The sequence below is a fragment of the Marinomonas sp. MED121 genome, assembly GCF_000153025.1.
Lineage (GTDB): Bacteria > Pseudomonadota > Gammaproteobacteria > Pseudomonadales > Marinomonadaceae > Marinomonas.
The window spans coordinates 3822-61492 of sequence record NZ_CH672429.1 but is presented as its reverse complement, the minus strand read 5'-3'; the positions used below and the strand labels follow the sequence as shown (position 1 = coordinate 61492).

At 41.6% G+C, this 57671-nt stretch carries 52 protein-coding genes and 2 tRNA genes; 45 read left to right on the top strand and 9 right to left on the bottom strand.

The window, feature by feature from the left end; genetic code table 11:
• Positions 1 to 399 precede the first annotated feature (399 nt).
• From tssB to MED121_RS00320, 15 genes are read left to right on the top strand one after another with little or no spacing between them, the layout of a single operon-like run.
• Complete coding sequence (gene tssB, locus MED121_RS00390) at positions 400 to 912, top strand: type VI secretion system contractile sheath small subunit (protein WP_009831582.1); 513 nt, start codon at positions 400 to 402, stop codon at positions 910 to 912.
• A 42-nt stretch (positions 913 to 954) separates the two neighbouring features.
• The gene (tssC, locus tag MED121_RS00385; protein WP_009831581.1) at positions 955 to 2427 is read left to right on the top strand and encodes a type VI secretion system contractile sheath large subunit; all 1473 of its coding nucleotides are present in this window, start codon (positions 955 to 957) and stop codon (positions 2425 to 2427) included.
• 3 nt (positions 2428 to 2430) lie between these two features.
• Entirely contained in the window at positions 2431 to 2868 is a 438-nt protein-coding gene (gene tssE / locus MED121_RS00380; protein WP_009831580.1) for a type VI secretion system baseplate subunit TssE, read from the top strand.
• 2 nt (positions 2869 to 2870) lie between these two features.
• Entirely contained in the window at positions 2871 to 4637 is a 1767-nt protein-coding gene (gene tssF, locus MED121_RS00375; RefSeq protein WP_009831579.1) for a type VI secretion system baseplate subunit TssF, read from the top strand.
• A gap of 11 nt (positions 4638 to 4648) precedes the next feature.
• On the top strand, positions 4649 to 5608 hold the full coding sequence (gene tssG, locus MED121_RS00370) for a type VI secretion system baseplate subunit TssG (protein WP_009831578.1): 960 nt from the start codon (positions 4649 to 4651) through the stop codon (positions 5606 to 5608).
• A gap of 9 nt (positions 5609 to 5617) precedes the next feature.
• Entirely contained in the window at positions 5618 to 7135 is a 1518-nt protein-coding gene (gene tagH / locus MED121_RS00365) for a type VI secretion system-associated FHA domain protein TagH (protein WP_009831577.1), read from the top strand.
• 2 nt (positions 7136 to 7137) lie between these two features.
• Positions 7138 to 7620: a type VI secretion system lipoprotein TssJ gene (tssJ, locus tag MED121_RS00360; RefSeq protein ID WP_036178405.1), complete on the top strand. Its 483-nt coding sequence runs from the start codon at positions 7138 to 7140 to the stop codon at positions 7618 to 7620.
• Positions 7621 to 7622: 2 nt separating this feature from the next.
• Entirely contained in the window at positions 7623 to 8960 is a 1338-nt protein-coding gene (gene tssK, locus MED121_RS00355; protein ID WP_009831575.1) for a type VI secretion system baseplate subunit TssK, read from the top strand.
• Positions 8961 to 8963: 3 nt separating this feature from the next.
• On the top strand, positions 8964 to 9740 hold the full coding sequence (icmH, locus tag MED121_RS00350; RefSeq protein ID WP_009831574.1) for a type IVB secretion system protein IcmH/DotU: 777 nt from the start codon (positions 8964 to 8966) through the stop codon (positions 9738 to 9740).
• Between the two features lie 12 nt (positions 9741 to 9752).
• On the top strand, positions 9753 to 12437 hold the full coding sequence (tssH, locus tag MED121_RS00345) for a type VI secretion system ATPase TssH (protein WP_009831573.1): 2685 nt from the start codon (positions 9753 to 9755) through the stop codon (positions 12435 to 12437).
• A 4-nt stretch (positions 12438 to 12441) separates the two neighbouring features.
• Positions 12442 to 13992, top strand: coding sequence for a sigma 54-interacting transcriptional regulator (locus tag MED121_RS00340; protein ID WP_009831572.1), 1551 nt, complete (start codon positions 12442 to 12444; stop codon positions 13990 to 13992).
• A complete protein-coding gene (gene vasI, locus MED121_RS00335; RefSeq protein ID WP_009831571.1) occupies positions 13989 to 14720 on the top strand; it encodes a type VI secretion system-associated protein VasI in 732 nt (243 codons plus the stop codon). The genes MED121_RS00340 and vasI overlap by 4 nt, the downstream gene beginning before the upstream one ends.
• Positions 14721 to 14734: 14 nt before the next feature.
• Positions 14735 to 16135: a type VI secretion system protein TssA gene (gene tssA, locus MED121_RS00330; RefSeq protein WP_009831570.1), complete on the top strand. Its 1401-nt coding sequence runs from the start codon at positions 14735 to 14737 to the stop codon at positions 16133 to 16135.
• A gap of 12 nt (positions 16136 to 16147) precedes the next feature.
• Complete coding sequence (gene tssM / locus MED121_RS00325) at positions 16148 to 19699, top strand: type VI secretion system membrane subunit TssM (RefSeq protein WP_009831569.1); 3552 nt, start codon at positions 16148 to 16150, stop codon at positions 19697 to 19699.
• A gap of 58 nt (positions 19700 to 19757) precedes the next feature.
• Positions 19758 to 20999, top strand: coding sequence for a type VI secretion system ImpA family N-terminal domain-containing protein (locus MED121_RS00320; RefSeq protein ID WP_009831568.1), 1242 nt, complete (start codon positions 19758 to 19760; stop codon positions 20997 to 20999).
• On the opposite strand, the gene MED121_RS00315 is transcribed toward MED121_RS00320, so the two are convergent.
• The gene (locus MED121_RS00315; protein WP_009831567.1) at positions 20996 to 21763 is read right to left on the bottom strand and encodes a hypothetical protein; all 768 of its coding nucleotides are present in this window, start codon (positions 21761 to 21763) and stop codon (positions 20996 to 20998) included. The two genes, MED121_RS00320 and MED121_RS00315, sit on opposite strands and share 4 nt — an antisense overlap.
• A 92-nt stretch (positions 21764 to 21855) precedes the next feature.
• Complete coding sequence (locus tag MED121_RS00310) at positions 21856 to 22434, bottom strand: OmpA family protein (RefSeq protein ID WP_009831566.1); 579 nt, start codon at positions 22432 to 22434, stop codon at positions 21856 to 21858.
• A 394-nt stretch (positions 22435 to 22828) separates the two neighbouring features.
• Between MED121_RS00310 and aspS the strand changes: the two genes are divergently transcribed.
• The 13 genes from aspS to nadA all read left to right on the top strand — a co-directional run bounded on the left by aspS (position 22829) and on the right by nadA (position 33111).
• Entirely contained in the window at positions 22829 to 24598 is a 1770-nt protein-coding gene (gene aspS, locus MED121_RS00305) for an aspartate--tRNA ligase (RefSeq protein ID WP_009831565.1), read from the top strand.
• Positions 24599 to 24730: 132 nt separating this feature from the next.
• Positions 24731 to 25282 carry a crossover junction endodeoxyribonuclease RuvC gene (gene ruvC / locus MED121_RS00300; RefSeq protein WP_009831564.1) on the top strand — a complete coding sequence of 184 codons (552 nt, stop codon included), beginning with the start codon at positions 24731 to 24733 and terminating at the stop codon, positions 25280 to 25282.
• Entirely contained in the window at positions 25279 to 25878 is a 600-nt protein-coding gene (gene ruvA, locus MED121_RS00295; protein WP_009831563.1) for a Holliday junction branch migration protein RuvA, read from the top strand. The genes ruvC and ruvA overlap by 4 nt, the downstream gene beginning before the upstream one ends.
• Before the next feature lie 9 nt (positions 25879 to 25887).
• A complete protein-coding gene (ruvB, locus tag MED121_RS00290; RefSeq protein WP_009831562.1) occupies positions 25888 to 26916 on the top strand; it encodes a Holliday junction branch migration DNA helicase RuvB in 1029 nt (342 codons plus the stop codon).
• A gap of 9 nt (positions 26917 to 26925) precedes the next feature.
• Complete coding sequence (gene tolQ, locus MED121_RS00285; RefSeq protein WP_009831561.1) at positions 26926 to 27606, top strand: protein TolQ; 681 nt, start codon at positions 26926 to 26928, stop codon at positions 27604 to 27606.
• The gene (gene tolR, locus MED121_RS00280) at positions 27606 to 28034 is read left to right on the top strand and encodes a protein TolR (protein WP_009831560.1); all 429 of its coding nucleotides are present in this window, start codon (positions 27606 to 27608) and stop codon (positions 28032 to 28034) included. Before tolQ ends, tolR begins: the two co-directional genes overlap by 1 nt.
• Positions 28034 to 29065, top strand: a complete 1032-nt coding sequence (gene tolA / locus MED121_RS00275; RefSeq protein ID WP_009831559.1) for a cell envelope integrity protein TolA — start codon at positions 28034 to 28036, stop codon at positions 29063 to 29065. The genes tolR and tolA overlap by 1 nt, the downstream gene beginning before the upstream one ends.
• Entirely contained in the window at positions 29065 to 30363 is a 1299-nt protein-coding gene (gene tolB / locus MED121_RS00270) for a Tol-Pal system beta propeller repeat protein TolB (protein WP_036178396.1), read from the top strand. Before tolA ends, tolB begins: the two co-directional genes overlap by 1 nt.
• A gap of 21 nt (positions 30364 to 30384) precedes the next feature.
• The gene (gene pal, locus MED121_RS00265) at positions 30385 to 31011 is read left to right on the top strand and encodes a peptidoglycan-associated lipoprotein Pal (protein ID WP_009831557.1); all 627 of its coding nucleotides are present in this window, start codon (positions 30385 to 30387) and stop codon (positions 31009 to 31011) included.
• 8 nt (positions 31012 to 31019) lie between these two features.
• Positions 31020 to 31799 carry a tol-pal system protein YbgF gene (gene ybgF / locus MED121_RS00260; protein WP_242603159.1) on the top strand — a complete coding sequence of 260 codons (780 nt, stop codon included), beginning with the start codon at positions 31020 to 31022 and terminating at the stop codon, positions 31797 to 31799.
• 40 nt (positions 31800 to 31839) lie between these two features.
• A tRNA-Lys gene (locus MED121_RS00255) sits at positions 31840 to 31915 on the top strand.
• Between the two features lie 28 nt (positions 31916 to 31943).
• Positions 31944 to 32019 (top strand) — tRNA-Lys (locus tag MED121_RS00250).
• 42 nt (positions 32020 to 32061) lie between these two features.
• Positions 32062 to 33111 carry a quinolinate synthase NadA gene (nadA, locus tag MED121_RS00245; RefSeq protein ID WP_009831555.1) on the top strand — a complete coding sequence of 350 codons (1050 nt, stop codon included), beginning with the start codon at positions 32062 to 32064 and terminating at the stop codon, positions 33109 to 33111.
• 40 nt (positions 33112 to 33151) lie between these two features.
• Here the strand turns inward: nadA and MED121_RS00240 are convergent, their stop codons facing one another.
• On the bottom strand, positions 33152 to 34564 hold the full coding sequence (locus MED121_RS00240) for a M48 family metalloprotease (protein ID WP_009831554.1): 1413 nt from the start codon (positions 34562 to 34564) through the stop codon (positions 33152 to 33154).
• A 29-nt stretch (positions 34565 to 34593) separates the two neighbouring features.
• Between MED121_RS00240 and MED121_RS00235 the strand changes: the two genes are divergently transcribed.
• Both MED121_RS00235 and MED121_RS00230 read left to right on the top strand, forming a co-directional pair.
• Positions 34594 to 34839: a sulfurtransferase TusA family protein gene (locus tag MED121_RS00235; RefSeq protein ID WP_036178389.1), complete on the top strand. Its 246-nt coding sequence runs from the start codon at positions 34594 to 34596 to the stop codon at positions 34837 to 34839.
• 28 nt (positions 34840 to 34867) lie between these two features.
• Positions 34868 to 35932: an AI-2E family transporter gene (locus tag MED121_RS00230; protein WP_009831552.1), complete on the top strand. Its 1065-nt coding sequence runs from the start codon at positions 34868 to 34870 to the stop codon at positions 35930 to 35932.
• Positions 35933 to 35983: 51 nt separating this feature from the next.
• Here MED121_RS00230 and bcp read toward each other — a convergent pair whose 3' ends face one another.
• The gene (bcp, locus tag MED121_RS00225) at positions 35984 to 36436 is read right to left on the bottom strand and encodes a thioredoxin-dependent thiol peroxidase (RefSeq protein WP_009831551.1); all 453 of its coding nucleotides are present in this window, start codon (positions 36434 to 36436) and stop codon (positions 35984 to 35986) included.
• 180 nt (positions 36437 to 36616) lie between these two features.
• On the opposite strand from bcp, the gene dapA reads away from it, so the two are divergent.
• The 5 genes from dapA to MED121_RS00200 all read left to right on the top strand — a co-directional run bounded on the left by dapA (position 36617) and on the right by MED121_RS00200 (position 41394).
• Positions 36617 to 37495 (top strand): 4-hydroxy-tetrahydrodipicolinate synthase, encoded by an 879-nt coding sequence (gene dapA, locus MED121_RS00220; RefSeq protein ID WP_009831550.1) that lies wholly within the window; start codon positions 36617 to 36619, stop codon positions 37493 to 37495.
• Positions 37495 to 38583, top strand: a complete 1089-nt coding sequence (locus tag MED121_RS00215) for a hypothetical protein (RefSeq protein ID WP_009831549.1) — start codon at positions 37495 to 37497, stop codon at positions 38581 to 38583. Before dapA ends, MED121_RS00215 begins: the two co-directional genes overlap by 1 nt.
• A 33-nt stretch (positions 38584 to 38616) precedes the next feature.
• Positions 38617 to 39333 carry a phosphoribosylaminoimidazolesuccinocarboxamide synthase gene (gene purC / locus MED121_RS00210; protein ID WP_009831548.1) on the top strand — a complete coding sequence of 239 codons (717 nt, stop codon included), beginning with the start codon at positions 38617 to 38619 and terminating at the stop codon, positions 39331 to 39333.
• Positions 39334 to 39464: 131 nt separating this feature from the next.
• Positions 39465 to 40709, top strand: a complete 1245-nt coding sequence (locus tag MED121_RS00205) for a lipoprotein-releasing ABC transporter permease subunit (RefSeq protein ID WP_009831547.1) — start codon at positions 39465 to 39467, stop codon at positions 40707 to 40709.
• A complete protein-coding gene (locus tag MED121_RS00200; protein WP_009831546.1) occupies positions 40702 to 41394 on the top strand; it encodes an ATP-binding cassette domain-containing protein in 693 nt (230 codons plus the stop codon). Before MED121_RS00205 ends, MED121_RS00200 begins: the two co-directional genes overlap by 8 nt.
• A gap of 48 nt (positions 41395 to 41442) precedes the next feature.
• Here the strand turns inward: MED121_RS00200 and MED121_RS00195 are convergent, their stop codons facing one another.
• Positions 41443 to 41964, bottom strand: a complete 522-nt coding sequence (locus MED121_RS00195) for a DUF2062 domain-containing protein (protein ID WP_009831545.1) — start codon at positions 41962 to 41964, stop codon at positions 41443 to 41445.
• Between the two features lie 42 nt (positions 41965 to 42006).
• Between MED121_RS00195 and MED121_RS00190 the strand changes: the two genes are divergently transcribed.
• The 8 genes from MED121_RS00190 to MED121_RS00155 are packed head-to-tail and all read left to right on the top strand — an operon-like array spanning position 42007 to position 48756.
• Positions 42007 to 43998 (top strand): ComEC/Rec2 family competence protein, encoded by a 1992-nt coding sequence (locus MED121_RS00190; protein WP_165474601.1) that lies wholly within the window; start codon positions 42007 to 42009, stop codon positions 43996 to 43998.
• A gap of 11 nt (positions 43999 to 44009) precedes the next feature.
• Entirely contained in the window at positions 44010 to 44642 is a 633-nt protein-coding gene (locus tag MED121_RS00185; protein WP_009831543.1) for a MotA/TolQ/ExbB proton channel family protein, read from the top strand.
• The gene (locus tag MED121_RS00180; protein ID WP_009831542.1) at positions 44639 to 45061 is read left to right on the top strand and encodes a biopolymer transporter ExbD; all 423 of its coding nucleotides are present in this window, start codon (positions 44639 to 44641) and stop codon (positions 45059 to 45061) included. The genes MED121_RS00185 and MED121_RS00180 overlap by 4 nt, the downstream gene beginning before the upstream one ends.
• Entirely contained in the window at positions 45058 to 46155 is a 1098-nt protein-coding gene (lpxK, locus tag MED121_RS00175; RefSeq protein WP_036178383.1) for a tetraacyldisaccharide 4'-kinase, read from the top strand. Before MED121_RS00180 ends, lpxK begins: the two co-directional genes overlap by 4 nt.
• Before the next feature lie 4 nt (positions 46156 to 46159).
• Positions 46160 to 46354 (top strand): Trm112 family protein, encoded by a 195-nt coding sequence (locus tag MED121_RS00170; protein ID WP_009831540.1) that lies wholly within the window; start codon positions 46160 to 46162, stop codon positions 46352 to 46354.
• Complete coding sequence (locus MED121_RS00165; RefSeq protein ID WP_009831539.1) at positions 46338 to 46826, top strand: low molecular weight protein-tyrosine-phosphatase; 489 nt, start codon at positions 46338 to 46340, stop codon at positions 46824 to 46826. Before MED121_RS00170 ends, MED121_RS00165 begins: the two co-directional genes overlap by 17 nt.
• Positions 46827 to 46841: 15 nt before the next feature.
• Positions 46842 to 47882 (top strand): UDP-N-acetylmuramate dehydrogenase, encoded by a 1041-nt coding sequence (murB, locus tag MED121_RS00160; protein WP_009831538.1) that lies wholly within the window; start codon positions 46842 to 46844, stop codon positions 47880 to 47882.
• Between the two features lies 1 nt (position 47883).
• Positions 47884 to 48756: an aspartate/glutamate racemase family protein gene (locus MED121_RS00155; protein WP_009831537.1), complete on the top strand. Its 873-nt coding sequence runs from the start codon at positions 47884 to 47886 to the stop codon at positions 48754 to 48756.
• 67 nt (positions 48757 to 48823) lie between these two features.
• Here MED121_RS00155 and MED121_RS00150 read toward each other — a convergent pair whose 3' ends face one another.
• Both MED121_RS00150 and rne read right to left on the bottom strand, forming a co-directional pair.
• Positions 48824 to 50473 carry a SulP family inorganic anion transporter gene (locus MED121_RS00150; protein ID WP_009831536.1) on the bottom strand — a complete coding sequence of 550 codons (1650 nt, stop codon included), beginning with the start codon at positions 50471 to 50473 and terminating at the stop codon, positions 48824 to 48826.
• Positions 50474 to 50666: 193 nt separating this feature from the next.
• Positions 50667 to 53756 carry a ribonuclease E gene (rne, locus tag MED121_RS00145; RefSeq protein ID WP_009831535.1) on the bottom strand — a complete coding sequence of 1030 codons (3090 nt, stop codon included), beginning with the start codon at positions 53754 to 53756 and terminating at the stop codon, positions 50667 to 50669.
• A 504-nt stretch (positions 53757 to 54260) separates the two neighbouring features.
• On the opposite strand from rne, the gene MED121_RS00140 reads away from it, so the two are divergent.
• Positions 54261 to 55229, top strand: coding sequence for an RluA family pseudouridine synthase (locus MED121_RS00140; protein WP_009831534.1), 969 nt, complete (start codon positions 54261 to 54263; stop codon positions 55227 to 55229).
• 74 nt (positions 55230 to 55303) lie between these two features.
• On the opposite strand, the gene MED121_RS00135 is transcribed toward MED121_RS00140, so the two are convergent.
• On the bottom strand, positions 55304 to 55723 hold the full coding sequence (locus MED121_RS00135; protein ID WP_009831533.1) for a MaoC family dehydratase: 420 nt from the start codon (positions 55721 to 55723) through the stop codon (positions 55304 to 55306).
• A 279-nt stretch (positions 55724 to 56002) separates the two neighbouring features.
• Between MED121_RS00135 and MED121_RS00130 the strand changes: the two genes are divergently transcribed.
• Positions 56003 to 57082, top strand: a complete 1080-nt coding sequence (locus MED121_RS00130) for a S49 family peptidase (protein WP_009831532.1) — start codon at positions 56003 to 56005, stop codon at positions 57080 to 57082.
• 93 nt (positions 57083 to 57175) lie between these two features.
• On the opposite strand, the gene MED121_RS00125 is transcribed toward MED121_RS00130, so the two are convergent.
• On the bottom strand, positions 57176 to 57671 hold a 496-nt coding region (locus tag MED121_RS00125), incomplete at its 5' end, for a Maf family nucleotide pyrophosphatase (protein WP_009831531.1).

The window sequence follows — 57671 nt, the reverse complement described above, 5'->3', positions numbered from 1 at the left end:
CAAAAGTTATAAAGTGTTATTTTTTATAAATAACTAGCACTAAAGTTGAGTAAATTTTTATTTTTTTTCTAGTAATATTTTATTGCTGATAAGTTCTTTTTTGAATGTTATCTAATTTCGATAAAGCTAATATTCACAATAAATCGATGAAAAATATGAGTTTTTATAAATAAAAAGCATATTTCTATGTAAAAATCGTGATAAATGTGTAGCGAATCTTATTTCTTCGCTTTGTGTGTTTTTTGTATTTTTGTAGGAAATTGGCTATTGAAAACAAAATATTTGTTGATAACCTCTGCATCGCATTTAAAAAGTGCTTAGCGGATTTATTAAATGGAATTCAGTGTGATTTTATGTAAATGAAATTACATTTAAACAAATTGGAGTTAAAGGGAAGGTATGTCAAAGGAACAAAGTGTTGCCCCAAAAGAACGTATTAATATTAAGTATGTTCCAAATACTGGTGATGTTCAGTCAGAAATTGAATTGCCATTAAAAACATTGGTTATTGGTGATTTTAAAGGTCACCCAGAAGAAGCACCTATTGAAGATAGGGAAGCGATTTCAATTGATAAGAATAATTTCACATCTGTTATGCGTGAAAGTGAATTGTCTGTCAGTGCTTCTGTTCCAAATAAATTGGTTGATGAAGAAGGTCAGGATTTAGCGGTAAATCTTGAATTTAAATCTTTAGCTGATTTCTCGCCTGATTCAATTGTTAAGCAAGTACCAGAGCTAAATAAATTGATCGAGTTAAGAGAAGCGTTAGTCGCTCTAAAAGGTCCTCTTGGTAATGTGCCTGCTTTTCGTTCTCGTATGCAAGACTTGCTTACATCGGATGAGTCACGTGAAAAACTGCTAGCCGAACTTGAGCTTCTAAGCAGTGCTGAAGAGCCTGAAGTAACTGAGTAAAGGTTAGAGTGTTTTAATAAGGAATGTTGAAGGTAAAGTGATATGTCTGAACAAGAACAGGTAGTAGAACAACAGGGTCAATCTCAAATCGGTTTGCTAGATGAGATCATGGCGCAAACGAAAATGGCGCCTGATGAAGAAGGTTACGGCGTTGCTAAAAAAGGGGTGACTGCCTTTATCGAGAACCTTTTAGGTTCTGGCCAAACGATTGATATCGTCAATAAGTCATTAGTTGACCAAATGCTTGTTGAGCTAGATAAAAAGATTGGTACGCAGGTTGATGCGATTTTGCACAATGAGTCTGTGCAGCAGATGGAATCTGCTTGGCGTGGACTTAAGTTGCTGATTGATCGTACTGACTTTAAAGAGAATATTAAAATTGAACTCTTGCATGCGACCAAGGATGAGTTGCTAGAAGATTTTGAATTTGCACCAGAAACAACGCAATCAGGTCTGTATAAGCATGTGTATTCTGCCGGTTACGGCCAGTTTGGTGGTGAGCCTGTTGGTGCGATTATCGGTCATTATGCCTTTACGCCATCAACACCTGATATGAAGCTTTTGCAATATGTTGGTAGTGTGGGTGCTATGGCACATGCACCTTTTATTTCTGGTGTGGCACCAGAGTTCTTCGGGGTTGATTCCTTTGAAGAAATTTCCAATATTAAAGACCTTAAGTCTACCTTTGAAAGCCCTAAATACACAAAATGGCGTTCATTGAGAGAGACTGAAGATGCTCGCTATATTGGCCTTACCGCGCCGCGCTTTTTATTAAGGGTTCCTTATGACCCTGTTGAAAATCCGATCAAAGAATTCAACTACACAGAAAGTGTTAGTGATTCCCATGAAAGCTATTTGTGGGGTAATACGGCCTTTGCTTTTGCAACCCGTCTGACTGACAGTTTTGCAAAATACCGCTGGTGTCCAAATGTGATTGGTCCTCAAAGTGGTGGTGCCGTTGAAGATCTACCAGTACATGTTTTTGAATCTATGGGTGCTTTGCATTCTAAAATTCCAACTGAAGTACTGATCACTGATCGTAAAGATTTCGAGCTTTCTGAAGAAGGCTTTATTGGTCTTACCATGCGTAAGGGTAGTGATAATGCTGCTTTCTTTGCGGCGAACTCTATTCAAAAGCCTAAAATTTTCCCAAATACTAAAGAAGGGAAAGAGGCGGAAACTAATTACAAACTAGGTACACAACTACCTTATATGATGATTATTAACCGTCTAGCGCATTACATCAAAGTGTTACAGCGTGAACAAATAGGTTCTTGGAAAGAAAGACAAGATCTTGAGCGTGAGCTGAATGGTTGGATTAAGCAATATGTTGCTGACCAAGAAAACCCACCAGCAGATGTTCGTAGTCGTCGTCCTCTTCGTGCTGCAAAAATTGAAGTGCATGATGTTGAAGGCGATCCAGGTTGGTACCAGGTGTCTTTGGCTGTTCGCCCTCACTTCAAATACATGGGTGCTAATTTCGAATTGTCACTTGTTGGGCGTTTGGATCAGTAATCTATGTCGTATGTCGCACTTGAAGAAAGTGCGTATGGCGTCAGCTTTTTTGAACGTTTAGAAGTTGGCGCATCACTAAGGTCTGTAACCCAAGGGCCAGACCCTAGTGATGTACTTGAATCGATTAAGCGCAACGTAAGTAATTTATTAAATACCCGATTAGGTGAGGCCCAAAGCGCACCTGGTCTGGGGTTAATAGATTTTAACGATGCAACCTTAGGCAGCAATGATCTTGCTGTACAGATTAAGTTTGCCATACGCCACTGTCTTGAAAAATATGAGCCGCGCTTAAGCTGTATGGAAATTCGTGTTGTATCTGACCTTAATAGTCCTTTGAACTTAAGGTTTCAGATCGAGGCGAAGATAAGTAGTAAAGCTTTACATGAAAGCGTTCAGATTCAGTTGTTGCTGGATAATAGTAGAAAATACAGAGTATTTTAGTTGTGTCGCAGGATAAATATTTCAGGGAAGAACTTGCCTTTTTAAAAGAGCAAGGCGCAGAGTTTACGCAGGTACATCCTCAGTTATCACGCTTTTTAAATGGCGGAGCAACGGATCCAGATGTTGAGCGATTATTAGAAGGGTTTGCATTTTTAACAGGGCGTTTACGTGCCAAAGTTGAAGATGAGTTCCCTGAGCTAACACATTCTATTATCGGTATGTTGTGGCCTAATTATTTAAGGCCTGTGCCAAGTATGACGATTGTGAAATTTTTCCCAGCGGAAAAGTCGATCAGCTCTGGTCAGAAGGTAAAAAAAGGGACTTATCTAGACAGTAAGCCTGTATTGGATACCGTTTGTCAGTTTCGTACTTGTCGTGATCTGGATGTTTATCCACTTGAGTGCCAGTCTGTTGAAACCACTAACTTTCGAGATTCATCCGAGATTAACTTGAACCTGAATGTTCTGGGTGATCAGCGTTTGATCGACATTAACTTGTCTGATTTACGTTTTTATATTGGTGGTCAATCTTACAGTGCTCAAATGCTTTATCTATGGCTTAGCCATTATTTAACAGGGATAGACATTGTTAGTAATGGCAAGGTTATTTCTCTGCCTAAAAGCTGCTTTCAATTAGCCGGCTTTGATAGTGAAGATGCTCTGTTAAGTTACCCTAAAAATGTTTATGAAGGTTACCGTATTCTGCAAGAGTACTTGAGCTTTCAAGAGGCGTTTTTGTTTTTTGACCTTAAGGCAATCGGTCGTTTTATTACCCCAGATATGACAGGGGATCTTACCATTCAGTTCCGCTTTTCTAAGATGATTCCAGCGGATGTTAGGGTAAGGGAAGAGTGTTTTCAGCTTTACTGTACACCTGCTATTAATTTGTTTGAACATGATGCAGATCCCATCGATTTAAACGGTAAAAGCAGTGAATATCGCATTACGCCTTCAAGTCGTTATCCCGCTAACTATGAAATTTTTAGCGTTGATAAAGTGGAAGGCTGGCAGGATACCCAAAATGGTCGGGAACGAGGAAGACCAAGGCTTTATACCCCATTTGAAAGTTTTCAACATGAGATAGAGCGTACTCGTCATAGAAAGGCGCTTTATTATCGTGTCCGTGTAAAAGACAGTATTCGTAGTGATGGTTTTGACCACTTTATTTCTTTTGTCAGAAGTGATGAGACCGCTGCGGTGGGAATTAGCGAAGCGGTGTCCCTAGCGATTACCTGTAGTAATCGACAGTTGCCAATGGAGTTGGGTCGTGGCGATATCTGTGTGCCTACGAGCAGTTCTCCAACCTTTGCTAAATTTGAAAACATTACTGAGCCAACACAGGCGCTTCGTCCTGTTTTAGATGGCAGTTTGTTATGGACCTTAATTTCTAATTTATCACTTAACTATTTATCGCTGCTTTCTAAAGATGCATTGAGTGCTGTATTGCGTGCTTATGACTTTAGAGCCTTGGTAGATCGACAGGCCGAAATTGTTGCTCAGCAACGCTTGCAAGGAATAAGCAAAATTACTTCTAAGCCCATTGAGAAAATTATGAGAGGCCTACCTGTACGAGGGCTGCAGTCTGAGATCACCCTGGATCAATCTGCTTTTGGTTCAGAGGGAGACTTATATTTATTTGGTACTGTGTTGAGCCGCTTTTTTACCTTGTACGCCAGTATTAACTCTTTTCATGAGCTTGTTGTGATTAATTCAGTGAATAACGAACGTTATACCTGGGGCGCAAAAATTGGTGTGCAGCCATTAATTTAGGTGATTGTTTTATGGAAGATACTTTACCTAAAAATGTAGAGACTTATAACTTCTATCAGTTGGTTGAGTTGTTACACAGGCTACTAGAAGAAGACCCGGAAAGTGAAGAATGGGAAGTGGCTTGTCGTATGTTATTTACGGCCAACCCTAGTATGGGGTTTCCCGCCAGTGATGTGACTGGACTATTAGCTGATCAGAGCGGTCAGTTACAGCTAGAAACAACCTTTATGGGGTTATCTGGCTCTCAGTCACCCTTGCCTGGTTTTTTTCTGGAGCAAATTGCGTCAGAGGAAGAGGGAGGGGTGAGACGACCCTTTTTAGATTTTTTTAATCATAGGCTGATTTCTTTGGTGTATCGCGTATGGCGAAAATACCGCTATTACGTGCGTTTTAAAGAAGATGCCAGTGATGTTTTTTCGGCTCAGTTATTTGCTTTGGTGGGGCTTGCGGACAAAAACCTACGGGGTGAAACGCCGATTAACTGGTGCAAGATGCTGTCTTACGCTGGCATGTTGGCTGGGCGAAGCCGATCTCCTCAAGTGGTATCTGGGATAGTGGCACACTGCTTTGATTTAGAAGATGTTTCGATTGAACAGTGGGTGGTGAGAAAAGTTCGCATTCCAGTAGAGCAAGCCATGTGCCTTGGGGTTGCAAATGGCAGCTTAGGGGAAGACACCATTATTGGTGATGAAGTTAAAGATTGTACGGGTAAGTTTGTGATTTGTGTAAAAGGCCTGACCCAAGAACGGTTCGCAGACTTTTTGCCTTCGGGTAAAGAATATCAACCTTTTTGTCGCTTGATTGAGTTTATTTTACGAGAGCAGATGGCATTTGATTTAGACCTTGAACTTAAGCATGTAGAAGCATCTGCACTGAGTTTAGGTGGGAAAGATGGCTTCTCCTTAGGTTGGACTTCTTTCATGGGCAGCAATAACCAAAACCGAAAAGTACGGATACAAATAAGAGGCTAGGCAGGCAAGATGTCAGATCAAGGCGTAATTTCATTTGTTGTTACAAACCCTCAAATTTTGGAGGCAGGACTATCTGCATCCAATGTGTTTACTGTAAGCGGTGGTTTTATTGGTTCAGGGTTAACAGATGATTGGTGTTTGAAAGACGGTGCTGGTGACGTGAGAGAAAGCCATTGTCGAATTGTGTATGTGGACGGTTTTTTCTGTTTGTCTGATGTGAGTAATGCGACTTACATCAATGGTTCTTTAATGGCAGTGGGGCGTAAAACGCTGGCTCGCCTAAACGAAAAAGATGTGCTGAATATCGGCCCTTATAAAATCAGGGTGTCGTTTGAGTTGAGTGCAGACGAAATGTCGCAAGGGCCACAAACCATAGATCGACTATTCAGTGTTGATGAAGATGAGCTGAATTTGAATCGTTTTGACTTGGTTCAAGATCAAGCACAAGCACACTCTCAACCCCATATTGCTTATGACCCTTTGCTGGCGCTTGATGAGCTTGAAGAGCATGTGGTTGAAGAGGATCTTATTAATGAGCCAGAGCCTGATCAAGAAGAGTTAGACAAAGAGGCACTGACAGAATATTTATTGGCTCAAGATCAGGTTTGGAAAGGGCCTGAATTATTGGTGCAAGCGGATTCTGAAAGGGATTCTGATTCGGCCATTGCATTGCAAACAAGTTCGCAAAAAAAACCGCTTAGCTTAAGCAACACTATTGAAAAAGAAGAGAGTAAAGGATTGTTCTCTAAAGCAAAATCTAAAGCAGAGAGCTTTAAACAAAACTCGAAAAAAACAATTTCTACTCTAACCAAAAAAACGCATAACAATTGGAATTTAGCCACTAAGGAAAGTCAGATGGACGAAGAAGTATTAGATTTATTGGAAAAAGAAATGGGTATGGACTTCAGCCAAGAAGCGCCAGAAGGTGAAGGAAATCACCTGCTAACTGGGCCTATTTTTAGGGGGCTTGGGGTAAATGCTGCCAATAACGATAATGCGGCTGATTTACAGCTTTTATCAGAAGAAATGGGAGCCTCTTTAAAGGCTGCTATTGCTGGTGTACTGGATATCCATAAGCAAGTTGAAACGAGCCGTTATGGTGGCATGAATAAAAACCTTCAACCTATTGAAGATAACCCTTTACGTTTAGGCATGACCTACGAGCAAACCGTATTAACCATGTTTGATTCTAACCGTAGCCCGGTTCATCTATCGGCACCTGCTGCCATTGATGAAAGTCTTCGTCTGGTACAACACCATAATGCAGCAGTCGAAAATGCCATTTCTGAAGCCTTGACTCATGTGCTTAATGCGTTTTCACCTGAGACTTTAATGCGTCGCTTCATGAGTTACCGCCGTCCCGGACAATTTGTGAATGAATCCCAAGAAGAGTGGGCTTGGGGCATGTATGAAAGCTATTTCAAAGAGCTTTCTTCAAATCGTCAGCAAGGCTTTGAAAAACTATTCTGGGAAATTTTTGATCAGTTTTATGACAAAAAATTGCGTGATATTCAAAGGGAGAACTAACCGTGAATATTCGCCTAGTATGGATCTTTCTCATGCTGGTTTTTTTAGCGGGCTGTTCATCGAGTCCAACAGAATATGATCCGACGCAGGAGCCGACACGTGTCACCATCAGTATGTTAGCTGATGAAAAAGTTAACCCAAATTCAAGTGGGGAAGCGACACCAATTGAGTTTACTGTATTTGAGCTGGAAGACGATTCTATGTTCATGTCAGCGGATTACGAACAGCTTATTGAAGATTTTAAAGCCGCATTAAGTAGCAATTATATCGATAACTATGACTATGTGCTTTTGCCGAGTCAGTTCAAGTTTATTGAATCCATCGAAATTGATGAAGACACTAATTATATCGGGGTTATGGTGAGTTATTCCGACCCCGACACAAGTCAATGGAAGAAGGTTGTGAAGGTTAAGCCGTTAGGTAGAGATTATCATCTACTGACACTTTTTAAGGAAAATGAAGTGATTTTGGAAAAGGTGGAATAAAGATGTCTTCCAGAAATAGAGTGGTGTGGAATGAGGGGCTGTTTATTAAGCCGCAACACTTTCAGCAACAATTACGCTATATCGAATACATGGTAGACGAGCGTGTCGGTTCTATGAGTCGCTACCTTTATGGTGTGACAGATATTGCATTAAACCCTGAATATTTAAGCTTTGGCAGAATTGCAATTGAGCGTGCTGTTGGGGTTATGCCAGATGGCACTATCTTTAGGATTCCGCAAGAAGATGTATTGCCAGATGCGTTAGAAATTGCAGATGGTTCTATGGCGGGGCAAGTGGTTTATCTTGCGATTCCATTACGCAGTGATTCCATTACCGAAATTACTTGGCCTGAAAGTACAGGTGCAGGGCGTTTTCAAGCGGCTAAAGAAGAAGTGCGAGACATACATACGGTGCAAGGGGATATGACCTCAATTGATGTGAGTCCTGTCAAAATCCGTTTGATGTTAGAGAAAGAAGATCGCAGTGCTTACGCCTCTATTGCCATTGCAAGAATCTTAGAAAAAAGACCTGACGGCAGTGTTATGTTGGACACTAACTTTATCCCTTGTCATTTAAATGTGACGGCAGTGCCTATATTGCATCGCTTTATTAGCGAAATGTCAGGCATGATGCGTGAAAGGGCGAAAAATATCGCGTTAAGAATCGGCGCGCCAGGCCAAGGTGGTGTGGCTGATGTCTCCGATTTTATGTTGCTACAAGCCCTTAACCGCATGCAGCCACAACTTCAACACCTATCATTTTTAAGAAGCCTTCACCCTGAGCGCTTATATGAAAGCTTAACCTCTCTATGTGGTGAGCTTGCTTCTTTTACCGATGAGAGTCGTTTGCCGCCTGAGTTTGAAAGCTATAACCATGATATGCCTGTGTCTGCGTTTAACTCTGTGATGTCATCTCTTAGACAGTCATTGAGCATAGTGCTTGAACCAAGAGCCGTTTCTTTGCAGCTACAAAAACGCAAATTTGGTCTTATGGTGGCGCCCGTTCAAGACCCTGAATTGGTGGAAGATGCTGACTTTATTATCGCCGTCAAAGCCAGAATGCCGTTGGATGAATTGCGTAAGCTCTTTATTCAGCAAACCAAAGTGGCTTCGGTTGAGAAGATTCGTGATCTGATTTCGTTACAACTTCCTGGTATTCCAGTGACGCCGCTGCCCGTTGCACCAAGGCAATTACCTTACCACGCAGGCTATACCTACTATCAATTAGATAAGACCAGCCAGGCTTGGAGCATGTTGCAAAACTCAAGTGGTTTTGCGCTACATATTGCGGGTGAATTCCCAGATATCGACATTCAGTTCTGGGCAGTAAGGAGTAAATAGGTGATGGATCAAGATACCGAAAAAAACTATGACAACCTGTTATTCGATGAAGTAAAAAACATCGATGGAGATCAGGACTATTGGTTTAAATTACGTGGTTCAAATATTAATCAGCTGATTGATGCTGCAACACCGCTTATGGGGATGGCGCTGAGAGTCAGACGCCTTTCTCAATGTGACAATGTGGACAGCATTTATGATCAAGCCGTTGAAGAAGTAAAGTCCATTGAAGTGGAACTGACTGAAGCGGGTTATGAGCATGCGGTTATTCTGGCTTATCGCTATGTGCTTTGCTGCTTTATTGATGAAGCGGTAATGAACACCAACTGGGGCGCTGACAGTGTTTGGGCTGAGCATTCTTTATTGACTCGTTTTCATAATGAAACCTGGGGGGGAGAGAAGTTCTTCACCATATTATCTCGCTTAGAGAGTGACCCAGGACGTTATAAGCAACAGCTTGAATTTATCTACTTGTGTTTGTGTTTAGGTTTTAAGGGCCGTTATCGCGTGATTAATAATGGTCTTGAAGAGTACGAAAGGATTCTTGCTAACCTATTTGCCATTTTACAAAAACTGGATGAAAAAGAGCCGCAAGAGCTGATGACCCATGCGGAAGATCATGTGGTAGCAACCAAATACCGTTTATCAAGACAAATGCCAGTATGGACTGTGTTTGCAGGATTTATTGGAGGCTGGAGCCTCTTATTCGCAGGTTTTTATATCAACTTGCACAATAAATCGACCGACGTTTTAGAACAACTTAACCAGATATTGCAGTAAAAGGATGTCCCTGTGATTCAGATTGAATTATCCAACCTAATTAGTAAATTAAATAGCCAAACGAAACTTGTGATGGAGCAGGCTGCGTCTGCCTGTATTAGTCGTCAAAACCCTGAAGTGACGTTTGAACACTTGCTGTTTGCGATTTTAGAAAACCCTTTCTCTGATATTAGGGTGATGTTGAAAAGCGCTAACTTAGACCATGTGTTGGTAAAGCATAAAACCGGTGATGCGATAACCACCGAAGTCGGTAATGCAACCTATCCAGCGTTTTCTCCTTTGTTGGTGGAATTGTTACAAGATGCTTGGTTGCTGTCGTCGACTGAACTAAATGAAACAGAGCTTCGTTCAGGTGCTATTTTCTTGGCGGCCATTATGCGCCCAGACAGATACTTACCTTTCTCTTTGATTGAAATATTTCAGTCAATTAACCGTGAAACAGTGCGTAAAAACTTTAGTCAGATTTTGCAAGGCTCTGCTGAAACCGTGCAAAACGACCATGCTGGAAAAGGTAAAAAACTAGCCTTAAACACGGATGCAAGTTCTTTGGCTAAGTTCTGTTCTGACTTTACAGAGCGTGCCCGTAATGGCCAACTCGACCCTGTGCTTTGTCGTGATGAAGAAATCAATCTGATGATAGATATTCTTTGCCGTCGTCGTAAAAATAACCCCATTGTTGTGGGTGACGCAGGTGTGGGTAAAAGTGCGGTGGTTGAAGGTTTGGCTCTTCGAATCGTTGAAGGTAAGGTGCCTGATACATTAAAAGATGTATCGCTTTTGTCATTGGATTTAGGCCTATTACAGGCGGGTGCCTCAGTAAAGGGAGAATTTGAGAAGCGTCTTAAATCTATTATTGATGAAGTCAAAGATTCACCGACACCGATTATTCTCTTTATTGATGAAGCGCATACCTTAATTGGTGCCGGCAACCAAGAGGGGGGTGGGGATGCTGCTAACTTACTTAAGCCTGCACTTGCTCGTGGTGAATTATGTACTGTGGCTGCTACAACTTGGAAAGAATACAAAAAATACTTTGAAAAAGACCCTGCTCTCACTCGCCGTTTTCAATTGGTGAAATTAGAAGAGCCGAGTGTCGATCAAGCCTGCGATATTATGCGTGGTCTTCATGGTGTCTATGAAAAAGCCCATGGGGTTTTGATTACCGATGCTGCACTAAAAGCGTCGGCCGAATTATCAGCTCGTTATGTGTCGGGTCGTCAACTACCTGATAAAAGCATTGATGTGCTAGATACCGCCTGTGCGCGTATTGCAATTAACTTGTCTGCGCCACCAAGACGTTTAGCGGCTTTAGATAGCCAAAGTCTTCAAAGAAAGCTTGAGATTGATATGCTAAATCGTCAATTAAAATTGGGTCGCGAGATTGATCAAGCCCGTTTAGCGCTTTTGTTGGCGAATGAAGAAGAAGATCAAGCTGAGTATGAAAATCTTCATCAACAATGGCTTGATCAAAGGGCTTTAGTTGAAAGGATTGTCGTGGCAAGACAACGTATTTTAGCGCCAGAAGCAGAGTTTGAGGAGCAGCTTGAGTCAGATGACAATGATGATGCTGAATCAAATGCCTTAGATATCGCTGCTGAGTTGATTGAAGAGCAAACGGATGAAAATGCGGTTGTTGCACTTGATAAACTTGAAGATCTTTACCAAGAATATGATGCTATCCCCCATGAGCAGAAGTTGATTTACCCAGAGGTGGACGCCGATCAAATCGCTCAAGTAATCGCAGACTGGACAGGTGTGCCAGTGAATCAAATGAACACAGATGAGTTGAGTAAAATTACGCATCTTCCTGAGATTCTTGGTAAAGCGATTAAAGGTCAGGACATTGCCATTGCCCGCGTACATAGAAACCTATTGACGGCTCGCGCTGATTTGCGCCGCTCTGGAAGACCAAAAGGGGCTTTCTTGTTGGTGGGACCAAGTGGTGTGGGTAAAACCGAAACCGTGGTGCAACTTGCTGATCAGCTATATGGTGGCCAACAGTTTTTAACCACGATTAATATGTCTGAGTTTCAAGAGAAGCACACTGTGTCACGCTTGATTGGCTCACCTCCAGGTTATGTGGGTTACGGTGAAGGAGGTGTGTTAACTGAGGCTATTCGCAAAATGCCTTATTCTGTTGTCTTGCTTGATGAAGTGGAAAAAGCGCATCCAGAAGTGCTGAACTTGTTTTATCAGGCGTTTGATAAAGGCGAGTTAGCGGATGGGGAAGGGCGAGTAATCGACTGTAAAAACGTGGTTTTCTTCTTAACCTCAAATCTGGGTTATCAAACCATTGTTGATCATGCAGATGCGCCACAAGAAATCGAAGAACGTCTTTATCCTGAATTATGTGACTTCTTTAAGCCCGCATTATTAGCGCGTATGGAAGTAGTACCTTATTTGCCTTTAGCAACTGATGTGATTGAGCAGATAGTCAGAGCCAAACTTACTGGGCTTGAGTCTATTTTTGTTGAGCGCTATCAGGCTGATGTCATCATTGAAGATGAGTTAGTGCACGAGATTATGCGCCGTGCAACTCGCTCAGAAAATGGGGCGCGTATGCTTGAGGCCATTATTGAAGGTCAGATGTTACCACCTATCTCTCTTGCTTTGCTGGATAGACTTGCAGCCAGAGAGCCTGTTAATCGTATTCGTTTGTCGGTGGTCGACGGCGAATTTATCGGAGAGGTGGAATAGCTCCATGAATTTATGGCTAAGGAAAGCTGTTGAGCAAGGTGAGCTGCGCGATGAAACTGCTTTAATTAATCAATATACCTCCACCTTAAAGGAACAAATGGGTTTGTCCCTTGCCTGTGTCATCATGCCTTCGCATGATGGCAGCCGGTTGGAAGTAATAGATCATCCGCAGTCAATAAATTGGGAAGTTAATGATTTTAACAACCCTTTTTCCCATGTTTTACAAGCGACGACCCCTATGGTTATGAGCCTTAAAAAGCTCTTGTATTGGCGTTCTGATGCGGGCTTTAGTGCCTTAGTTGGTATGCCTAAAAATGATGAAATGGTTGTGATTCACCCCTTACCACCTGGTAATGACAAGGTGAAAGCCATGGTGTTAATGGTAGGGCCAGCGGATCAAGTCATGAACCTTTCAGATTTGTCTGAGTGGCAGCAATACAGTGCCATTTTTATGAACCAATTAGGCTTGATTAAAGATATTGGTAAACAGGCGATTCAGAAAGTGGATCTTGTTGGTTCATTAACGCGTCTGAAAAAAGAAGGTGAGCAAAGAGAGAGCTCTATCTCTTTGGCAACAAGGTTGGTTGGTTCTAGTGAAAAGATGCAAAAACTGAGGCATCAGATCATCACAGCGGCACAATCAACCCTGACAGTCTTGGTTCAAGGTGAAACGGGAACAGGTAAAGAGTTAGTGGCAAGGGCGGTGCATGATTATTCAGAGCGTAGTAAAAAGCCTTTTGTTGCCATCAACTGTGCTGCGATTCCTGAAAATCTGTTGGAGAGCGAACTTTTTGGTTATGAAAAAGGGGCTTTTTCGGGGGCTGATTCTAAAAAATTAGGTCTCGTCGCTCAAGCAAATGGAGGCACTTTATTCCTAGATGAAATTGGCGATATGTCACCGTCTTTGCAGGCAAAATTATTGCGCGTGCTGGAGACCTGTCAATACCGTGCTTTAGGTGCCAAAGATGAGATGTCATCTGATTTTAGGCTGGTGGCTGCGACTCATGTAAATCTGCTGAAGTCTGTTCAATCTGGTGCTTTTAGACAAGATTTATATTATCGCCTGTTTCAATACCCTCTTATGCTGCCAGCATTGGCTGACAGGCGTTCGGATATTGCCGAATTGGTGCTTGCCTTTATTGGTCAATTCAATGAAAAGCATCACACATCAGTCAGAGGGATTAGTTTTTCCGCCTTGGATTTACTTACCCAATGTAAGTTGCCTGGCAATGTTCGAGAGCTAAGGCATCTAGTGGAATTTGCTTGTATCCAAACCGGTAATGACGAAGAAATCAGTTTAAGCGTGGTAAGAGATAGGGTGCAAAATCTATTGGTTTTTGATGATGCGCCAATGGTTGCTGATAAAGATATTTCCAGTGATTCTAGCCTTGAACGTATTCGTGATTTAAAGCGGGCGTTAACAGGTTATGAGATTGAGATTATCAGGAGCAGGCTCATTAAATTTGGCGGAGACAGAGCAAAAGCCGCTGAAAGTTTGGGCATACCAAAACGTACCTTAGCGCATAAATGCTTAAAACTGGAGATTCATGCATGATGGTTAAACCGCTTTATATTATTTTGTTAGCATTTGTTTCAAGTGTTCTTTTTACTCAAGCCCAAGCCGAGGAGCGGGTTCCTTCTAAGGCAGAGGTGCCAGCATCTACGAAAGATTTATCACTTGTCCAAAAACTCGGTGTTGCGGGTATTGAATGCAGTCTAGTCGCTTCAAGGCTGACCCGACTAAGTTGTTTTGATGAGGTGTTTGGTACCAAGTTAGATGTCGAAAAACAAGCCGTTGTCACTTTGCCTATTACAGCGAGAGCAATTCAATCAGAAATAGATCGTGAGGCTGATTTGGGCTTTAAATTGACCTATGGCACAGCGCCTGAGGTCGCTAACAGCGTGTGGGTGACCTCGCCTGCCATGGTGAATCTTGAGCAGGTTGAAAAGCTAGATAACAAAATTAAAACACCCATTTTGATGTTGAGCTGTCTGGAATCTATTAGTCGAGTTGAGCTTGTTTTACCTGAAAAGCTGCAAGATCCCAGAGTGAAAATTAGTATCTTTGGCGATAGAAATGATACACAAACTTGGGTCAGTGATGAAGATGGTTTGGTGTTAAGAACAGGGCGTGGTGTTCCTGCTATCAGAGCAATGAAAGCGATTATTTCGGCTCGATCATTAGTTCTAAGGTCCAACTCGCCTGTTATCGATGGCTTAAGGTTTGACTCGTTAAACCTGGCAAGCAACATGAAGCCCATTCGCGAAAAGTGTGATTGGTAATAGGGAGAGAGTGAATGTCATATCGTGATCAAATACTGCTGCCTATTAGTCAAGATAATCCGGTGGGTGAGAAGTTATTAGAAGATACTTTACTGGACTTCATTGAAAGTCAAATCATGAAGGTGGGCTCTTTATCTCATGCAGAAGTGCAATGGGACGAGATTGAAAAAAGCACCGTCAAACTGCTGGAGACTAAAACAAAAGACCTTAAGTTACTGACTTATTTGTTGCAGTGTTTACAGCACAAAACAACACCAGAGCGTTTTAGTTTATCAATTCAAATATTGACCGACTTTATGGGAGCTTATTGGCAAACCTGTTATCCAGCGCCTGGGGATAGAGGTTTGTTACCTCGACGGAAGTTTTTCAGTCAAATCGCAAGTCGTAGTATGCAAGCCGCGGAAAAGCTCGATGTTGCCATGTTTAATTCTGAACTAAAAGAGGAGTTAGATAAGGCGGTAGCGGCGTTAAAGACAGCCTCGGAAACCTTATCTTTACCGCTTGATCATATTGAGGCGATGGAAGCCAGTTTAAAACGAAAGTTTGCGTTTTTAACGGAAAAGAAAGCCGCCACTCAAGCTAATAAAGCAAAAAATGAAGGCTCTTCTCAAGCTCAAGGTGAAAGCGCTGCCAAGATTGAAATTGATGGCAGTAGCGATAGGGCGGTTAAACAAACCTTGTTAAAAGTGTCTGATTTCTTATCTGAATTAGATGATTCTGATGCCTTGGTTTTACGATTACGCCGTTTTGCCGTATGGCAGTCTATCAAGGCGTTGCCTGAAGTGGATGCAAAAGGTCAAACCCAGTTAATGCCTGTGGCCCCGGATCGTATTCGTGAATATGAAGAGCAATTGCAAAGGGGGGCTGACTTAGCTTTGTGGCGCAAAGTAGAGCAAAGTCTCACCGTGTCTCCTTTTTGGTTTGATGGCCATTATTTAAGTTATCGCATTGCCAGCAAACTTAATAAAGAAGAGGGTGCCCAGGCCATTCAGTCAGAGCTTTTGAATTTTGTGAAGCGTCTCCCCAAATTGTTAGATTGCTCTTTTAAAAGTGGTATCCCTTTTGCGGGGGAAGAGACTAAAAAGTGGCTGTCTTCTGTAGAGGAGCAAGCCTCTAATCAAAGTGCCATGTCAGTCGGTTGGGATGATAAGCGAAAAGAGGCTTTTAGTTTGTCGAAAGAGGGTGGCTTATCGGTTGCGCTTGGTATGTTGAATGAAGGGTTAAAGCAATCCAAAGAACCAAGAGATAGCCTTTATTGGCGCATGCTTTCAGCGGATACGCTTAAGCAAAATAAGTTGGCAGCCATGGCTGTTGAGCAATATGAAACATTACTTACTCAGGTTCAAGATATGTCCGTATCTGACTGGGAACCTTCTCTCGTTCAGCGCCTAGAGCGCGTTGTAAAACAGGGATAATTAAAGGAACAAATGGATATGTTTAAAACCTTATTAAAAATTTTTGGAGCAATCGTCCCAAGCTTAAAGTCGGCTGCTCCGATTTTATTGTTTTTGCTTTTTATATTGTTAAACGTCGCAATATGGTGGATGGGGCCTTGGATTAAGTATGAAGAAACTTATCCTGTTGCCTCGGTGTTGTCTCGTAGTCTTGCCAGTTTAATATTCTCCCTGATTTGTTTTGCTATTTGGGGGATTGTTCAGTGGCGTAGATTGAAGGTCTATCATCAAGAAAAAGCCCTCGAAGAAAGTTATCAGGAAGATCCAATTCAGTTGTATGAAGAGCGTCAAGAAACTGAATTGAACAAGGTAATGTTAAATATGAAGGAGAATTTAAATAAGCGAAATTATTTATATGCTCTACCATGGTACCTTGTTTTAGGTCTAGAAAATGCCGGTAAAACCAGTCTAATTAACCGTTCTGGTCAAAAGTTCGTGTTTTCAAGTGTAATGCGTGCATCAGGTAAAAAGAGTGAGAACCCTTACTCATTTGATTGGTGGATTGGCAGTGACTCTGTCCTGATTGACCCTGATGGTGAACTGCTCACTCAGCGTATGGACGAAGAAGGTAATGATGGCGAAATGGAGCGTCGATTATGGCAACATTTTGTACATTGGTTAGATAGAACTCGAAGTAGAAGGCCGCTAAATGGTGTTGTTTTAGCAATTGATATTGCCCATATTGCGACTTCTACCGCCTCTGAGAGACGTGCATATGCAAGTCTTCTAAGAGCACGTTTACGTGAATTAATGGAAACACTATCGACTCGACTACCCGTTTATATCACCTTTACCAAGTTAGACTTATTACATGGTTTTGAACCCTTCTTTAGGGAGTACAGCCGGAGTAAAAGTGAAGATGTGTTAGGTTTTACCTTCTCACTTGACTCGGTAAGTCAGTTAGATAATTGGATTGAAGAATTTGAAACAGAGTTTCATGGCTTTGTTGAGCGTATTAACGATTCTTTGTCACCGATTATGCAGGGCTTACCTGATGGTGATGATAAAATTGCAATTTATAGCTTTGCCCGTCAAATGGCAGGTTTGCAAGATGTATTAAAGCAGTTTTTTGTTGATGCTTTAGGTAGCGACCAATTTTCTACCTCACCTTTGGTACGAGGGACTTTCTTTACTTCTGTATTCCAGCAAGGTGTGCCAAGTAATGCATTTGTTGATGCTGCTTCGCGTCGATATGGATTGTCCCATTCGATTAACAGTGCACAAAATGCGGTTAACTCAACGACCTATTTTACCCAGAAGCTCTTTACCAAAATCATTTATCCAGAAGCCGGATTAGCGTCTGATAACTTTAGGGTGGCAAGGCAAAAGCGCCGAGTCTTATGGTTGTCTTTATTAGTCTGCTCCTTGAGTTCAGGTTTATTGGCCTTGTCTTGGCACCAGTTCTATCAAAAGAATATTGTGCAAACCAACGCCGTGCTAAAAAAGGTTAATGACTATAAAGATAAGTATTCAAATGACTCAATGATTCGCTCTGAGCAAGATATTTTATCGGCTTTGAACGATATTCGAGATGCGACCTTGGAGTTTGGCTTCTTTAGGGAAAAACCAAAATTCATTTCAGATATGGGGTTGTATCAGGGTCACTTACTTGGGCCTAAAGTAGAAGAAACTTATTTGAGTTTGCTACAAAATCGTTTTTTACCTGAATTAATGGATCAAGTCGCAAAGGATTTAAATAACGCAAGCAATGATGTGAATAAGCTGGCTGCTTTACGTGTTTATAAAATGATGACGGATAAAAACGGCCGTCGTGAAGGATTCGTTGAAGAGTATTTTGCGAAAGGTTGGCAGCAAGAGTATTCAGGTGATAGGGAAACACAAGAAACCCTGTTGCAGCACCTTGATTATGCAATGCGCCACATTGATTTAGAAGAATTGCGAGATGGTGGTGATTTTGCCGCAGAAAAAGTGCTTAAAAAACATCAGCCACTTATTTCAAAAATTCAATCTGACCTGGGCACTATGCCTGTGGAAGAAAGGGTTTATCGTAATCTCAAGCAAAATGCATCGACAGAATTGGGTTCGCCTTTAAGTGTGAAGCACGCTATTGGTCCTGTCTTTGATATTGTTTTCCAAGAACGAGTGCTTAATACAGATAACCTTTTTGTGTCTCAGCTATTAACAGATAAAGGCTTTAAAAAGTACTTCTTACCTCAATCTGAATCGGTTGCTGATTTGGCATTGATCGATAGTTGGGTATTGGGTCAAAGTGAAGTGGCTGAGTTTAGCCAAGCTGATAAGCAAGTCTTGAGACAAAAAATACGTGATCAGTATGTGTCTGATTACACCAATACTTGGCGTGCGGCGATTAATGCGATTGATATTAAATACTTCTCGGATATTAATGATGCGGTACAAGTGTTGGATAACCTAACCGGTAGTATGCAACCTTTCTCTAGAATGCTGGTGGCCATCGAAGATAATACTCAGTTATTCCCAGAATTGCCGGACAATGATGCGGATCGTATTGAGTTGATGAAAACCCCTAAATATCAGGTTGCAGCAGCGGTACATAGTCCGTTTTCTGAGCTAAATGCTTTATTAGATGAGCGTGAAGGTCAGCCTGCTTATATGGAAGAAGTGATGGAGGCGGTTGTGCAGCTGCAAACATACTTAACAGCGATTCAAAACGCACCGGATATGGGTAAAGCGGCTTTGGATGCCACGAAAGATAGATTAACCCTTAAAAATGCCGATCCAATTTATATGGTGCAGCGAATTGCGTCCGGTTTACCTAAGCCTTTGGATACCATGATAGGTAAATTGGCAACAGAAAGTTGGTATGTGGTTAAGCAGGAAGCGGTGAAACACTTAGAAGTGCGTTGGTTTAAAGATGTGTATTCTAAGTTTGATAACAAATTCGCCAATCGTTATCCATTTGATCCTTCTTCTAAAAAAGATGTGTCATTGCAGGACTTTGAAGACTTCTTTGCGCCAGAAGGAACCTTAAATCAATTCTATGATAATCAGTTAAAAATGTTTATGGATGAGAATTTGGGGTTGTCTGCTAATTCTGGTGAGCAGTCACTGATTCGTAAAGATGTCTTGGACCAATTGGCGGAAGCTAGAAAGATTCAACAAGCCTTCTTCCAAAATAAAGGTATTTTGGATGTGAAGTTCTCTTTAGAACCGGTTGAATTAAGTGCAAATAAGCGTCGAAGCGTGATCAATGTTGATGGTCAATATGTGGGGTATTCTCACGGACCTAAAAAGACAGTGGAGCTTGTCTGGCCAAATACCTTAAGAGAAGGAACCTCTTCGAAACTGACCTTTGTGCCAACACGAGTGAATGCTTCACCTAGAAGTATTGCTATTCAAGGTGCTTGGGCCTTCTTTAGGTTGTTAGAGAAAGGTGAAGTGGTGGGCGCCAGTGCGACCAGTGTTGACTATCGATTTAATTTAAATGGTGGTTATGCGGTTTACCGTCTGCATTCTGATGCGGACTCAAACCCTTTTACAGCTTCTTTGTTTAAGTCATTCAAGCTGTCTAAAACGCTTTATTAAATCTAGCTTAAGGCGAAGCAATTATTGCTTCGCCTAATTTAAAGGATTATCTGTAAGAATGTTGTTTTTTTCCGATTTACATCAGTTTCGTTTAGTTTCAGATGAAGTCCAGTTAAGGGATTCATCCACTTATCAAGACATTAGGTCTGAGATTAATCGCCGTAATGTGCCCTTATCTGGTGGTACTGACTGGGATAAGGTGAGAGTGTTATGCGAGCAGATTGGTGCAAATGAAGGGGTGGATCTACTGGTTGCTATTTATTACACGGTGGCGGCTACGAAAACTCAAGGTTTGACTGGGTTAGCGGTAGGCCTAGAGTTACAAACCGCTTTAATTAAAAAATTTGGTAGCAACTCTGCGTTTCCGGCTGTAAGGCGCAGTGAATTATTTGCTTGGATGATAGGGAAGATTGGCCCTGAAATCCGTTCGTTAAAACCCAGTGTCAAGCAGCTAAGAGAGCTGTATCGTTGTGAAAGAGCATGTCACAGTCTGCATAATCAATTTAATTATTTACAACCAGAGCAAGTGCCTGATTTAGATATGGTGGCCTTTACTATTTTTGAGTATATCGACCAACTTGAAACAAATGCAGAAATAGCCCAACCTAAAATTATTGAAGTCATTCCTAAGGTAAGTCTTTGGAAAAAACTCTTACCTTATTTTGGTGGCGTCAGTATTGCGATAATTGGATTTGTAGGCACTGAGTATGTGTTGCCCCACATTAATACACCAAAATCTATGGTGACCATTGAAAAGACCTTACCTAAAGTTATTTTGGGTGAAGAGATAAAGGCGCTCCCTTCAAGTCTTGATTTTGGTAATTTCGAGTCCAATCGATTAAGTATTTCAAACTTATATACAAGTCAAACGACTAACTTGATTGCTAAAAAGGTGACCGATGATGTTCAGCAAGCCCTTGGCTTAACTTCGACATTAAGCGCGCTTTATCCAGAAGAAGAAACCTTACCTTTGATGGCTCAGTGGCAGCAGGAAATGCTGGATGTGGTGGAGAACCAATATCGTCGTTTTAGCCAAGCCCGTACTAACGCTGCGAACATTAATCTTATGATTGAAAAAGATAGGTATGAGCAAGCGCGTAAGCTGTCACGAAAAATGGAAGACTACGCGATTAGTCTTTCCCCCGTATATGGGCGTGCTATGTATATTGAAGAGTTGATTGAGAAGGGGGAAATTAAAGCCTCAAAAGCTGAAATTGAAACCTTACTTTATAACCTTAAAGCCCTAAATTTAAAGGTGGCCTTACTTGAAAATAAGGTTCAAGAATCTGCCCAAGATTAGCGCCAATTTACCCAGTAGTGATAGCTCATTGAGTCATTAAAGTTAATGGTGTTTTTGAAGTTATCACTGGCTGTTGTAAGGCAACTGACAGGGATGAACTCAGGTTCGGTCCAGCCAGTGTGTCCCCCGATATACTCTCTTTCATAACCCCATTGGCCGCAGGAGAGTATCTGATCAAATTGGTTATCCCTTTCACACACCACACATGTCTCAAATTCAATTCTAATGTCTTCTCCCTCTAGCCCATAGGCATCAGTAATATACGGCGTGTCATAAATTGCCACAGTGGAGCTGCGTTGAACTTGCCCTTGCCAAGGTTTGTCTTGATCGTCGGTAGGGGTAAAGTGCGTGCCATGACCATACTCTAAATTTGCTGAATCATAGAAGGGTTCAATATTTTCGGCAGGCGCATCAAGTTGATTTTGTCTTTCATTAATAAGCTGGATGTTGCTACTTCTCGTTTGTAGTATGCGGTACTTGTCGCATTGTGCTCGGTTACGGCCTTGTAATTGGCCGTTCAAGCCTGCAAAAAAATGGATTTCAATACCTATGCCATTTGCATTGTCTCTGGCGATGTAACTTGCTTGATTACGGCTGCTATGAAACCACTCTTTTGAAAAGGCGAGTAATCCAAGGTGTTGGTGTATCTGGTTATCAGGAAGGGTGACAGGGCAAATTTTTGCGACCAATAGTTCCTCAGAAAATGAAGGGGGGGCAGAGAGTAAACTTATGATAAAAGAGATATTAATTAAATGTTTATGCATGCTAAACCAATCATTTATGTGATTAATTTAGTATAGGAAAGAATCCCTAAAAGAGGCTGGCGTCATAAAAACTTAATATATGACAGTTACAATTATAGGTTTTGGTGATTATCGTCGATGCTAAAAATAGTCCAACGTTGAATTGGTTTCTTTAGCTCATTATTGTTGATATGAGTGACTTCAGCGGTCACTCTTCTATTCACTGCTCTACCATACTCTGTCTCATTATTTGCGATTGGCTGGTTTTCCCCATGGCCAATGGCAATAATACGATCAGAGGAAATGAGAAATTTTGTCACTAGCGCCTGTTTTATGGCATTTGCGCGATTTTGAGATAAGCGTAAATTATCTTCATCGTCCCCCATAGAATCCGTATGACCCTCGATAAAAACATCGCTAGATTGGTGTTTTTGCAAGAATTTGCCGAGTTTGAGTAACCCTTTAAGCTCATTGTCCTCAAGTTCAAATTTATTGGTATGAAAACGAACATCGAGTTCAACTTTATACTCTGTCTGTGTGTTGATATTTTTGGTGACGGGGCAGCCTGCATTATCGACTTTAGAGCCAAGCGGGGTGTTGGTGCATTTATCTCTTATTGCTATTACACCATCCTTATCCGCGTCAATAAGGTGGTGGGCGATATGGTCACTAAAAAGTTTTTCAGCAGGCAAAGCCTGAGTGAACAGAGCGGGTATAGCCCGCTATCCCATAGCCCATTTATGCATTAATCATCCTTGATGGTACTTCTTAAACGATTTTTGTTCTTGGTTTTAATCGTAATTATTGAGTGTTGTTGATCTGTTTGAAATAGGTAAATTGTTTCAATTCTGTTAGAGATTGTTATTTACATGTCGAGAGTCAAAAAATAAAACTCGTTAGGTTTTTTTCATAAGACCTAGAGTGTCGAGGGCTGATCGCATATAATGCTGGGCCTTAAAAATATATTAGTACTTCTTGTTGTTGGTTTTTGACTAATAAATCATTAAAAAGACCTTAAAAAGACGGTTTTATAAACAACAAGGAGAAGAAGAATCTCTTACTTAGTAAGTATTAGGAATTAGAATTATGCGCAGTCATTATTGCGGCGAATTAAATGCTTCAAACATTTCTCAAGAAATTACACTTTGCGGTTGGGTTCATCGCCGCCGTGACCATGGTGGCGTAATCTTTCTAGATGTACGTGACCGTGAAGGTCTCACTCAGGTTGTTTTTGATCCTGATCGTGCTGATAGTTTTGCTCTAGCTGACAGTGTTCGAAATGAGTATGTTGTTAAATTAACCGGTTTGGTGCGTGCACGTCCAGAAGGGACTGTTAATCCAAATATGGCGACAGGTGAAATTGAAGTGTTAGGTACCTCCTTAGAGATTCTTAATGCGGCGCAAACGCCCCCATTCCAACTAGATGAGCATCAGTCTGTTGGTGAAGATATTCGTCTTAAGAACCGCTTTGTTGATTTACGTCGCCCTGAAGTGCAAGCAAAAATGCGTTTTCGTTCTAAAGTGACATCCGTACTACGTAACTACTTAGACGATAATGGCTTCCTAGATATTGAAACACCTATTTTGACACGTGCGACACCAGAAGGGGCGCGTGACTATCTTGTGCCAAGTCGTACTCAAGAAGGTAACTTCTTTGCTTTGCCACAATCACCACAGTTGTTTAAACAACTTCTTATGGTGTCTGGTTTTGATCGTTATTATCAAATCGCAAAATGTTTCCGTGATGAAGATTTGCGTGCCGACCGTCAGCCTGAATTTACTCAAGTAGACATAGAAACATCCTTCATGGGTGAAAAAGAAATTATGTCTATGACAGAAGACATGATTGTTGGCTTGTTTAAGCAGCTGTTGAATGTTGATCTAGGTACTTTCCCTACTATGCCATATGCACAAGCGATGGAAACATACGGTAGCGATAAGCCAGATTTACGTATCCCTTTAAAAATCGTGACAGTGTCTGATTTGATGGAAAATGTTGACTTTAAAGTCTTCTCAGGTCCAGCTGTTGATCCTAAGGGGCGTGTTGCGGCACTTAAAGTGCCTGGTGGTAATGCACTTACTCGTAAGCAAATTGATGCTTACACCAAGTACGTTAGTATCTATGGTGCTAAAGGTTTGGCTTACATCAAGGTTAACGACAAATCTAACCTTGAAGAAGGCTTGCAGTCTCCGATTGTTAAGTTCTTGCCAGTTGAAGTGCGTCAGCAGTTGCTTGAGCGTTTAGGTGCTGAAGATGGTGATTTAATCTTCTTTGGCTCTGATTCAGAGAAGGTAGTGAATGAAGCATTAGGTGCTTTACGCTGTAAGCTGGGTGAAGATCTTGAACTTTATACCTGTGAGTGGGCGCCTCTATGGGTGGTCGACTTCCCAATGTTTGAAGAAACATCTGACGGTGGAATCACGGCTATTCACCACCCATTTACTGCGCCATCATGTTCTGTAGAAGAACTTAAAGCCAATCCATTAACGGCTTTGTCTCAAGCTTATGACATGGTACTAAATGGTACTGAGCTCGGCGGTGGTTCTATCCGTATTCACCAAAGTGATATGCAGCAAACTGTGTTTGAGCTGCTAAATATTGATGAAGCAGAGCAAGAAGAGAAATTTGGCTTCTTACTTGATGCGCTTAAATTTGGTGCGCCGCCACACGGTGGTTTGGCTTTCGGTCTAGATCGTCTTGTTATGTTGATGACAGGGTCCGCATCTATCCGTGATGTTATTGCTTTCCCTAAAACACAAAGTGCGACTTGTCTTTTGACTCAAGCGCCAGGTGAAGTAAGTGAGAAACAGCTAAAAGAGTTAAGCATTCGTGTGCGTAAACCTGTTGTAGAATAAGGTTTTTCGACGAATTTTGAAAAAAGGCCGCTTATGCGGCCTTTTTTTTGATTTAATAGCGAAATGCAGTTGAATCTTATTTCACATACTGTTGAAATATACAGTTAATTGAGTGAATCGTTAAGGTGTATTTTGACTCGAATTTTAGCAATTGATCCAGGTTCGCGTATTACGGGTTTTGGTATTATTGATGTTCAGGGCCAGCAAATTCAATATGTTGATAGTGGCTGTATTCGTTTGCCCGATGCTGTGTTGGCTGAACGGTTAAAAAATATTTATACCAATGTCACGGAATTGCTGTCCCGTTATCAACCGCATGAGTTTGCCATTGAGGAGGTGTTTTTAGCTAAGAATGCAAACTCAGCTTTAAAGCTAGGGCAGGCGCGAGGTGCGGCGATTGTTGCGGCGGCTATGGCGGGGTTAGAAGTGGCTGAGTATGCGGCGAAACGTGTGAAGCAATCGGTTGTCGGCAGTGGTAGTGCGGATAAAGAGCAGGTTCAGCAAATGGTTCAGCTTTTGCTAAAGCTTGAAAAAGCGCCCCAAGCTGATGCGGCGGATGCGCTTGCTATTGCTATGTGTCATGCTCATACGCGTACCTCTTCTGGTCTTGAGTATGGCGTGGGTAAACGTGCAGCAAGGACAGGTAAACGTTGGTCTGAATTAGATATAAGGAAACTTAAGTGATAGGTCGTTTAGTGGGTTACTTGGTGGAAAAAGTGCCACCAGAGTTAATGTTAGATGTGAATGGCGTAGGTTATGAATTAACGGCATCAATGACGACCTTTTATGAGTTGCCTGCTATTGGTGAAAAGGTAACCCTTTATACTCATTTTCAAGTAAAAGAAGACGCGCAAAGTCTTTATGCTTTTAAGCAAAAAGATGAAAGAGCCTTGTTTAGGATTCTTATCAAGGTCAATGGTGTAGGGCCAAAAATGGCCCTGAGTGTGTTATCGAGTATGTCGAGTGATGAGTTGATTGCTAATGTGCAAGACTCTGATGTGACGGCATTAACGCGAATACCAGGCGTGGGTAAAAAGACAGCGGAACGCTTAATTATTGAATTGCGCGATAAACTGGGCCAGGCAGCGAAGCAAGACTTGTTTGCAACCCCAGAGGTATTGAGGCAAGTGCAAGCGGATCCAAGGCAAGAGGCTGAGGCCGCCTTGGTCTCATTAGGCTATAAGCCGCAAGAAGCTGCAAAGGCTATCGCCAAAGTGCCAGTGTCATCAGACAGTAGTGAGCAGGTGATAAAATCTGCGCTCAAAAATATGCTCAAGTAGACGTTTGATATGATTGAATCCGATAGAATAATCAGTGCTGAATCAAATGACACTGAATTGACTGGGTCAGAAGCCCATATTGACCGTGCTATTCGCCCTAAAATGTTGGACGAATATGTCGGACAGCCAGTGGTGCGTGAGCAGATGGATATTTTTATTCAAGCTGCAAGACAAAGGGAAGAGCCTTTGGATCATTGCTTAATATTTGGACCGCCTGGTCTTGGTAAAACGACGTTGGCGAATATTATTGCAAATGAAATGGGGGTGGAGATTAAAACCACTTCAGGTCCTGTGTTAGAAAGGGCGGGAGATCTTGCTGCTTTACTTACCAACTTAAGTGAAGGGGATGTGCTCTTTATTGATGAGATACACCGCTTAAGTCCTGCAATTGAAGAAGTTCTTTATCCTGCAATGGAAGATTATCAGCTTGACATTATGATAGGTGAAGGACCTGCCGCTAGATCAATTAAGATTGAACTTCCTGCCTTTACTTTGGTCGGAGCTACCACGCGTGCAGGCCTTTTAACTTCGCCTTTAAGAGATAGATTTGGCATAGTGCAGCGGCTTGAGTTTTACGATGTTGAGTCGTTAACAACAATAGTCTCTCGCTCTGCACAGAAAATGGGGTTGAATATGGACCCCTCTGGTAGTTTTGAAATTGCCAGAAGGGCACGGGGCACACCGCGAATTGCTAATCGATTATTGCGCCGTGTTAGGGATGTGGCTCAGGTGGGTGGGCATGAAATTGTGGTTCAAGAAGTTGCCCAAAGAGCCTTAGATATGTTAAGTGTAGATACTCAAGGCTTTGATCATCTAGACAGACGTATGTTATTGACTATGATAGAGAAGTTTGATGGTAGGCCGGTTGGAATTGACAGTATTTCAGCGGCAGTTGGAGAAGATAAAGATACGATTGAAGATGTGATTGAACCTTATCTTATTCAACAGGGTTTTGTGATGCGTACCCCTAGAGGACGACAAGTTACAAAAAAGGCATATGAGCATTTTAATTATCAATTGCCAAACGATTTAAATTAGAGGTAGTAAATGTCAATTTGGGGTCTTATCGCCAGCGCGAGTTTAGTTGTTCAGCTTGTTATGTTGTTGTTGGCATCCGCGTCTGTTTTCTCGTGGGTTGTTATTTTTCAGCGAATTAGAGTTTTGCGAAATGCCAAAAAAGTACGACGTACTTTTGAAGATTTGTTTTGGTCTGGTATGGATTTAAGTCAGTTGTATCGTCAAATTACCGCTGAGGGTCGTCGTATAGAGGGTATTGAGAATATTTTTACGGCCGGAATTAAAGAATTTACCCGTTTACGTCAAAGTGCCAATATGGATCCTGATGCTGTGATGGAAGGGGTGCAGCGTTCGATGAGAGTGGCATTGGCACGCGAAGAAGAAAAACTTGATCAACATTTACCTTTTCTAGCGACTGTGGGTTCAACCAGCCCTTATGTTGGTTTATTTGGTACTGTGTGGGGAATTATGCATTCCTTTATTGGTTTGGCGGAGGTGCAGCAGGCGACGCTTGCGACAGTGGCACCAGGTATTGCAGAGGCGCTGATCGCAACCGCTATCGGTTTGCTGGCTGCGATTCCTGCCGTTATTTGCTATAACCGTTTTTCTGCCACATCGGATGCTTTAGCGATTAACTATGAAACTTTCTCAGATGAGTTTAGTAGTATTTTACACCGTAAGGTTCATGGTAGAGATGGGGGAGCGGCATAGTGGCTCGTCCTAATCGACGTACTCGCCGTAAGCCAATGGCTGAAATCAATGTGGTGCCTTACATTGATGTGATGTTGGTGCTTTTGGTTATCTTTATGATTACAGCCCCCATGTTAACACAAGGGGTTGATGTTGAATTGCCAGCAGGCAATGCGGCGCCTATTGAAGACACTCAATCTGAAGTGTTAGTTGCTTCAATTACGGCAGAGGGTAAATATTTTGTCGATATTGGAGGGGAACAAGAATCTCTCTCATTAGATGAATTGAAAGACAAGGTGAGTAAGGTTATCGCACAAAATCCAAGTCTTCCTGTGTTAGTGAGAGGGGACCGTAGTGTGACCTATGGGGAAGTGATTGGTCTTATGGTCGCGTTACAGGGTGCGGGTGTACCAAATGTTGGATTGGTTACTGAACCTGAGGCGCCTTGATGGGCTTTTTTAGTAAAGAAAGTTATGGTTTTCCGGCTCTACTTGCTATCGGTCTTCATTTAATTTTAATTGTGGTAAGCTTAGTCGCAGTAGATTTTAAAGAAGAACAAGATGTTAGGTCGAATAACAAACCTATAGTGCAAGCTAAAGTAGTTGATATCAGCCAAACAATCATTGGTAAGAAAATAGAAGAAGATAAGGCGAAGGCGAAAGCTGCAGCCCTCGCGGTGAAGCAGAAAACCCAAGCCGAAAAAAAGCGTAAAGCGCAAGAAAAAGCGTTAGAGGATAGAAAGAAACAATTAGCTCAGCAAAAGAAACAGAAACAAGCGCTAGAGAAAAAAGCGAAAGCGGCTAAAGAGGCGGCTTTAAAAGCCGAGGCTGATAAGTTGCAAGAAAGGCAGGCAGCTAAGTTGGCAGAGCAGAAGGCGGCAGCGAAAAAAGCGCAACAAGAAAAAGAAACAGCAAAGAAACGTTTAGCGCAAGACGCTAAAAAAGCGGAAGCGGCAAAAAAATTAGCAGAAGCGAAGAAAAAAGAGCAAGAAAAGCTCAATCAGCAGCGAGCCGAAGCTGAGCGTAAGCGAGTAGAAACTGCGCGACTTGCAGAAGAGCAGAAAAAGCGACAAGAAGAGGCTAAACGAGCTTTAGCTGAAGAAACGGCAAGACAAGAAGCGCTTGCGGTTGAACTCGCTTTACAAGAAGAGGCAAAGAAGCAGCAAGAAATTGCAGAGGCAAGTGCTCGTCAATCTATGTCTGCTTTAATTGACCAAAGAATAAGGTCTCGTTGGATAAGGCCGCCAAATGCGATTAATGGTATGAAGACCCAGTTAAGGATCTTCTTTTTACCAACGGGTGAGGTTGATTTAGTGAATGTCACTAAGTCGAGTGGTGATGCGTTATTTGATCAAAGGACTGTTGATGCTGTATATAAAATGGGGCGTATCGAAGAACTAGCAGAGCTTGATCCTTTTGTTTTTGAACGTAACTTTAGACAAGTTGACTTAATTTTTAATCCTCAGGACTTGAGACGCTAATGAGAAAGTTGAAGTATTTTACGTTGGGTTTGATGTTGTTTGTATTATCGAACTTAGTAAGGGCCCAGTTGGTGATTGAAATTACCAGTGGGGCAGATCAGTTGTTACCGTTAGCTGTTGTTCCTTTTGCATATGAAGGGCGAGATGGCTTGCCTGAAGACGTGGCTCAGATTATAGAGAATGATTTAAAACGTAGTGGCCTATTTGAAGCTATCCCAAGAACGAATATGCTGAGTTTGCCCTCTAAAAAGGAAGATGTGCATTTTCGAGATTGGCGCTTACTGAAAAGTGATTATGTCGTTATTGGTGATGTAAAGCAGATTGATGCAAATAACTTTGAGATTAACTTTGAACTCATAAATGTTTTAAGCCAAAAGACGGTTGAAAAGCATACGGGATTAGCAGTTAAGGTGAGTGGTTTAAGAGATGCTGCCCACTATATTAGTGATAAAATTTACCGTTTGTTGACAGGGGTTCGAGGCGCATTTAGTACGCGTATTTTATATGTTACCGCGGAAGGTAATAGGGCTGAGCCAACTTACCGATTGCAGGTGGCGGATGCTGATGGACATAGACCTCAAGTGATAGTTGAGTCGAAAGAGCCTATCTTATCGCCTTCTTGGAGTCGTAATGGTCGCTTCATTACTTATGTTATGTTTAGAGACAGGCGTCCAAACATCTTTGTGCAAGAGCTGGCTACTGGTAAGCGACAAAAAATAGCCCAGTATAGAGGCTTAAATGGTGCGCCTGCTTGGTCACCAGATGGTAAGCAGTTAGCTTTAGTGCTATCTAAAGATGGCAACCCTGAAATTTATGTGCTTGATATCGCAACCCAAAAACTTCAGCGAATTACTAATCATTATTCGATTGATACTGAACCAAGTTGGGAGCCTGACGGTAAAGGAATTGTGTTTACATCCGATAGAGGAGGTAACCCACAAATTTATCGCGTAGATATTAGCTCTAAAGCAGTTGAACGAGTGACATTTGAAGGTGATTTAAATACTCGCGCTAGAATGACACCTGATGGGCGTTACCTAGTAACAGTACAAAAGAATGAAGGTAATTATCATATTGCTTTACAGGATATGAAAAATGGCCGTGTACAAATTTTAACAGAAACCTACCTAGATGAATCGCCAAGCATAGCGCCAAACGGTAGCATGGTGATGTATGCAACAACATACAAAGGTAAAGGTATTTTGGCAGTAGTTTCCGTTGATGGTTTAGTGAAATATAGGTTACCATCAGCGGCAGGTGAGGTAAGGGAGCCAGCATGGTCTCCTTTCTTCGAGTAGAGCACCCTTAAGGAGTGAAGAATGAGCGTTAATAAACTAGGTAAAATGGCTGTTATTGGCCTATCTGCAGCTTGGATTGCAGGTTGTAGTACAACAGCAACTGAAACTGATTCTTCTTCAGTGACAGAGGCTGAAGGAAATACAGTTGCAGCACAATCAAGTGCAGCTAATTCAACGGGTTCTAGTGATGGATCTTTTGGTGCAAATGGCAATGGCGATTTATCTAGCGTAATTGTTGATGGAAACGGCAATGTTGTTTCTGCTGAGAATGCAACCGCAGCACAAAAAGCGGCAGCAAATGCGAAAGATATGCTAGTTGGCGTTGCTCATATTTTCTATTTTGATTTTGATAAATCAATTGTTAGACCTGAAGCGCGTGAAGCTTTGGCTAAACATGCTAAATTCTTAGTAGCTAATCCAGATGCACGTGTGGTTCTTGAGGGTCATGCAGATGAGCGTGGTACTCGTGAATACAACATGGCACTCGGTGAGCGTCGTGCTAAAGCTGTAAGCCGTTACCTTACTATTCAAGGTGTTGCTGCTGCTCAAATCGAATCTGTAAGTTTTGGTGAAGAAAAGCCGCTTGAGTTTGGTCATGATAAGGCTGCTTGGCAGGCTAACCGTCGTGTTGAAGTGCGTTACGAATAATGAAGGCTTTGACGCATAATCTTCGCTCTATCGCAATGGCGCTGTGTTTCACAGCGCCATTGGCGTTTGCTGAGGGCGAAAATAATAGCGCCCTTTCAGCGAGTGCTGCAGCAGAACTTTTATATCAGATAGAGAACTTGCAACTTGAAGTTCAATCTCTAAGAGGGACTGTTGAACAGCAACAACATGAGCTTTCAAAGATGAAGGCGAGTCAAAGGGATAGGTATATCGATCTTGATAAGCGTATTTCAAGCTTAATGAAAATGATTCAAGAGCGTCCTGCACCGGTTGCCTCTATTACTGTGCCAAGTGCTAGCTTGCCAGTGACCCCTGTGATTGATGATGTAAGTCAAACTGCCAACTCTACGCCAGTAGAGGTTGTGAGTGTTCCTAGGGTGATTGAGCCTGCTAATGCAGAAACCTTAGCAGAATATAAAGCGGCGTACTCTCTTGTTCGAAATAATGAAAATGCCAAAGCAGAAGTCGCTTTTGTGGATTTTATTACTAAGTACCCGAATAGTGAGTTGTCTGGCAATTCTTATTATTGGCTTGGTTTGCTGAAGTTAAATTCAGGTGATCCTGTGTCAGCCATTGAGCAATTTAAGTCTGTAATTAGTCTTTTTCCAAGTCATGATAAAGAGACTGATACCTTATATCGCTTAGGCTTTGCTTATTTGAAAGTGGACGATAAAGAATCAGCTAGAGGTTATTTAGTTGATGTAATTGAACGTTTTCCTAACAGTAAGGCGGCTAAATTAGCAAAAAATCTTTTGTCTAATATAAAATAGCTTGTATTTCCCAATGGGTTCTGTATTATACGCGCCCGTTGGGTCGTTAGCTCAGTTGGTAGAGCAGTTGACTTTTAATCAATTGGTCACTGGTTCGAATCCAGTACGACCCACCAACAATCTTATATCTACTTCAAGTAGTCTGGGTCGTTAGCTCAGTTGGTAGAGCAGTTGACTTTTAATCAATTGGTCACTGGTTCGAATCCAGTACGACCCACCAACTTCCTATATCTAATCCCGATTTTTAATTAGGGGTAATGACATGTCAAACGTCCTCAATAAAGCAGCATTAAGAGAAACGGTACAACAACACCTTTCGTCTGCTGAGCAAACTTTACGTCATCCTACTGAACAAGATGATGCTTTACGTAATGAAATCAAATCTCTTCTAAAAGCTAAAGATGCGGTGCTTGTGGCGCATTATTATTGCGATGATGAAATTCAGGCTTTAGCTGAAGAAACGGGTGGCGTGATTGCCGACTCACTTGAGATGGCTAGATTTGGAGCTAATCATGAGGCTTCAACTTTAGTTGTTGCAGGCGTTAAGTTTATGGGGGAAACCTCAAAAATATTAAGCCCAGAGAAAACTGTGATTATGCCGACTTTGGAAGCAACCTGCTCGCTAGATATAGGTTGCCCAATTGATGAATTTTCGGCATTTTGTGATCAGCACCCTGACCGTAAGGTGGTTGTTTATGCCAATACGTCGGCAGCCGTTAAGGCTCGTGCTGATTGGGTGGTTACCTCAAGTATTGCATTGCAAGTAGTAGAGCATTTGGTTGATCAGGGCGAAAAAATTATTTGGGGGCCAGATCAGCACTTGGGTAATTATATCCAAAAACAAACAGGTGCTGACATGATTCTTTGGGATGGTGCTTGCATTGTCCATGAGGAGTTTAAGGCAAAGGGAATTTTAGATTTAAAGAATATCTACCCTGATGCCGCAGTATTGGTGCATCCTGAGTCTCCTTCCTCTGTCGTTGATGTGGCTGATGTGGTTGGTTCAACATCTCAGTTGCTTAATGCTTCAAAAGAAATGCCGAATACAAGTTTCATTGTGGCGACAGATCGCGGTATTTTCTACAAAATGAAACAGGCATCACCTGATAAGCAATTCCTTGAAGCACCGACAGCGGGTTCAGGTGCGACGTGTCGTAGTTGTGCTCATTGCCCTTGGATGGCGTTAAATAGTTTGCAAATGCTTAGAAATGCACTTGTAGACATGACGGGTGAAATTCATGTGGACGAGTTGACTCGTGTAAAGGCATTAGAGCCACTGCAGAAAATGCTGGATTTTCAGATTAAGGCTTAATAGGTTCAAGGCGCTCGTTAGATTAGAAGAGCGCCTTTTTCTAGCTTTGAGTTAGGTCGTATGTATTTTCTAGATCCACTGTATGTTTGATTTGCGTTGTTATCTCTTTAATTACTTTTAACTCTTCTTTGTTTGCTTCTGGCTTGGCTTTATCTAATAACTTGAGTGCTGCTTTCGTTTTGCCATTGCTAAAGGCTATTTGCGCTTCATATGCCCAGGTTAGTGCAAGGTTCTTGTGTTTTCTAGCTTGACTAAGGTGGATGCGGTTGATGATATCTTGCTCATATTGAAGCAGTTTAGGATTGGTGGGAGAGAGTTTTGATATGGCCGTTTTGCTTGGGCTTAACTCAATAAAGGCAAGGTGGCCTTCGTTTATTTCGAGTTTTTTGTTGATGACTTGAGCGGCATCTTCCAGTTTTTGGTTGCGTATTAATATAAGTGCTTTCAAATAAGCTTGATTCACAAAAGTTTCATCAAGCAAGGGTGATAATGCTAAAGCCTCTAGCGTTTGATTGCTTAGATAGGCACTCAATGCTTTTGCATAATTAAGTTCGTTTTCATTGGTTATTTGCGAATTCAAATAACTATTGGGTTCTAGCAATAGGCTGGCTCTGTAGCCAAGCATGCTTGCTCTAAATTGGTTGAAGTCAGTTTGATCCCCTTGTTTTAAAATGCTCTTTGCGGGCTCTGTGTTGATGGAATCTGATAGCCTTGTTTCAGGGATAGGGTGAGTGGATAGAAATTCAATGGGCTCTCGTCCGATACTTGCTTGAAAAAATGTTAAAAATAATTCGCTTGTAGCGTTTTGATCAAGGTCTGCTTGAATTAAGTATTTTCTAGCTTGCCTGTCAGCTTCTTGCTCTTGTATGCGACTATAGGCAAGATTGTTTTCAGCCTTATTTGCTATGCCTGAAAGCAGCAGTGCAGAGCTAGCCTCACCATCCGCTCCAGCGAGTGCTGCTGCTATGCCTGCACCAATCATAAGTAGCGCTTTACTTTGTTCTTGCTTGTTTTGCTGGTTTTGCCTCTCGTAATGCTTAAGGTCTAGATGGGCAAGTTCGTGAGCTAATAGGGCAAATAAGGTTTGCTCATTTTTGATTCGACTTAACATGCCGCTATACAAAAAAAGGTGACTTCCGGGAAGGACGAAGGCATTATTTTGGGCGCTGTTTAGTAGGCCAATTTCAATGTTTTTCTGGTAGAGTTCGGTATGAGGTAATAGCTTGGCGAGGGCGTTTCTTAGGTAGTCGTAAGCCGGTGGAAAATGTATGAGTCTTTTACTGCCATGAAGTTTGCGAAACCAATGTTGCCCGACGATATAAGAAGGATTGGATAGACTTTGTTCATCTAGGTCTGCTTCTAGGTCTGGGAGCTTTGTGTCAGCATAGCTACTGGCTAGATTCAGGCATAAGCATAAAGTGAGCCCAAGTTTAAAGGCTTTAAATAAAATCATTGTTTTTAAAAGGTAATTTAAGATTCAATATGGCTAAATTTGATGCTGATGAGTATGACGTATTATTGGATGTAAGAGAAGATAAGTGTCCTATGCCACTGTTAAAGACTAAGCTTGCACTGGCGAAAATGTCGACAGGACAGGTTTTATGTGTACTGGCAACCGATCCAGGTTCACTAAAAGATATTCCATATTATTTATCCCATGTACAAATCCCGTTGTTATTAGAAGAGCAAGTTGATAGTGTGTGTCGTTTTTTAATCCAAAAGCCCTAGCCGATAAGGCAAAGCTAAGCAGGAACCTATGTTAAAAATTGTTGAGTCTTTAATAAAGCGCTACTTTTCTGATGAAGAAGCGGTTGTGTTTTTATTATTAATGATTACGTGTATTGCTGTATTAGTGTTTTTGGGCAATATTCTTGCGCCTGTACTGATTGCTATTGTGCTTGCTTTTTTACTACAAGGTGTGGTGAATAAAGTAGAAAGAATGGGGCTTTCACATTTGTCCTCTGTGTTAGTGGTTTTCTTGTCTTTTAGCGCTGCTTGTGTTGCTTTCATTGGCATTATGGTGCCTGTTATTTGGAAACAAGCTGGACGTTTGCTTAATGATGCGCCTCAAATGCTTGCTGACCTTGATGCGGTAGTAAAAACATTTGCGGTAGAGCATTTAGAGTATGTGAAGCAAGACTCTATTGATGATGTGTTGGGTAATATGGCAAACGAGTTGGCGAATGTTGGTCAATGGGTGTTGTCCTTTTCTCTGTCTAGTATCCCTTCTATTATGTCTCTTATGATTTACATGGTATTAGTGCCTTTGGTGATGTTCTTTTTAATGAAAGATCAAAAACAGATCATGGTTTGGTTTACTGCATGGCTGCCATCAGAAAGAAGGATGATGCGCTCTATTGCGCAAGAAATGAATGATCAAATTGCCAACTATATACGAGGCAAATTTATTGAAATGTTGGTAGTGGGGATTGCCACTTATGCTGTTTTTGCCGTGCTAGGGTTAAGGTATGCTGAATTGCTGGCTTTGTTTGTGGGTTTGTCTGTTTTGATTCCTTATATAGGTGCCGCCGCGGTGACTGTGCCTGTGGTGATGGTCGCTTTTTATCAATATGGCACTGACACCATGTTTGTTTATGTCTTGGTTGCCTATTTAGTGGTGCAGGCCTTAGATGGTAATGTGTTAGTACCCTTGTTATTTTCTGAGGCAGTGAACTTGCATCCATTAGCGATTATTGTGGCTGTATTATTCTTTGGTGGGATCTGGGGGTTCTGGGGGGTCTTTTTTGCGATCCCATTAGCAACCTTGGTTAAGGCAATTCTTAATGCATGGCCAAGTCATACAAAAATCCCCAATTACTAACTAAAAAAGGAGGCGCTAGGCCTCCTTTTTTATTGGTGCGCTCAATAAACATTACTCAGGTAAAATTTGAGCGCTGTGCTCTTTCGTTTTCACTTTTTTAATAATATCTGAAATTTTACCTTCTTCATCAATGATAAAGGTAGTTCTCACCGTTCCCATGAACTCTTTCCCCATGAACTTTTTAAGTTGCCAGGTGTCGTAAAGCTCGTGTACTTTTCGTTCGGTATCTGCCAGTAGTGGAAAAGGAAGTTCATTCTTTTTGATGAAGTTTTGATGGCGCTTTTCTGTGTCTGTACTGATACCTAGTACAACAAAATTTTGTTGTAGGAGGGTCTGGTAATTATCTCTAAGGTTGCAAGCTTGTGCAGTACAACCTGGTGTGGAATCTTTTGGGTAGAAGTATAAAACGACTTTTTTTCCTCTAAATTGTGAAAGAGAGATGAGCTGGCCGTCTTGGTTTTCAATTTCAAACTCAGGCGCTAATTGCCCTACTTCAAGAGTCATAGTCTATTTCCATCTTGTTAAGTGAATAAGAGATAAGTCTAGCAGCTTGTCTGATACGGTAACACCTTATTAATACGATAAAAAAAGCAAGATTTAAGTGTCTTAGTGACAGAGTCTTGTTGTTCTTAACTTTGTGCAACTGTACTATATGCACGCATAAAATTTTACTGGAGACGCGCAATGATTACTGGCAGCTTAGTTGCTCTAATTACACCCATGACAAATAATGGCGATGTAGATTCTGTCAAACTTCAAGAACTTATAGAGTTTCATTTGCAAGCGGGTACTCATGGCATTGTAGCGGTTGGTACAACTGGTGAGTCTGCGACACTTGATTATGAAGAGCATGCGAATGTTATTCGTCAAGTGGTTGAGTGTGTTGCAGGTAGAGTGCCTGTGATTGCTGGAACGGGTGCAAATTCAACCCATGAAGCCATTGACCTTACCAAAAGAGCAAAAGATGCTGGAGCAGATGCCTGTTTGCTCGTAACACCTTATTATAATAAGCCTACTCAAGAAGGTTTATATCAACACTTTAAAGCCATTGCTGACGCTGTAGATATCCCTCAGATTTTATATAACGTGCCTGGTCGTACTGCCTGTGATATGTCTAATGAGACAAGCTTAAGACTTGCAAGTATTAAAAACATTGTGGGTATTAAAGATGCAACAGGCGATCTTGCCCGTGGTAAGGCCTTAATTGAAGCCGCACCCGCTGACTTTGCTGTTTATTCGGGAGATGATCCAACTGCCATTGATCTGATTCTATTAGGAGCCAAAGGCAATATCTCTGTGACTGCAAATGTGGCTCCGGCTAAAGCCTCAAAAGCAGCTGCGTTAGCCCTTGAAGGAAAGGCTGCAGAGGCAAAAGCGGTTGATGCAAGCTTGCTAGGCTTACATAAAAATCTATTTTTAGAATCTAATCCGATTCCAGTAAAATGGGCATGTGCGCAACTAGGGCTTTGTGAAGAGGGAATTCGCCTACCGTTAACCTTGTTTGCTAATACATTTCATAATCAAGTGATTGACGCTATGAAGCAAGCTGAGGTGATCGCTTAATGCCACATTTTCTGCTTAATAAAACAGTCATTTCAGCAGCCTTGGCCCTGTCATTAACGGCTTGCTCCATGTTTGATAAATCAGATAATTATCAGTTAAGCCGTTCAAACGATGTTGAGCTTGTTGTACCAGCAGGATCTGTTGCATCAAGGGATACACTTGTTATTCCAAATGAAGATTCGATTCCTGATTATACCGGTGAGATGAATGTTGAAGGACTAAAAGGACCTATTTCCTTCATGCCTTTAGCGAATGTGAAGGTAAGCTGGCAAGATGAGACTATGTGGATAGAGTCATCGTTGGACACGAAAACAGCCAAGGGCCTGATTAAAAGCTATCTTGTAGCCTTGTCTGGAGATCTAAATTCAATAGCCAGCATGACAGATGATGAAATTGTCAGTGAGCCAATTGGAGATAAAGACCAGGGAGCCTTACTGAAATTTTATTACAGCATCACCCGTCTTTATCCTGATCGTCCTGCTTATCGATTTAAGTTAGAAAGCACAGCAATCGGCAGTAAAATTGGTTTGCAGTCGCGCTTAGTGAGTCAGGACAAAAATCAAGAGTTTGAGTATGGCGAATGGTTGAGTCCAGATGAGTCCGAAGAAAGCTATTCTGATGCACTACAGTTCCTTTCTACTTTATCTAGTGAGTCAATGGAGCTGGTCGATAATAAAGTTGAAAGTGATCTGCCTAAAGCCAATCAAATGTGGTTGAAAACTGACGGTCAGTATCTTGTTAAATTGAGTGATAATGCAACCGAATTAGATGTTGCGAACCTAATTGAGCAAAGTGATTTGCATCTTGTTTCTCGCTCCCCGCTAGAATTGGCATTCGTAACAGCTGGGGAAGTTACTAAAGTAGGTGATATTAGGCCTATTACTTTGCCATCATCCACTGAAGGAGAGGAAGATATGCTTTTGTTTAATCTTAAGTATCGTAACCTTGACAGTGTTGAGTGGCAAAAGCGAGCGTATCCTGTGGTATTGGTTCAAAGGGACGAAGGGGTATTTGTTGAAGTTGATGTTTCAGCAGTTGAATTCCCTGATGTTGTTTCTTATCGAATCATGTCTGCATTGCAAAATTAACCCCCTACAGCAGAAATAAGCGGAGACTCTCCCATGCAAAAACGTGAAGAACTATATGCAGGTAAGGCAAAATCTGTATTTAAAACAGATGATCCTGATAAGATGGTTCTTGTCTTTCGTGATGATACGTCGGCATTTGATGGTAAAAAAATGGAGCAGCTAGACCGTAAAGGTATGGTGAACAATAAGTTCAATGCTTTTATTATGACTAAGTTGCAAGAAGCGGGTATTCCTACGCACTTTGAGAGCTTGTTAAGTGATACAGAGTGCTTGGTTAAATGTCTTGATATGATGCCTGTAGAATGTGTGGTGCGTAACATTGCCGCCGGTAGTCTATGTCGTCGCCTTGGTGTTGAAGAAGGGCTTGAATTAACCCCACCTACTTTTGAACTCTTTTTGAAGAATGATGATCTTGGTGATCCTATGATCAACGAATCTCATGTAGAAGTCTTTGGTTGGGCTAAGCCTGAACACTTAGCGACAGCGAAAGCACTAACCTATAAAGTGAATGATGTATTGAAAGCCTTATTCGCTGAAGGCGGTATGTTATTGGTTGATTATAAATTAGAATTTGGTCTATTTAATGGAGAAGTGGTCCTAGGTGATGAGTTTAGTCCTGACGGCTGTCGTCTATGGGATAGTGCTACCCGTGAAAAGCTTGATAAAGATAGGTTTCGTCAAGGTTTAGGTGGTGTTATTGAGGCCTATGAAGAAGTGGGTCGTCGCATCGGAATTAATTTTGATGCCTAATAAACTTGGGCAATTAAGTATTTAGTTTGATGAAATAAAAAAGGGGGCAACCCCTTTTTTTATCTTTGGGCTTTGCTTAGTGTTTTGTTTTATATAAAAAATAAAGAGTGTTTAGATTTTAAGGATGACATTTGCTTAATTTTTTGCCAGTTCGTATAGGGCTTAGATATGCTCGTGCAAAGAGAAATAATCACTTTATTTCTTTTATCAGCTTCTCGTCTATTGCAGGTCTTGCATTAGGTGTGGCTGTTTTAATCATAGTTCTCTCTGTAATGAATGGTTTTGATCGCGAGTTACGCCAACGCATATTAGGTATGGTTCCCCATGCAACTCTTTGGGGGAGTCCAAACTTGCTGAATTGGCAGGCTGATGCAGAGCTTATTGCAACTATGCCTGGTGTTTTAGGGGTTGCACCTCATACTCAGGCACAAGTGATGTTTCAGTCTAAAAAAGGCGTACAGGGTGCGCTTTTAAATGGTATTGATCCTGAGCTTGAGGCAAAGGTCTCTATTATCGATGAACATATGGTAAAAGGCTCTTTGGAGGCTTTAAATCAGCAGTCATTCGGTATTATTTTAGGTGAGCAGTTAGCTAAAATTTTGAGAGTAAATGTTGGCGATAAAGTCACAGCGATACTACCTGAAGCGAGTGTTTCGATAGCAGGTATAACGCCGCGGCTGAAGCGATTTACCTTAGTTGGCGTCTTTAAAGTCGGGGCGGAGCTTGATTCTAGTCTGGCTTATATTCATATCAATGATGCCGCTAAGTTGAAGCGCTTACCTAAAGGCCAGGTTGAAGCGGTTAGGATATCATTTGATGACTTATTTAAAGCGCCCAACATGATTTGGGATATTGCTAGAAAAGTGCCTGGGCAGAATAGAGTAAGTGATTGGACTAAAACCCATGGTAATTTATTTCAGGCAATTCAAATGGAAAAAACCATGATAGCCTTGTTGCTTTTGCTCATTGTTGCGGTGGCTGCCTTTAATATTGTCTCGACCTTGGTGATGGTGGTGACAGACAAGCAAACAGATATTGCCATTTTAAGAACCATGGGCTTGACCTCGAACCAGGTCATGTGTGTGTTTGTGGTACAAGGGATATTTATTGGCGCTTTAGGGTCCATTATTGGATTGGTGTTGGGGGTGCTTGGTGCGCTTAATGTTAGTGCCGTGATTAGCTGGTTTGAAAAAGTAATGAATGTTCAATTTTTGAATGCAGATGTCTATTTTATTAGTTATTTGCCTTCTGAGCTTAACTGGCAAGATGTAAAGGTTATCATGATTTCGGCGTTTATTATGACGGTTCTAGCGACAATTTACCCTGCGTGGCGTGCATCAAAGGTGCAACCTGCTGAGGCTCTTAGATATGAATAAATTAGTACTAGAGTGTCAAAATTTATCCAAACATTATGATGATGGTAAACATCAAGTGAGTGTCTTTGAGCAGATTCAGCTTGCCCTTAATGCTGGAGAAACTGCCGCCATTGTGGGGGCGTCAGGCTCAGGTAAAACTACCTTATTAAACTTATTGGCAGGTTTGGATTTAGCTTCAAGTGGTGATGTTTTACTTGATGGCATTGCATGGTCGAGTATGAAGGACAAGCAAAGAGCGGTGATGCGTAATAGAAACCTCGGTTTTGTTTATCAGTTTCATCATTTGTTGCCTGAATTTAGTGCGTTAGAGAATGTGATGATGCCCATGTTGATAGCAGGTAAGTCACGTAAATCTGCTTCCCTAAAAGCGGAATCTTTGCTGTCAAAGGTGGGTTTAAGTGAGCGTTTAAAGCATAGACCGTCACAACTTTCAGGTGGCGAGCGTCAGCGTGTTGCGATTGCCAGGGCGCTTGCTAATGACCCTGCTTGTGTTTTGATGGATGAGCCAACAGGGAATCTAGATGAGAAAACCGGTAACGAAATTCAAAACTTGATTCAAACCCTTAAGGTTGAATTAAATATGGCGTTTTTAATCGTGACCCATGATGAAGGTATGTTGGATTGGATGGATTCAGCTTACCGCTTGCATTTTGGTAAGCTTGAGCGATTGGCTTTAACTGACTGACTCTACTTTTAAAAACACATCATTAAAAAGAAGCATTAACCGATGAGGTTAATGCTTCTTTTTTGTTCTAAGCTTTCTTGCATTCCAGCGTTTATTCACTTTATGTCGCCATAAGATCAAGATGGATAAATAGCCTGAGACGCCCATGATAATGCCTGAGATAAATGAGCCAATATAGAGTGGTAGCCAAATGTGCTCTAACTGGCTCCAGATCCATTCTATTGAAAGCTGAAACTCTGAACCGTGGCTTGAGCCAATAATTGAGGTTCCGATCAGGTAGTTAACATAAAATAAAAATGGCATTGTGATGGGGTTAGATACCCAAACAAGTGCAATAGATAGTGGAATGTTTGCTTTTAAAGGAATTGCAAATACAGCCGCGGCAAGCATTTGTAATGGCATAGGGAGCGCAGCCCAAAATAGGCCATTTAAAAAGGCTTTCGCTACAGACTTTCTGTGTAAATGCCAGAGATCTGGATCATAAATTTTATTACCTAATAAAGCTAAAGCACGGTTCTTTTTTAGCTTATCTGGGTGAGGTATAAATTGTTTAAAATATCGCTTTGGCATAGATTATATTTCTAAAGTAGCTAAAAGGACATGGAGGTCTTAATGCTGCTATTGCAACTTACGCTTCTTATCTTTGGGATTTATTGTCCTATTGAAATAAGATTGGCGTATTTTACTCATATCTTAATCCTCTGTCTCTATTTATTACTGATTAAAAAGTACAGGTATCTGATTTTTCTTGGAATATTGCTTATTAGCCTGATGTTTAGCTGGGCTAATCAAGTCGAAAAATTAGATGTTGAGTCTAGTTCAGAATATCAGTTAGAGATATCAAAGTTTGAAACTCATTCTGAGTTCGAACATACCATTAAACTTGTCTATTTTAAGCAAAAAGAATCTTTTTTAAGGAAATTATTTTGGTTGGGCCAAGGGCAAGTTGCAATCACTTGGGTTTTTGATGAAAAGGATTATTCTCAGCATCTTGGCTTTTACTCTGCAAAGTCAGTGACTGAGAAAATTCAAGTTAAGGTGGAAAGGACTTTATTAGCTAATAAACACGGCAATGCTCAGCAGCGCCAGCTTTATCGATATGGATTAAAGGGGCAAATTTATCTATACGCACTCAATTGGACGAATGCTCAAAAAATCGCCTTATTATCTTCAACAAAACCTATGGGTTTATACGTGCAAGATGCACTAGATAAGCAGTTTGCTGGTTTTGAAACTTGGCCCTATACCCGCTCTTTGGTGCTGGGAAATAAAGATCAACTTTCCCAGAAGGACCTTTGGTTAATTAAAAGTTTAGGGTTAATGCATTTGTTTGTTGTTTCTGGCCTGCATATTGGTTTTATGTACTTTATCGTGTTTTGGTTATCGAGATGGGTGTGGCGCTTTTCGCCTGCTTATATTGTGAAGGGGATTCAGCATCAAGCGGTGCTAACCTTGCTCTTACTCGTGCCTACGGCTTGTTTTTATGCTGCCATTACCGGCTGGGGAGAGTCAGTGCAACGGGCAGTGTGGATGCTTTTGTTGTGGCAAGTTTTTAACTTGTTAGGGCTTAAAATTAGCGCTTACAAGGTGTTGTTGATTGCCCTGTATGGCATTCTCTTATTGGATGAGAGTGCGTTAGATTCTGTTGGTTTATGGCTCTCATTCACTTTAGTGCTTATTTTATTAGTATTTTTTGAGTATCAAACGTCTCATCTACTGCAGACAATGAAGTTGCAGTTCATTCTAACCTTATGCGCTACGACTTTAATTCTTGGTTGGCAGGCCTCAATCTCCAGCGGCAGTGTTTTAATTAATTTATTGGTGTTGCCGCTTACTGCATTTTTGTGGTTTCCCGTTGCTATTTTAGCAAGTGTGGAGAGTCTTTTGTTGCATACTGTTTATCTGATGAGCGGGTTGGACTATGTGCTCGTTGCTGCATTGGGTTGGCTGGAAGCGAGTGTTTATTTATTCCCTTCTTTACTGCTGAAATCAGGGCTCTTACTTTATTTTAAAGTGCTACTCTATCTTGTATTTTTGCTTTGGGTGATTTACCGGCATAGGGTGCGCTCTTGGGTCTTTTTTCCAATATTAGTGCTTTTGATTATTCTATTTGGACCAATCGATGTTTTAGTGAAAAAGGATAAAAGTGTGGTTTCGGTGGCACATCAATCAGGGAGCTTAATGCTTGATAATGGTGTTGAGCCTCAGCTTTCATCTCTATGGATAAATAATGTATCAGAGTTATCTTTGATGTGGCTTGATTCTTTTTTATTTGATGCTTCAAATAAGGATGCTAGCAAAGTAAAAATTTTGTTATGGCCTTTTAAAGCAAAGGGACTGACATCTAGTCTTTTGGTCTCATTATCACCGCGTTGGTTGATTTTTAAGCATTCGCCAAAGCAGAGTACAATGGATCTTTTAAGCGCAATGCAAGTGTCTTGGCTGGTGTTGCCAGATGAAAGCAGGGTGACCTTTGAGTGGTGGCGAAATCAATGGGTTATAAAACATTCTAACTGTTTGATTTTTTTCATTTCAAAGCAAGAAAATAACTGTTTGCGTGTTGCCGAGCTGGAGAGTGTGTTAAATTATTCGCCAAAGTTTTAAGGGAGTTCTTTGTGTTAGATTTTATTCAATCCGGTGGTTTTTTTATGTGGCCTTTATTGGCTTGCTCTATTTTAACTCTAGCCATTGTTATCGAGCGATTTTGGACTTTAAGACGTTCAAAAATTACGCCTCAGGGAATGTTGAATAATATTCTTATGATGTTGCGTGAAGATAAGCTTAACCGTGAAAATATTCGCAAACTTCAGCTAAGTATGGGGATGGGGTCAATTTTTGCTGCGGGTATTTTAAACTCTAAATACGGTCGCAATATCATGAAAGAAAGTATTCAAGAAGCTGCAAGTCATGTGATTCATGAACTTGAGCGTTTTATGAATACCCTAGGTACTATTGCTGCTATTTCTCCTTTGCTAGGTTTGCTTGGTACCGTAGTGGGCATGATTAAGGTGTTTGCAGTATTAATGGAGCAGGGGGTTGGTGACACAGCGTTGCTCGCAGGTGGCATATCTGAGGCTCTACTAACAACGGCAGCAGGCCTTGGTGTCGCCATCCCAGCATTGATATTTCACCGATTTTTTGCCCGACGAATAGATGAACTCGTGGTGACGATGGAACAGCAATCGACAAAATTGATTGAAGTCATTCATGGTGATCGTGATGCAGTAGCGGCAGGAGGCAAGCGTTGAAATTCAGACGTCAAAAAATTGATGAGGTTAATATTAACTTAACGCCCTTGATTGACGTTGTTTTCCTGCTACTTATCTTTTTTATGGTAACAACAACCTTCAAGCAAACGGATGAGTTAACCATTGAGCTGCCTAGTGCTCAAGCGACCCAAATATCAGACTCTGAGAAGAATAAAATTGAAATTCTCATTACTGCTGATGGGCAATATAGTCTCAATGGTAGGACCTTGATAAACGAGAAGGCGGATACTTTAAAGCAGGGTATTCTTGAAGTTTCTGAAGGGGATACAGAAAGGCCTCTAATTATTACTGCGGATGCTAAGGCTTCATACGAATTGGTGTTGAGAATTTATGATGCGGCTGCTCAGCTTGGGTTTGCTAAGCTTGCTCATACCACAGCAAGAGAAACGCAAGAGTGAGTTTAGAGTCCCTTTTTAATCGTGCTTGGTACGGTAAGAGTAAATGGACTCATGTTTTCATGCCCCTTCAACCTCTTGTGTCATACCTTGTCAATAAAAAACGAGAAAACCACCTTGCTAAACAAAGTAGCACACCACAAATAGCCTTACCCGTTATTGTGGTTGGTAATATCAGTGTCGGTGGTACGGGTAAATCACCCATGGTGATTGCGTTAGTCAAGGTCTTGAAAACAGCAGGTTATCATCCAGGGATAGTCTCTCGCGGTTATGGCGTATCGGCGAAAGTGCCTATTAAGGTAACTGCGTCATCTTCTGCAAGTGAATGCGGTGATGAACCCGTTATGCTAGCTAAAAGGGCTTCATGCTCAGTAGTCATTTGTCAGGATAGATTGGCTGCAGCTCAGGTATTGGTAAATGATCAAGAGGTAGACCTTATAATTAGCGATGATGGCATGCAGCATTATGGGATGGATAGGGATATTGAATTCTTAATGCTGGATGGAAAAAGGGGGCTAGGCAATGGATATTTATTGCCTGTTGGCCCATTAAGAGAGCCTGTGTCCAGATTGTTAGAAGTCGATTTTGTTGCCAGTGTGGTTGCCAGTAATGATGAGCAGGCTCTGTTAAAGGAAAAAGACGGGTTAAAGGCATTGTTTAAAGGGTATAAAGACTTTAGTCATGGTTCAAAAGTGATAGATAAGCTGATTACTTTACCCCTACAAGCAACGGGTCTTATTAACGTTAAAACAGGTGAAAAAGGCTCGTTAGATTTGCTAAAAAGCTTTGTTTCGTGTCAACTTGTTGCAGGAATCGGTAATCCAGAGCGTTTTTTGAACACCTTGCTCGATGCGGGATTAGCGCAAGGTTACTCTACCCATTGGTATAATGATCATCATCAATTTACAGAGGCTGATATCCACTCTCATTTTCCTGTGATTATGACGGAAAAAGATGCGGTTAAATGTAAAGACCTTAATCTTGTTAATGAGAATGTTTGGTACTTGCCTGTTGAGGTGAGTATTCCGCCGTCTTGTGTTGAATCTCTACTGAATAAATTAAGGGCAATAGCCGTTAAAAAATCCTTAGGAAAATAAATAAATGAAAAAAGCATTATTAGATATCTTAGTTTGTCCTGTTACCAAAACGCCTCTAACCATGAATCAAGAAGGTACTGAACTGATTAGTAAAGTGGGTGGTATGGCGTATCCTATTCGTGATGGTATTCCTGTATTGCTTGAAACAGAAGCGCGAACCTTGACCAGTGAAGAGCGTCTTGATGACAGCAAAAAATAGCAAAAACACATCAATTAAAGTTTTATGTGTTTGTTTGGGGAATATTTGTCGTTCCCCAGCTGCTCAAGGTGTTCTTGAGTTTGATGCTAGGCGCCGAGCGTTAATGATGCAAGTAGACTCGGCTGGTACGGCCGCTTACCATCTTGGTAAGTCTCCTGATCCGCGTTCAATTGCTGCTTTATCTAAGCATCAAATTGATATTAGTGGGCAGCAAGCGAGGCAAGTACAGCTAACGGATTTTGATGAGTATGATTGGGTTTTGGCTATGGATAAGTCAAATTTAAATAATTTAATGAAAATCTGTCCATCTAACTTGCAGTCAAAGCTTGTGCTCTTCTCTCAATTCTCCGGTGGAGATGAAGATGTAAAAGACCCCTATTATGGTGCTGATGAAGGCTTTGATAAAATGTTTGAGCATCTAAAAAGTTTATCTGAATTCTTCCTCGATCATATTGAATCTCAACGCTTATAAGGTTTTATTAATAGAATGTTGACTTTATCAAAGCCTAATTTTATCCAAGAAAGTGTGCCTCTTAAACCTCATAATAGTTTTCGCTTTCAAGCAACTGCTGGTTATTTTGCCATTATTGATAGGCTTGAAAGCCTTGAGTTAGCACTTAAGTGGGCGAATTCAAATAATATTTCAATCACTATGTTAGGTGAGGGTAGCAACCTTTTGATAACCGGTGATATTGATGGTTTGGTTCTGATTAATCGCTTGCAGGGAATTGAAATTGAAGAGGTTGGTGATCAGGTTCAACTCAAGGTGTCTGCGGGTGAAAATTGGCATCAATTGGTCTCTTTTACAGTGGAAAAAGGCCTTGCTGGTATTGAAAATTTAGCCTTAATACCTGGCTCAGTAGGGGCATCACCTGTACAAAATATTGGTGCTTATGGTGTTGAGGTAAAAGATGTTCTAGTCAGTGTTCAGGTAATGGATAGACAAGATGCAAGCTTGTCTTGGATTGAGGCAAAAGATTGTGGTTTTGCCTATCGCGATAGTCATTTTAAAGGGGCTTGGTCTGAGCGCTATTTTATTACAGCGGTTTGTTTAGCCTTGTCTCGTCAGCATGAGTTGAAGTTATCTTATGGTGGCTTGGCTAAAGGTTTGCCTAATGACCCAAGTTTGCAGCAGGTGTTTGACGAGGTGTGTGCAGTGCGTGCTGCGAAATTGCCAGACCCTAAAGTTATAGGAAATGCGGGTAGCTTTTTTAAGAATCCTATCGTCAGCAATAATCTTTACCAGAAAATTTTAGATGAGCATCCTGATGTAGTGGCATTTTCAATAGATGACTCAAACTGGAAATTAGCGGCAGCTTGGTTAATTGATAAAGCGGGCTGGAAGGGTTTTAGTCGGGATGGGGTTGGTGTCTATGAAAAGCAGGCTTTATGTTTAGTCAATCATGGTGCAGATCAAGCCGAGTGCTTACTGCGCCTTGAGCGTGATTTAAAATCTGATATCAAACTAAAATTTGGTGTGATTCTAGAGCGAGAACCAGTGCAATTGGGCTGTTTACCAAGCTTTTAGTATGTCAGAAATTAAAGTGGATAGTGGTGTTCGACCTAAAATAGGCATTTTAGATTCGGGTGCGGGTGGATTAACTGTTTTAGCTGCGCTGATAAAATCTAATAAAGCCTATGATTACTACTATTTTGCTGATGATGCTTTTGCTCCCTATGGAAGCTTGTCGATTGATAAAATACAGCAAAGAGTCCTGTCTATATGTGACTTCTTAATTGATAAAGGGGTCACTAGCCTAGTGATTGCCTGCAATACTGCCACCCTTGAAGTGATTCATCTTGTTAGATCTTGCCCTAAGGTAATTGAAAAAAATATTCTCATCGTAGGGATCGAGCCTGCAATCAAGCCAGCAAGTCTATTGGATTATCAAGGGGTCGTATGTGTTTTGGCAACCCCTATAACTTGCCAAAGCAACCGCCTTCAGGCGCTAATTAATCATGCCTCTTTAAATCGTGTTTCTCAATCTAGTCGCTATCATTGTATCGCTAGTGAAGTGCTAGCAAATGCTATCGATGCACTGCCTGGTAGCGGAAGTCGTGTGGATCTTGAGTTGCAGCGTATTAGAGCCATTATGGCTGAACTGGACTCACGTATACTGGTTTTGGCTTGTACACACTATCCATTAATTAAATCCATGTTTGAAGGTTTATTTGACTATCCTGTTCAAATTCTAGAGCCCAGTGATGCAGTTGCTAGAAGGGTAATAGACTGCTTGCCAAGCATGCATCTAGGTGGACATGAGTCCTTGTCTGTTAGTCTTTATTCCAGTGGTGACAATCAAATGGAAAGTCGTTTGTGTACTTGGTTGGCTGTATTGCTTGGAGAGTCTTTATATCAAAGACTAAGTCTTGCAGGTGAGTCACATCTGACGCTTGATTGAGGTAATCATCTTGTTGGCTAGGTTGCGGATAAGATGATTACCTTAATGGGTTTGTCTAAATGAAGGTTTAGTTGTTGATGTTTTCGAGGGCTTTCTCAAGCGCTTCTTTACGTGAATCAACAAAAGCCCCTTTTGGCAACAAAGAGGGTACACCTAGTTTTTCTAAACGATCAATTGCTTGGCCATTTGGACAGAAGATATATACCTGACAATCAGATTCAACCGCATCTTTAATGGCATTTTCAAGGGCAAGCCCGACGGTTAGGTCGATCATGGGGACTGCGCTTAAATCTAATACCATGGCTTGATATTCTTTGACCGTATTGTGATGTTTTGCGATGGTCTTGCTGACCCCAAAAATCATTGGGCCGGATAAATAGAAGAATAAAATTTTGCCATCTGCTTGATCCAGCAATGCGGTTTCATCTTCGGTTAGAGGGGTGTCATCATCAGCATCACTAATGGCTTTGATATTGCCGGATTGTAAGCGACTGAGCTTTTCTATTGTTAAGATGTTGGCGATAAATATGCCGATACCAACGGCGACCATTAAATCGACGAATACGGTTAGCAACATTACCCCATACATTATTATGGTGGGTGACCATGCAACTTTGTGCGCTCTTTGTAAAAAACTCCAATCTAGAATGTTAATGCCCACATACAGTGCGATACCAGCTAAGACTGCCATGGGAATAGGTGCAGTAAGATTGGCAGCCCACATAACAACAAGAAAAAGAATAAATGCCCTTACCATGCCTGATACGGGTGATCTTGCCCCTGATTGCACGTTAACAACAGTGCCCATGGTTGCGCCTGCACCGGGCAGCCCACCTAAAAATCCTGAGATAAGGTTGGCGATGCCTTGTCCTACTAGTTCTTTATTAGAGTCATGTTCTTTACGCGTCAAGCTATCTGCTATCACTGCGGTTAAAAGGGTGTCGATACAGCCTAGTGTGCCAAGTACTAAGGCATTGATGAACATATTGCCCATCATATCAAAGGTGAAGGTTGGCCAGTGTAGGCTGGGTAGGCCAGATGGGATCTCGCCAATACGTCGAATGCTGTCTTGATCAAAAATAATAATAGAAAGTAGGGTGATACTGACAAGGGCAAGTAATTGAGGGGGAATGTACTGTTTCCATGCTTTGGGCATGTAATATAAAACCGCCAGTGTCATTAACCCTAGAAATAATTCACCAAAATCCATGTTCATAACAAGGTCTGGCAGTGCTGAAAGTGTGCCAGGAACACCGCCCGCTGGGCTTGTTTGCCCTAAAAAGGGGGCTATTTGTAATATGATTAATATAATGCCGATACCAGACATAAAGCCTGAAATGACACTATAAGGCATTAGAGTAATGTATTTCCCTAATTTTAATTTGCCCAATGTGATCTGAAAAAGGCCAGCTAGCATGACGACAGTAAATGCCATAGCAAGCCCTTGTTCTGGGTGGGAGGCCATCATAGTCGTAAGGACAGCGGTCATAACGACTGTCATAGGGCCAGTAGGCTCAGAAATAAGGGATGTGGAGCCGCCAAATATCGAAGCAAAAAAGCCCACTAAAATTGCGCCCCAAAGGCCTGTTTCTGCCCCTGCACCGGATGCGACACCAAAAGCAAGGGCGAGTGGTAAGGAGACAATGGCCGTCGTTAATCCACCAAAAAGGTCGCCAACGAAATGAAAATCTTTAAATCGAGAATCACCAAAAAACATAGATAATCCAGTAACAGGTTAAAACGTATAAATTTTTATTATAAAACAATGTAATAGCTAATATATAGTGTCGCTTATATTAAATAAAAGGGCCTAATTGTGGAGTTTTTTTAATTTAGTTCACGTTAACGCTTTTCTTTTTTGAATGCAAAAGAGCCCGCAAAAAGCGGGCTCTTTTAACCTTAAGAATAAACTATTCTGAAAGGTTAGCTGTCTCAGCGGTTGTGCTAGGTGCTGATTCTTGCTTAGCTGCTCGTGGGTCATTTTTTACACGAGATTCGCTGCGTGAGCGGCGTGGTTTGGCTTCTGCATTGCGCTTAGCTCTTTCAGCTTTCTGTTTTTCTTGCTGGTCGATCACAGCTTGAGGTAATTCAACCGCCGCTTTTGGTGCTTCGGCTTTAATTGTTGGCTTACCGCGAGCGCGTCTTGGAGCACGTTTCTTAGCAGATGTTGTGTCTGTCGATTCAGCGACTTCAGCTTCAGTAACTGCTACAGCTTCAGGAGTCGCTTTTTCTGTGACTGCTTCAGCTTCTTCAGCTTTAGCTTTAGCTTCAGGAGCGGCTTCTTCAACTTTAGCTTCAGGAGCGGCTTCAACTTTAGCTTTAGGTGCTGCTTCAACTTTAGCTTTAGGTGCTGCTTCAACTTTAGCTTCAGGAGCTTCTTCCACTTTAGCTTCAGGAGCTTCTTCCACTTTAACTTCAGGAGCGGCTTCTTCAACTTTAGCTTCAGGTGTTGCTTCAACTTCAACTTCAACTTTAGCTTCAGGAGCGGCTTCTTCAACTTTAACTTCAGGAGCGGCTTCTTCAACTTTAGTTTCAGGTGTTGCTTCAACTTTAACTTCAGAAACAGCTTCTTCAACTTTAGCTTCAGGAGCAGTATCTGGTAAAGCTTCGGTTTTTGCTTCAGCTGTCACTTCAGGAGCAGTTTCTGGTGTTGCTACCGTTTCAACTTTAGCTTCTGTTTCAACTTTAGCTTCCACTCTAGGCTCTGCTTTAACTTCTGTTACGGCAGTGGCGGTCGCTTCTGTTGTTTGCACTTCTTCTTTGGCTTGGTCACGATTGCGGTTCTGGCCGCCACGACGGGTACGACGGCTAGGGTTGCGTTTTTCACGAACGGCTTCGCCATTTTCTTGCGTTGGTTTATTGGCTTTTTCAGCTGCAGCGGCTTCTTCAGAGGCCTGTTGTTGTGCTTTTGCGGCTAATGCTTCTTCGTTCGCTTTGTTTGCTTCATCTTTTAGTTTGCCATTGCGACGTTTGTTTTGGTTGCGTTCGCGTTTGCGTTCTTTCACTTCAGGAATAACTTTTTCTTTACGTTGAGGGCGCTGTTGCTTGCTTTGCGTCTCATCGTTGTTGTTCTTGTTTTCCTGTTGTTGGTTGCGGCTAGGCTTACGGTTATTGGTTTTAGCCTCTGCTTGCTCGCGACGTGACTTACGTGTAGAGCGAGAGTCCTTGCTTTCAACTTCTTCCGTATGAACTTGTTTCACATTACGGTTGTTGCCACGGGTGTTGCGATTTTTCGTGTTTCTGTTGTTACGAGGATTAGTCTTCTTAGTGCTAGGTTTGTTCTCGGTTTGCTTCTCTTCTTTGTTTTCTTCAACACCAAAAATGGCATTTAGAATACGTTTGAAGAAACCAACAGGCTGTGCTTTTTTGCTAACAGGTTTAATGTCAGAAGGTGCAGGAGCAGGTGCTGCTGGAGCGATGCTTGTTACCGCTGCCTTTTGGCGTGTTTCTTGGTCTGTCTGGCGTGGCTCGTAAGGAGGTTGCTCAGGTGTTTCAACCAAGGTGTAACTGTTTTCGTTTTGTACAACTGAAGAGCTATCGTCACGAATACGTTCTACTTCAAAGTGCGGTGTTTCCATGTGTGGATTTGGCACTAGGATAATGTGAACATGATTACGCTTTTCAATTTTAGCAATGTTTGTGCGCTTCTCGTTTAATAAGAAGGTGGCAACTGAAACAGGTAGGACAGCACGAATTTGAGCGGTTCTTTCTTTCGCGCACTCTTCTTCGATTAAGCGAAGGACAGATAATGCAAGTGATTCAACGTCACGGATGAAGCCTTGGCCTGTACAGCGAGGGCACACAATGCCACTGGTTTCGCCAAGAGAAGGACGTAAGCGTTGGCGAGACATTTCAAGAAGGCCAAAGCGTGAAATACGACCAAGCTGAACGCGAGCGCGGTCTGCCTCTAGGGCATCTTTCATGCGATTTTCAACTTCTTTTTGGTTGCGAACCGGGGTCATGTCAATAAAGTCAATGACTACTAAACCACCGATATCACGTAAACGCAGTTGGCGCGCTATTTCATCGGCTGCTTCAAGGTTGGTTTGAAGTGCTGTTTCTTCAATGTCGCCACCTTTTGTTGCGCGAGCCGAGTTAATGTCTATAGAAACAAGGGCTTCAGTCGGATCGATAACGATTGAGCCACCTGAAGGTAGGCGAACTTCACGCTGAAAGGCTGTTTCAATTTGGCTTTCAATCTGGAAGCGATTAAAAAGTGGTGTTTGATCTGTATATTGTTTGATGCGAGATTTGAAATGCGGCATTACCTGCATTACAAAGTTCATAGCGTCTTGATAAACAGACTTCTCATCAATCAGCACTTCACCAATGTCTTCACGTAAGTAATCGCGAATGGCGCGAATGACGATGTTACTTTCTTGGTAGATTAGGAAAGGGGCTGGCTTTTCAGAAGCCGCGCCTGTGATTGAGTTCCAAAGAGTATTGAGGTAATCCAAATCCCATTGTAGCTCTTCTGTGCTTCTGCCAACACCTGCAGTACGAACAATTAAGCCGCCATTGTCAGGCATGTTAAGGCCAGACATTGCTTCTTTTAATTGGGTTCTGTCGTCACCGTCAATGCGACGAGAAATGCCGCCAGCACGAGGGTTGTTAGGCATAAGAACAAGGTAGCGGCCTGCTAAACTAACAAAGGTTGTTAATGCTGCGCCTTTGTTGCCACGTTCTTCTTTGTCTACCTGAACGACAACTTCTTGGCCTTCTGATAAAACATCTTTGATGTTTATGCGACCATCACCATGATTCGGTTTTTTAGAGAAGTATGTTTTTGAGATTTCTTTGAGTGGTAAGAAACCGTGACGGTCAGCACCGTAATCAACAAAAGCAGCTTCTAAGCTCGGCTCGATACGAGTGATACGGCCTTTGTAGATGTTTGCTTTAGTTTGTTCGCGAGAACCGGATTCAATATCAAGATCGTACAGACGTTGGCCATCAACTAAGGCCACGCGCAACTCTTCTTGTTGAGTTGCGTTAATTAGCATTCTTATCATTTATTAAAACTCTGCATTGCTGAGTTAGAAAGCCAATTCTAAGTGCAGTACTATGTCGTGGTTGTTTTAAAACCCATATTTTGTTGATCTTCTTCGTTGCTCAATTAGGCGCTTAGAGTGTGCTTGTTACGTCCATTTACCGCATACATATTCACGGGCTCATCTGGAGCGATTCTGTGCATTCATTGCCGTCATTACTAACAAAATCAATACTTATCAATGTTCATTGTGCATATTGAGCACAAGACCTGTTGATAAGTGTAAAAAATAGACAGTTTCTACACTTAAAAAAGGAAATTTCCAATTCAAGTGGTTAAATTATTTAAGCTTATCTTTTACAGAGGTAAGATATAAACTGAAGTTTCGCTTCAGTTGGGGCTCTTTTGGGGTTCTTTTTTAACTTCGAGGCGTTTTGTTTGCCTCTTACCCTCTGCGCATGTGAATATATCAGTAAAAACTAAGTGCTTCAATTATAAAGGAAACCATTCTTCAGTTATGTCGAATACGAAGAGTAATGAAAATGACCGCCCTAAGGTTAAAATAAACACAATCGATGAGAATAATCACGATCAACGCATTGATAATTATTTGATGGCGCAATTAAAAGGTGTGCCAAAAGGGCGCATCTACAACCTGTTAAGAAAAGGTGAAATACGTGTTAATAAAAAGCGCGTAAAGCCAGATACTCGCATCTATAGTGGCGACATTGTTCGCATTGCGCCGATTGTTGTTGAGCCACCAAAAGAAGCCTCACCTGTACCTCATAAGCTGATGCAATTAATTGAATCTCGAATTGTTTATGAAGATGCAGGTTTGATGGTGGTGAACAAACCTTCTGGTTTAGCTGTGCATGGTGGCAGTGGTTTAAATTTTGGTTTAGTTGAAGTTGTTCGTCAGCTAAGAAGCAAAGAAAAAAGCATTGAACTTGTTCACCGATTAGATCGTGATACTTCAGGTTTAATTATGATTTCAAAAAAACGCTCTGTACTTAAACAGTTACATGCTGCCTTAAGAGAAAAAGAGGGCGTACAAAAAACATATCAAGCATTAGTCTATGGGTCTTGGCCTAAGCGTAAGCAACAAGTGAATGCTCCTTTATTGAAGAATGAACTTAAATCCGGTGAGCGTATTGTGAAAGTGCATACGGAAGGTAAAGAGAGTTTGACTCGTTTTAAACTTTTGCGACAGTTTGAAGGTTATAGTTTGGTTGAGTGTGAACCTGTGACAGGTCGGACCCACCAAATAAGAGTGCACACCTTGCATGCAGGTTACCCAATCGTAGGCGATGATAAGTATTCTCCATCAGAGCAAAATAAAGAAGCTAAAGGGTTAGGGTTTAAACGTTTATGTCTGCATGCAGCTAAGTTAGATATTATGCTTAATGATCAGCGAATTTTAGTTGAGGTGCCGATTGATGATGAGTGGCGTAATGCGATGAATCAAAATTTGACGGGTATTTATTGATCTTGTCTTATTAAATGAGCATTAATAAAGCCGCCACACATCACATGTGGCGGCTTTATTGTTGGTAAGTCGCTTTATGACTTTGGAATCATAATGCTGGCTTCGCCTTTAATGACAACTTTGTCATCACATAAGCATTCTGTTTTAAGGGTGACACGGCGGCGGCGTTCATCTTTCTCCAGCACTGTGATGCGTGTTACCACTTCTGCGCCGACAAAAACGGGGGCGCGAAACTTAAGTGATTGCTCTAAATAAATGCTGCCTGGCCCAGGCAGATTAGATGCGATAGCCGCAGAAATCAGGCCAGCACCTAGCATACCGTGTGCGATAGGTTTTTCGAATTGAGTGGTGGCAGCAAAAGCTTCGTCTAGGTGGACAGGGTTATGATCACCGGTTAAATCTGCAAATGCTTGAACATCTTCTGCTGAAACAATTTTAGTCACTTCAACACTTTGGCCCAGAGTGATCTCTTCTAAAGTATAACCTTTTGTCATATTAGCTCCATGGTGACAATGCCCCTAATAAAGGGAGGGTAGTATGTTTGCCTGAAATTCTAGCTGAAATAAGGAGGTAAGTGGATATTTTAAGCCGGTTAATTGTTTCGCCATTGGTAAAAACTTAGAAAACGGTGATCTGGATTTTGATTGTGGCACTTAGGTGCTTAAAATAGAGTGTATCCAATTTGAACTTGATATTTTTAGTTTAAACCGCATATTCAGTAATGAATTGGATATTTTAAATTGCGGTAAATTAGAACAAGGTAGCATTAGGTCATGGCTTGGACAGAAGATGAAGATAAAAAAGCGCAATCTCAGGGTGTTGAGTCTGAAAGTCAGGCTCAAAGCGCTATCACATCTGTAGATAATGGTGAAATGCAGGATGAGCAGAAACAGCAAAGATTAAATTCACCTGTATCAAGTGAGGAATCTGAGCAAAGTCAAAAGCTTTGGGGGTTGTTAGAGTCCACATTAAAAGAAAACCTAATAGAAAAACGACGGGCAAGGCGTTGGAAGATTTTCTTTAGAGGGCTCAGTTTTGCCCTCATTATAAGTGTGATTGCGCTGGTGATGAGTGATGCTGATATTGCAGAAATGGATACCAGTTCAAACTATGTCGCTGTCATTCCGATGGAAGGTCAAATTGGGGCGGGACAACCAATCGATGCAAATGTGGTTTTGCCGCTGATTGATGATGCCTATGCAAAGCCAGGTATTCAGGCGTTGGTGCTAAAAATGAATAGTCCAGGTGGGAGTCCTGTTCATTCTGGTATTATTTATGACGCGATTAAGTTAAAGCGTCAGCAATATCCAGATGTGCCAACCTATGTCGTGGTTGAAGATCTAGCAGCATCGGGGGGATATTATATTGCATCTGCTGCCGATACTATCTTAGTTGATAAGGCAAGCTTAGTCGGTTCTATCGGTGTTATCTCGGCGGGTTTTGAAGCGACTGAATTGCTTAAAAAAATTGGGGTTGAACGCCGTGTCTTTACGGCAGGTGAAAATAAAGCCTTCTTAGATCCTTTTATGCCAATGGCACCTGCTTCTGTTAAAAAGTGGCAAGCGGTATTGGATGAGACCCATAAACAATTTATCTCTGCTGTAAAAGAAGGACGAGGTGAGCGTTTAACCGATTCGCCTGATTTGTTCTCTGGTGCGGTTTTCTCCGGTTCTCAGGCGGTTGAGTTAGGTTTGGTTGATGGGCTTTCTAGCTTTTATCAATTAGTGAATGGTGAGTACAAAGGGCTTGATGTGCTGTATTTCAGAGAAGATAAGCAACCTTGGGAAGAGGTGGTAAAATCTTTTGGGGTGAGCGTAACAAATACCTTATTGGAATCAATGCGTCTTCGTTAATAAAGAAAAACGCTCGGGGGTTATGTTGTTGCCCCGAGTGTTTTTATCTGTCAGAGTGTTTTTTGATACAAATTCTGCCTTGTTGCTGCCTTTTTATACGCTAAGTGGATTCACGCCTAACTCTCTTAGTCCTTTACACAGAGAAATTAAAGGTAAGCCAATTAACCCGTTCGGGTCATCACCTTCCATTTTTTCAAACAAGGCGACGCCTAAACCTTCGCATTTAAAGCTACCTGCACAATTAAGTGGTTGCTCAAGTTCGATGTAACGAATAATTTCAGCCTCACTCAGTGTTCTAAAATAAACACAATAATGACTGATCGAAGAAAATGTGTGCCCATTAGAGGTATCGGTCAAATGTAGGCTGGTAATAAACTCCACTTTTTGACCGCTAAATAAACTCAGCTGATGCACTGCCTTATCATGTGTTAAAGGTTTGCCGAGTATCTGATCGCTTAAGCAAGCGACTTGATCTGAAGTGATGATGATACTGTTGTGAGTATCTGTATTTTGATTAATGATTGCTTGGGCTTTCTCTTTTGCAAGACGTGCTACAAGTTGAATTGGGCTTTCATTAGGCTGGGATGTT

Coding starts and splice junctions, on each gene's coding strand:
- nadA (WP_009831555.1), top strand. CDS start 32,062: ATGTCAAACGTCCTCAATAAAGCAGCATTAAGAGAAACGGTACAACAA.
- icmH (WP_009831574.1), top strand. CDS start 8,964: ATGGATCAAGATACCGAAAAAAACTATGACAACCTGTTATTCGATGAA.
- MED121_RS00165 (WP_009831539.1), top strand. CDS start 46,338: ATGACAGCAAAAAATAGCAAAAACACATCAATTAAAGTTTTATGTGTT.
- vasI (WP_009831571.1), top strand. CDS start 13,989: ATGATGGTTAAACCGCTTTATATTATTTTGTTAGCATTTGTTTCAAGT.
- MED121_RS00200 (WP_009831546.1), top strand. CDS start 40,702: ATGAATAAATTAGTACTAGAGTGTCAAAATTTATCCAAACATTATGAT.
- tagH (WP_009831577.1), top strand. CDS start 5,618: ATGTCAGATCAAGGCGTAATTTCATTTGTTGTTACAAACCCTCAAATT.
- MED121_RS00340 (WP_009831572.1), top strand. CDS start 12,442: ATGAATTTATGGCTAAGGAAAGCTGTTGAGCAAGGTGAGCTGCGCGAT.
- tssE (WP_009831580.1), top strand. CDS start 2,431: ATGTCGTATGTCGCACTTGAAGAAAGTGCGTATGGCGTCAGCTTTTTT.
- MED121_RS00235 (WP_036178389.1), top strand. CDS start 34,594: ATGGCTAAATTTGATGCTGATGAGTATGACGTATTATTGGATGTAAGA.
- tssM (WP_009831569.1), top strand. CDS start 16,148: ATGGATATGTTTAAAACCTTATTAAAAATTTTTGGAGCAATCGTCCCA.
- MED121_RS00170 (WP_009831540.1), top strand. CDS start 46,160: ATGAAAAAAGCATTATTAGATATCTTAGTTTGTCCTGTTACCAAAACG.
- MED121_RS00155 (WP_009831537.1), top strand. CDS start 47,884: ATGTCAGAAATTAAAGTGGATAGTGGTGTTCGACCTAAAATAGGCATT.
- rne (WP_009831535.1), bottom strand. CDS start 53,756: ATGCTAATTAACGCAACTCAACAAGAAGAGTTGCGCGTGGCCTTAGTT.
- MED121_RS00240 (WP_009831554.1), bottom strand. CDS start 34,564: ATGATTTTATTTAAAGCCTTTAAACTTGGGCTCACTTTATGCTTATGC.
- MED121_RS00315 (WP_009831567.1), bottom strand. CDS start 21,763: ATGCATAAACATTTAATTAATATCTCTTTTATCATAAGTTTACTCTCT.
- tssK (WP_009831575.1), top strand. CDS start 7,623: ATGTCTTCCAGAAATAGAGTGGTGTGGAATGAGGGGCTGTTTATTAAG.
- tssA (WP_009831570.1), top strand. CDS start 14,735: ATGTCATATCGTGATCAAATACTGCTGCCTATTAGTCAAGATAATCCG.
- bcp (WP_009831551.1), bottom strand. CDS start 36,436: ATGACTCTTGAAGTAGGGCAATTAGCGCCTGAGTTTGAAATTGAAAAC.
- aspS (WP_009831565.1), top strand. CDS start 22,829: ATGCGCAGTCATTATTGCGGCGAATTAAATGCTTCAAACATTTCTCAA.
- tolQ (WP_009831561.1), top strand. CDS start 26,926: ATGTCAATTTGGGGTCTTATCGCCAGCGCGAGTTTAGTTGTTCAGCTT.
- tssG (WP_009831578.1), top strand. CDS start 4,649: ATGGAAGATACTTTACCTAAAAATGTAGAGACTTATAACTTCTATCAG.
- MED121_RS00130 (WP_009831532.1), top strand. CDS start 56,003: ATGGCTTGGACAGAAGATGAAGATAAAAAAGCGCAATCTCAGGGTGTT.
- murB (WP_009831538.1), top strand. CDS start 46,842: ATGTTGACTTTATCAAAGCCTAATTTTATCCAAGAAAGTGTGCCTCTT.
- pal (WP_009831557.1), top strand. CDS start 30,385: ATGAGCGTTAATAAACTAGGTAAAATGGCTGTTATTGGCCTATCTGCA.
- tssB (WP_009831582.1), top strand. CDS start 400: ATGTCAAAGGAACAAAGTGTTGCCCCAAAAGAACGTATTAATATTAAG.
- MED121_RS00230 (WP_009831552.1), top strand. CDS start 34,868: ATGTTAAAAATTGTTGAGTCTTTAATAAAGCGCTACTTTTCTGATGAA.
- tssC (WP_009831581.1), top strand. CDS start 955: ATGTCTGAACAAGAACAGGTAGTAGAACAACAGGGTCAATCTCAAATC.
- purC (WP_009831548.1), top strand. CDS start 38,617: ATGCAAAAACGTGAAGAACTATATGCAGGTAAGGCAAAATCTGTATTT.
- MED121_RS00135 (WP_009831533.1), bottom strand. CDS start 55,723: ATGACAAAAGGTTATACTTTAGAAGAGATCACTCTGGGCCAAAGTGTT.
- tolA (WP_009831559.1), top strand. CDS start 28,034: ATGGGCTTTTTTAGTAAAGAAAGTTATGGTTTTCCGGCTCTACTTGCT.
- MED121_RS00150 (WP_009831536.1), bottom strand. CDS start 50,473: ATGTTTTTTGGTGATTCTCGATTTAAAGATTTTCATTTCGTTGGCGAC.
- MED121_RS00195 (WP_009831545.1), bottom strand. CDS start 41,964: ATGCCAAAGCGATATTTTAAACAATTTATACCTCACCCAGATAAGCTA.
- ruvB (WP_009831562.1), top strand. CDS start 25,888: ATGATTGAATCCGATAGAATAATCAGTGCTGAATCAAATGACACTGAA.
- tolB (WP_036178396.1), top strand. CDS start 29,065: ATGAGAAAGTTGAAGTATTTTACGTTGGGTTTGATGTTGTTTGTATTA.
- MED121_RS00215 (WP_009831549.1), top strand. CDS start 37,495: ATGCCACATTTTCTGCTTAATAAAACAGTCATTTCAGCAGCCTTGGCC.
- MED121_RS00320 (WP_009831568.1), top strand. CDS start 19,758: ATGTTGTTTTTTTCCGATTTACATCAGTTTCGTTTAGTTTCAGATGAA.
- MED121_RS00140 (WP_009831534.1), top strand. CDS start 54,261: ATGTCGAATACGAAGAGTAATGAAAATGACCGCCCTAAGGTTAAAATA.
- dapA (WP_009831550.1), top strand. CDS start 36,617: ATGATTACTGGCAGCTTAGTTGCTCTAATTACACCCATGACAAATAAT.
- MED121_RS00190 (WP_165474601.1), top strand. CDS start 42,007: ATGCTGCTATTGCAACTTACGCTTCTTATCTTTGGGATTTATTGTCCT.